The organism is Paenibacillus sp. 2003 (genome assembly GCF_031455635.1).
Lineage (GTDB): Bacteria > Bacillota > Bacilli > Paenibacillales > Paenibacillaceae > Paenibacillus > Paenibacillus amylolyticus_B.
Genome location: NZ_JAVDTB010000007.1, coordinates 115344 through 173014, shown reverse-complemented (window position 1 = coordinate 173014; position 57671 = coordinate 115344). Strand labels below are relative to the sequence as shown.

Here is a 57671-nt window from a genome sequence, read left to right as displayed (position 1 = left end):
TACCATATCACGATGAGATGGTAACGGTCTTCGTTTTCTGTTCCCATTTTACAGTCAGACCAAGTTGCTCGGAAACGAGTCTAAGCGGGACTAAAGTCCTACCACCCGTTACGTATGGTGCAACAGTTGCGCTCTGTCTTTTACCATTCAGAATGAATTCTTTCTGCCCTACAACCAGATCAATCAGCTTGCCACCACGTAATACCGTGATCCGCTGATTTTTGCTATCCCAGCTTGCCTGACCACCAAAAGCGTCCAAAACATGTTTGATTGGCACATACGTCGTACCATTTTTCAGAACCGGTGCTGCATCAATCGCTTTTTTCGTTCCGTTCACCGTCATCGATTTCTGTCCAAGCACAAGCGAAGCTGTTCCCGTAGGCAATCCGACTTCACTGGACTTGGAAGGCATCGTGAATGCGATGTTGTCAAAAGCAACCATACCTGATTTCGCACGCTCATCCTGACCTTCTTCCACGTTCACCACATAGACCCGCTTCAGCTTCGCTGGATAGGCGATGTTCAGTCCATTCAGGTCCACGCTCAGCTTCTTCCACCCGTTCCAGTCAATCGCCTTGGCGAGATCGGCATATACCGTTTTGCCATTGGCATCCGTGAATTCGGCACGCAACCAGTTTAGGCTCTTATCTCCCATAACATCCATCGACATCGATGTAGCTGCAGCAGATACTTCTCTGCCGGTAGAACCATTCAGTTGTGCATAAGCGTACATTTTGCCTGTTCCAGCTGTCATATCATAACCGAGTTGCAGTACATTGGAGCCAGCTTTCTCACCAGTTCCTGCTGTAACGGTCGCCGAACCAGTTACACCCGCTGCGTTCGTCGTGAAGTTGATCGGATAATTCACGTTTTCGAAGTTCTCCCAGATCGTTTCGCTCGCAGAAGCCGAGAGTACTACGACTGTGCTGTACCCATCATAACGACCAATCGCATATCCTACTTGTGCACCTGAATTGACGGAAGATACGGTTAATTGGTCAGCCGTAACTTTACCTTTGAACCCGATAAATTCCCATGTCAGCGAGTCCGCCGGAACCGTGACACTTTGTCCGCTCTTCGTCGTTGCTGTCACCGGGATGGACATCGTTGTGCCTGCTTTGAGCGAACCGAGACCTGATCCTGCTGTCAGGGAAGCCAGTTCACTTCCACCCAGTACCGATACTTTAATGGAGGATGAAGCTCCGTTGCTCGTTGCCGTCAGCGTTGCTGTACCTGGCTTCACGCCTTTGATCGTGCCGTTACTAACACTCACGATGCTGTTGTTGCTGGATTTCCAGGACATGCTGATATCACCTGTTGCAATCGGGTTGTAGTAGGTGTCATATCCTTTGGCTGTGTACTTGCCCTCTTGTCCCACCAGCAACGTTTGGCTACCACTCACGGCAAAGCCCTTCAGTTTACCTGCAGGAGCCGTAGAGAACACACCCAGCGTGTTTACAACCTGACGTTGCTCGGTGCCATACTCTGTGTTGAACGTCAGATCAGCGGTTTGCTCACCCAACGGACGGGTTACCATCGTTGTGGAGCCGCCTCCGTCCAGGTTCATGCCTTTCCAGACACCCACACTGGTCATAAAGGATTGCAGTTCCGTCAGCGACATCCCGCTGCTGTTACTGTTTTTCTCCGCGGCGATGATGTAGACATACCGACCATCCTGGGAGTATCCTACTGCCGTTCTTGCACGAATGCCACCGATGCCGGAAGAAGCAATATCACGGGAAAAGGAAGCTGCCTTTCCACCGTTCACCAAAATGGTGTGACCGCCAATCATCATTTCCAGATTACTTGGATCGACCGATTGCCCGGTTGTTTTACCTTTTAGTTTGTAATCCGCATCCAAGGTCTGTCCCACGGATAGATGGCTCATGATCCATGTCGCCGCTGTTCCATGCGCACGCAAAATGTACCCATCCTTTGGCACCGTCATGTTTAACGCTTTTTTATCCGAGATTTGGGTGATTACTCCATTCTGCACGAGAACCTCTGTCGGCGTTGTGGAAGGGTCATTCGGACGTTTGGTAGACGTCCAGGCAGGTGTATAAATATACATCGAGTTGGCATGACTATATTTCACCGCACCTGACTCTACCGTATAATCCTCTTTATTTATCCCACGCAAAGCAAAGGTTGAACCATCCTGCGCCTTCACAGTCCCATCAAAGGAATACTCGTCGATCATCGGTTTGCCATCCTTGGTCACCGTGAGGGCATACATGCCTGACAGCTCAGAGGGTGTGGAGACCAGCACGCCATCGGAGACCTGTCCACCAATGGGTGCGAGTTCCCCGGATACATTGAAGTAATCGCCATTCACAGCAGCTACTGCACCATTTTCCTTAGCCATGGCACCTGTGCTCTGTTTACTGTTCAGATTACCACCCTTGCCTGTCATCACATCCAGCTTCACATACGGGTTCTGCAGATCCACCTGTATTACATCCGCCAGTACGTTGACCTTGGAACCGGAACGTGTTGTTGTATATCTGTATTTCATGAGCTTCGCACCCGAAGTCAGAATTTCTTCACTCAACTTGCTTGTATTTGTAGATGCTGCTGCGGCCACCGATTGCCACGAAGTGACTGACCACATCTGCCCGCCTGCGCTCATCACCGGTGCAATCCAGATCACACCCGCCAGCGTCACAATCGCCCATTTCTTCACCTTACTGCCCTTAACGTCTTCCAGCTGTTTCCCATGTTTCCCCAGCATGTCTGAAACGTCTCTCCCATCTTGTATATCAATCTTAGACATCACGAACACTGCCAAGTAGGCAGCAGATAGCGAGATCTCTAGTATACTCTTCTATTAATAGACTGCTTTTTGTGGAAAAAGTTACGTTTGTCCCCTATATTAGCATGCATAGATTATGAAAATAGCACACTTTCATATCTCGGATGTAATTTTTTCAGTTATTCATATGAAGTTCATATAAAAAGAAGCACATCAGCTTGAGTAATTGGGCTGATGTGCTTCTAAGTTGGAATATATCTACATGTACTGGAGAATACGTTACCTCAAAAGTTGAACAAATTATTTTTACAGATAACCGATTTGATTCAACATACGTTTTAACATCACTGCTGCCTGTTCTCTGGTCGCTCTATCCAAAGGCTTGAATTCCTTATTATCCGTCCCTTGAATAAGGCCTGTCTGTACTGCTTTGGCAACAAGATCCGGGGATTTAATCTTTTTATGGTCCTTGAATTTGGCCAAGATATTCTCGGCTGACAATTGAAGAGTTGGTGATTGCCCCGCGTAGTTCATTGCTTTAACTAACATAATCGCCATTTGTTCACGGGTAATCAGATTGTTGGGCTGGAACTTCCCTTTACCAACGCCCTGAATAATCCCCGCCTCGACTGCAGCACCGATATACCCATTCGTTGTGCTGTTCTTGCCAAGATCACTGAATTGCGCAGCAGCCGCGTTTCTTTTTAGTCCTAGCCCTTTCGCAACAAGTTCAGCAAACTCCGCACGGGTGATTTTACTTTTCGTATTGTATTTCGCAAGATTATCCGCTGTAATAATCCATTTCGAAGCTAATTCCGTTACAGCATCACGTGCCCAATCGGGTGTGCTCGGGAAACTAACCAGATGTGTAATTGGCGCGACAATCTGATTACCATTGAGCATTCCTCGTGCAACAATCCCTGTTGACGTGGTTCTATACGCAGTAGGGATGTACGATAATGACTGTGAATTGGGATCAACCGCTGTCAAGCTTGTTAGTGTCGTAGACGTGTTGCCAGGAAGCTTGATTGAATACTGGCTTCTAATATTTTGTTCCACACTTTTCCCTGTATTCCCGTTGAAGAGTGTAATGTAAGCCTCTGTTGCATCCCCCAGACTCTGAGCATTGGTTCTGGATAACATGTAATCCATAGCACCTGAAGAAAGTCTTGGAACAGTTTCCATCTGTACATATAGTGTCGCTGTACCTGGAGCCGTTGTGATTCCTGCACTTTGTCCCATAGACACCAGTTTCAAATCAGCGAGAGGCACACTCCATATACTGTCTTTATATTTGACCCCAATCGTACCCGTGCGATACCTTGAAGCGATTTGGGATAGCTTATGGAATGGAATTCCAACGTATGCTGTCTCATTACTTGCTGGCACCTCGAACAATATAGGTTGATTTAATTTATAATTTGCAGAAGCGTATTCGAATGCTTGACCAAGCTTTGTCTCATCGATCGTATACTGCTGCGTTGTACGATTATTATGTGAGGGCGTACTCTTGGCAGAAGCTACATCCGTGCTCATGACCAGAAGTGCTTGACCAAATCCAGAATCAACCGCACTCCACTCGGTCAGCCACGCTGGGCGCCCTACTGCTGTAGTATCTGTGGGATTAGTGATTGTGCTCTCCTGAAGTGTCAACGGACCAAATGCCCCTACCTCAGTATTCAGCGCATCTCTAAGCGACACTAATCCAGGTGTGTAGGTAATCGTACCTGTCTGTCCAGCCGGCACAGATTCGGACAGTTTCAAGGTAACCACTGATCCTGTCACCGAGGCAGAATTCACCGGAATGGTCTTGCTACCAATCAATACTTTGAACTGAGCAGGTGTTAATAACGGCTCAGTTTTTAAAGCGTTTCGGAAGTTAACCTGTATTGTGTCCCCTTGTAAAATACCTGACAAGATCGTTCCGTTGCCATAAGTATGTGTCACAGGAACAAGATCCAGCAGAGCTGCTTGATTACCAGCTAAGTCTGTCAGACGATAAGCCCCTGGAACATAAGAAAGGGTTACGATCTGTGTACTTGTTACGGGTGAAGCAAGCGTTAGTGTCACAAGATCGTCCTCGATGTCTACATTGTTAACAAATACGGCTTTGCCATCTACCAATACGGAATACTGATTGTTCAAAGGTTTGTTCAATCGACTTAATGGCTCATTATAGTAGATCCATAACTTATTGCTGTTAATCTCAGCCTTCTGGAATTCAGGTGGCTTCGTATCATTGCTATTGCGCACATAAAACCCACTGAAACCAGCAAGTGCCTGACCACGACTATCTTTAATAGGCTGTTCACCCGGTTGATAGGATACACGGACAACTTCACCATTAGATATCGAACGACTGAGATTCAATGTAACAAGTGAACTGTTATTGGTCGACATACTGCTGACACCCACAGCCGATTCATCTGCAGTAACACTGAATTGTTTATATGCATCACTTGAGTTAATATACACCGTCTCAGGATAATAGAGATTAATTGTATTTGTATACGCTATACCTTCACGCGGCTTGGACATGATGGAATCCAGACCATTCTCCACGTCTCTCGCAGAGAATGCCGGAGCTGCATTAAGTGACAAGTCCTGAATTTTGCGTATCCCGGTTGCTGGTGTATAAGCGATTCTCACTACCTGTCCTACCGCTACTCCCGTATCGAGTACAACATACACACTATCCCCTGACACGTAGGATGAGCTGACATTCCGATTCTCGCCATTAACCGTAACTGCGAAACTTGACGTTAACGGATCAAGGGTTGAAAGTAATTCGTCATACGTCAGTCGGATGATCGTATTACTGTACATTTTTACTGTCTTAAGTACAGGGGCGGTTGTATCAGCAGACAACGTTCTGAACGTCCATGCCGTAGCTCCATTCAATCCAGTGAAGAGATTTCCGGATCTATCTCGAAATACATTAGCAGGAATATCAATAGTATACGTCGTGTTGCTCGTCAGACTTGTTTGTGGAATGATGCGCAACTGACGGTTGTTGGAACTGTTTATGATTGTTGTAGCATTAACCGTTCCACCATTGATATTTTTCAGCGTGGCTTGGGGCGTATAATTGGTATCCAGTTCTTTGTTAAACGTTAGGGTCAACTCACCTGACAGCGCCACACCTGTTGCCCCGTTCGTTGGAGACATGGAGGCCACAGTTAATGCTGTAGGGTCAGAGAGCACAGTGAATCCCCAGTCACTACGCTGTATAGCCCGGCTGTCATTTCCGTTGGCATCACGTAAAAAACCTTCTGGTACAACTATGTATATCGTGCTGTTATTCGCCCAATTTTTAGCGGGATCAATGGCAACTGTTGTTTGGGTTGAGTTAAAACTGATCTGTGAAGAACTCGCATCAACCTCTTCGAATAACGTATTCCCTTGATAGATCTGTAACTTGCCATTACCTCTCGACATCACTTGATCATAGGTAAGCAGGATATTGACAGACGGCGCAACACCTGTAGCCGCATTAACGGGAGATCTACCTACTAATTGAGCCGCACTGGGCCCAGCGGTATGAAATACCCATTCCCTATTTAAGCCTGCAAAGAATTGATTATTTTCATAGGCAAAAGATTGACTGCCAATAGAAACATAGAAGCTACCGCCTGGCAAAGCTGAAGCTGGTTTAATTTCTACCAATTTCCCTAGGTTTGCATTAATATCGATATCATCTGGTCTGACGCTTACCGCCGGACTATTCACTTCAATCTCTGTAACGATGGAGCTATCAGATATTCGACGAATGGTGATTTTATCTGTAGTGCCCTCAACCTTCTTTACCGGGTTATTGAATTCAATTTTGAGTGGTACAGAACCGTCCACCTGAGTAGCATTTAATAAAGGAATCGTGGCACTAATCCCTTTCCCAGCCAATTCGTCTGCTGCATATGCAGGTTCCATACCTACCCATCCGGTCAACCAGCCATGTGCAACTAACATCACAACCATAAGACTAACCAAACCCTTACGGGCTATTTTTTTCAAAAACACCCAACCTTCCCCCTCATCTAATTTTCCTGATTGTCTGATATACAGACCTCTATATTTATGTCGGTCAGAGGGAGATTTTCAATTAATAAAATGGAAATGTATGGTGTTTTATTTTGTAAAAACATGCAAAAAGCCCCTGATTCCATATCGGAATCAAGGGCTTCAGTTAATGCTCCACATACTTTTAGCTAATTACAGACCTGCTTGAGTTTTCAAAAGATCTACTTTGTCCACTTGCTCCCAAGGTACATCCAGGTCTGTACGACCGAAGTGACCATAAGCAGCCGTTTGTTTGTAGATCGGGCGACGCAGATCCAGCATACGGATGATGCCAGCCGGACGAAGATCGAAGTTGTTGCGAACAAGCTCAACCAATTTCTCTTCGCTGACTTTGCCAGTTCCGTATGTATCCACGTTGATCGATACCGGGTTGGCTACACCAATCGCGTAAGCGAGCTGGATTTCCACTTTGTCTGCAAGACCTGCAGCTACAAGGTTTTTCGCTACGTAACGAGCCGCATATGCTGCGGAGCGGTCTACTTTTGTCGGATCTTTACCAGAGAACGCGCCACCACCATGACGTGCATAACCGCCGTAGGTATCTACGATGATTTTACGTCCAGTGAGGCCTGCATCTCCCTGAGGTCCGCCAATAACGAAACGCCCTGTTGGGTTAATGAAATATTTAGTCTGCTCATCCAGCAATTCAGCTGGAACGACAGGCAAGATTACATGTTCCTTGATGTCTTTTTGGATCTGCTCCAGTGTAGTCTCTTCAGCGTGCTGAGTAGACACAACGATTGTATCCACACGTACCGGCTTGTCACCGTCGTATTCAATCGTTACTTGCGTTTTACCATCCGGACGAAGATATTCCAATGTACCGTTCTTACGCACTTCCGCCAGACGGCGTGCGATACGGTGGGACAATGCGATTGGCAAAGGCATGAGTTCCGGTGTTTCGTTCGTTGCAAAACCGAACATCAGACCTTGGTCACCTGCACCAATGTTTTCTGTCTCACGAGCCACTTGTTCCGGGTCACGGTTCTCAAGCGCTGCGTTAACGCCTTGGGCAATATCAGCAGACTGCTCATTCAGAGAAGTCAGAACTGCACAAGTGTTATAATCAAAACCGAACTTGGCACGTGTGTAGCCAATATCCTTAATTGTATTACGAACGATGGACGGAATGTCCACGTATTCAGAAGCTGAACTGATTTCACCGATGACAAGCACTAAGCCTGTGGCTACGGAAACTTCGCAAGCTACGCGAGCATTGGGGTCGTTTGCAAGAAACGCGTCCAATACGGCGTCTGAGATCTGATCGCAGATTTTATCCGGATGTCCTTCGGTTACAGACTCCGATGTAAATAGATGCCGGCCTTTAACAGACATGAAGTTTCAACCTCCCATAACTAGTAGTATGGCGATTGCCCGAACAAAACATGACAGCGATTCGTTCACTGTACCCTCGAAGCTTTCCAAAATGGAATAAGGACGCAGGGTCCGCAGTTGCGAAGATAAGGATTTTTCAGGTAATTGCCTCAAACGAAAATCAACCTTTCCCTAGTGGAAAAGGTTGCATACCTCAAATGCCATCTTAACGTATTTGTCAAGACGTGTCAAACGGATTGGGATAAGGAAAATGCCCTATAAGTGCTGCTCTGCCTGGCGAATCAGCCTTTTGGTGATCTCTCCACCAACGGATCCATTCTCGCGGGAAGTCAGATGCCCCCACCCTTTGTATTGCCCATAGGAGTGATCACTCACTTCACCCAGTTCAGATCCAAATTCTGTATCCGCACCAGCTAAACCTCTGCCACCATAACCCACATTGAGACCAAACTCTGCAGCAATCTCATACTTCATCTGATCCAGCATTTGACGACTTTCGGGTACCACTTTGCGATTGCTTCTAGCCATGGTTCCTGCACCTCCATTAATTGATTATCAACAGTTATAGAGTGAGCAGGAACAAGGTTGGCTAGCCGTATTAATGTTTGTTAGAACTGGGTAATCTGAGCAAATGAAATGTATGACGAATGAATAATTCCTTTAAAAGCTACAAAACCTATTTCAGAGTATATCCACCACGAACCATTACGGTTAAGCTGTATTTGTTCCCTTCCAATACCGTGATTCCCCGTCCATCCCTTGGAAAAGAGAGCAGGTGATTGGTCGGCGCTGCCTGTCCATTCGTCAGGTCAATCCCGTCCGTCAGATCAGCTACACCATTCGTACCTTCACTGACGATCACAGCTTTGCCGCTACGTACAATGAACTCCGCGCCAGACTTGCCGATCAGCTGTTGACCCGGCTTCACGGTTACGATCTCAACGGCCTCAGAAGCGCCTGAGACCAGTGGAGGAAGTGACGTGTCTCCACCTGAGTTCCCGGTTCCCGTAGAGCCGTTATTGTTACCAGATGAGTTGCCAGAACCTGTGCTAGTGCCTCCACCCAGTGCTTTTTGAATCTGCTGGTCTACATAACTCTTCGTTACTACCGGATCGTCTGCTGTTCCTGGTTGGCTTGTTCCTGCACCGATGGCTGTATTGCTGTATACCGACCCAACCCACACACCAACACCAATGGCGAGCGCTGCAAGGGATACTTTCATATAAGGTTTCATGTGAATCATTTTCCTCCTCTGGTAATCTATTAACTTTAACTATAGAGAAAAAGTAGGGATGCGACAAGCAAAACCTCGTTTCCGTTGGGTTGGAAACGAGGTTTTGTGGACAAATCTAACGATTACTCGTATATATGCATTTATCTCAAATCGACGGGTTCTTCCTTTGGAAGTTTGGTCACGTCATATCCATAACCCTGATCTGCAAGACGAATACGTTGCCCCTGGAATTGATCATCTACGCTTAAGCGATATGAACCGCCACGCATTTTTTCGAAGAAACTGTCCTCAATGCTCCAGCTTAGCGTCTGGTTGGTTCCCACTTTCAGATCGGTGCCCAAAGTCAGTTCTTTCTCATATGATTTACCGGCTTGATCCGTCAGTGTGAGGATTAACTTGTGCTCGTTCTCACCCATCTCAATCTCTTCATTGCGTGATAAACTGTAATTCATCTCGATCTGTACAGATGAGCTGCCTGCCAAATAAGCACGTACACTATTGGCTGTCCAAGAGTATGGATAGAGATCAATATTGGTTAGCGAGCCTTGAACACTAATGGAAGTTGGCGGCACTTCGAATGCCAGAGCATTCACATAAGCAGTCGCTTCCCCTTCACCGGTTACAAACTTGCTGTCTGCAATGCCTTCACCCACAATCAGGCGCAGGTCTGAGAAGGTAACGGACTTCGGAATCTTAGCCCAGAACGTAACAATCGACTTCTGACCCGGCCCAGGCAGACGCTCCGCTTGCTTCGCAGTTGCTCTGTAATACTGGCCATCCGATGTTTTGAAGTAACCTACAAGTTTGCCAAGCCCACTCTGACGCAGTGATTTGTTCGTCATTTCGAATTCGGTGTATACAATATCCGATGACGTTCCCGGATAACGAATCGTTCTCCGCACACCCATTTCGGTCTCTTTATCAGCAGTACCCAAAGTGTATGTCTTACCGCTTCCAACATAAGATACCGGTGGAATTAATCCGGAAGTATTTAACGTAATCCACTCATTCGTCTCTTCTTCACTAACCTTTTCGTTCAGACTAACTTCCAGACGCGATATACGTAATTCAGAAGGAATCTTGGTCAACAGGTAAGCCTCAGTTGTCATGCCGGCTCCAAGTAGCTTGCCACTTTGTGTGTAGATTAACTTCTTGTCTCCTTCAATTTCAGCAGAATCAATCATAAACATTGCTTCAAGTTCAGGAAGTTGAACTGTTTTGTTGCCTGCATTACGAATGCTCACTTTTGCGGCAATAATATCACTATCAAGCCACGGCAACCGCTGTAACGATCCAAAAGACACACCAAATGTACCTTTGTTATTCTTAATGACTGTTTCGGTCGTCAATCCATCTCCGCTGGATACCGATTCAGGAATGGCGTAGACACCTACAGGATGGGAGAAGAGAAATCCATTCGTTGGAGAAGATGTTGTGGATTCTGTGCTCTCATTTTTGTCTACCGGACTCATTACATACAGCTTGATTTTGCTTGTATCACCATCACCCTGAAGGGTTGTACTGAGCTTAATCGTCTTGATATCGCCTGGGTTTAACTTCAATGTATCCAGAGCTTTGGTTTCGATGGGATAGACTGTTCCGTCTGAATTCCGTACCTCGAAGCTATATGTCGGCACCTTAATTGCTTTCTTGCCTTCATTCTTGAGTTTCATTTGAAGGTTAAGACTATACTCACCATCGTCGATTCGAACTTTGGCAGATTCAAGCAATGTGGACAGTCGTTGTCCTTCAACTGAAATAATATTCGGTTGATTGGCAGCGACTTCTACATTCGTCTTGCTAGCCTCTGGCAATTGCAATGCAGCAATAGGCAGAACACTTTTCTCTTCACCCTGTTCCTCTACAAGCAACAGCTCAGACTTTTGCAGCTTCACTGACGTAGGGAGAGATGCCATCAGAATGAGAGCCTTATTAGCTTGAGCCTGAATACTGACACTCGTGCTGTCTTTATCCGGAGTTAAAGGATAGTTCGTACCACTTGGTGTACGCAAGATCCATTTGATATTCGGATTTTCAAGCAATTTATAACTGATATTGTTTAAATTCACGCCAATTTTCACATACTGATTCTTATCTTCACCTGGAAACACTTTAATGCCAGATACTTTCACCTTCACCGCAGAGTCGCTTAGACGAACCGTCTTTGGTTTGCCTACAGGTGTGGTAATGCTATGGGATGCGGGCACGTTAAACTTACCCAACGTACGTTCATAGTTAGCTTGACTGAAATCCCATTTCACGATGAGGAAGTTCAGATCACTGAGTTTTACCTCGCGACCCACTTTCATGACATAGGTCAGGTCAACTGTTGATCCAGGCGCGACCGTTTTCTTTTCCTGATCTTTTGCGATCAGTTTGGGAGAGAATGATGTTCCACCCTTCGTTTTCACTTTGCTCCAGTAATCGAGCATCATCATTGGGGTGTTGTCATTGTTCTTGTAAGACAATGTATACGTAACCACATTGCCATCGTCCTGCGCCAAGATATTTACATCTGTTAATCTTACGGAACTTCGTGCAGTCACTTTAACAGCCGATAGGTTACCGAGTGTATGTACAACCTTCTGCGTTGTTGTTGTCGTTTTCTTCGATGTACTACTATTTGAACTGGTGGCAGACGTTTTATTGGTTGTGCTCGCTGCCATGGCAATGCCAGCCGTTGAACTGATCAACATTGCACTTGCGAGCAAGCTCACAAACATTTTCTTTTGATTCACTTCCAAACCTCCCATAAGTTGCTTGTTGCTTTATAGTATAAACGTTTGGGCAGGGGAGAAAGTTACGATGTTGTTGTGATTTATCTTCTTAATTGAACCAACATCTTTTATAAATGATTTAAATTATAATTTTTGAAAATAAAAAAACTATCCCAACATCTAATGTTGGGATAGTTTTAAAGAAATTAAGATTAGTTCGCTCTTACACTTGCATAGAAGTTTTCAGCAGCGTTATTAGCTGCGTCAGTTACGAACGAACCAGTGCTATTGTTAACCAGTTCAACCTCTACCAATTGATTAGCAGTTACTGCTTTATCAAGTGTCAAAGTCAAAACATTAGCAGTAGCAGTAGCGTTTGTTACATTAACCTTAGTTCCATCTACATTTACAACGTAAGCAGCTGGTGTAAAGTTAGATTTCACGTTTTCAGTGAATCTCAACGTTACTTGTGTACCACTAGCAGTGATTGCACCTGTAACATCTTTATCAAATACTGGTTTGATACCATCCAGTACAGGAGTAGAGAATGCTTTTAGCTTGCGGCCAACAGAGTCAGTAGAAGTAATTTCAGGTTGAGCTTTAGTTGCGAGAGTTACACTAGGGCTATAAGGGATAGCTTTATCATTCACAAAAGTGAACTCAACAACAGTGTTCCCATCAACTACCGATTGATTAGTAATATTGAAGTCACCAGTTACACCAGTGAATGTGAAGTCAGATTTATTTACGAATGTCAATTCGCCTTTAAATTCAACTTCAACTTTGTTTTGAGCTTTTGCATATACAGAATCAGTTACCACTTCAACATTAGATGTTGTTTGGCTATTGAAAGACACAGTAGTACCATCCACGAAGTTACCGTTAGTATCAGCAACGTTTACTACACGCAGAGCGGTAGCTGTTTGCAGATCTTTCACATCATCTTTAGAAACAGTCAACAATACTGTATTAGCATTGTACAATTGTACTGTAGTAGAAGATGTTGGGAAAGGCTTATAAGTAGCACCAGTCACAACATAATCGTATTTGTTAACATCAAGTGCGTTACCATTACCTGAAGTTGCAACAGATCTGTTGAATTGTACATATACTTGATATTCATTATTTGCTGCATCATCATTGTACCAAGCAGCGTTTGCTTCCAATGCACCAGCTTGCGTAAGAACAAACGGTACGGATTGAGGAATAATTGTGTTACCTACAGCTGCTTGGTCACGAACACCGGAAACTTCCAGTGTGTAGTTACCAGCTGGCAATGTACCACCAACAGATGTCAGCACGACTTTGCTTTCTACATTTTTTCCATCTTTATCTTTACCATATTGAGGTGTAACAGAAGGATTACCTTTAGTAGTGAATCCTTTGCCAGTGTAGATCTTACCAGCAGAATCTTTCAATACATAATTTTCTGTTTTGTTGTAATCAGTAGTACTGATTTTTTCAGAGAATTCAACAGTCAATTCTGTTTTTCCATCAACTGTTTTAGATGTAACAGCTGATACTGTTGGACGAACTGTGTCCAGCTCAGGAGTTACTGTGGAGCTACGATCAGCAGTATTGTTGCTGTAGTCTGTAACACCTTGCAAGTATACTGTGGATTCACCCAGACCCAGACGGTTAGCTTCAGAGAAGTTCAGAGTTACTTCGTTATCCTTGATGGATACTGTTGCACTCTTGTTGCTGGAAGTTTGGTAAGCGCTGGATACCGATTTCACTGGCTCGTTGAATGTTACAACTACTTTTCTGAGGTCAGAAGTTGTTACTTTAGTGATCTCAGGAGCAGCTTTATCTTCAGCGATTGTGAATTTAGATTCAGCAGTTGATGCGCTAAATCCAGCGAAGTCTTTCACTCCGGATACTGTCAAAGTGTGCTCTCCAACTGGAAGATCAGTTGTGATGAAAGCAATGTTAGGGTAAGTGTATTTAACGAAACCGGAAATTACTTTACCGTTCACTTTGTAGTTAGCCAGGTTTCCAGCAGTTGCACTTGTTACTGGCTCAGAGAACTCAACGCGCAATGCTTTTGTTCCCAGACCTTGAACAGATTTCACTTCTGGCAATTGTGTGTCTACTGCAGTGAATTTAACTGTCTCATCGAAAGTTTTAGTCGCTGTAGCGTTTTTAACACCTTTAACTACCAAGTTTGTATCTCTTTGTTGTGGCAGGTTACCTGTATTTTCGCTTACAAGAAGTGTTACTGTTTTCTTGTCAGCAGACAGTTTTGCAGATTCAAACGTACGGCCGCTAACAGTGTAGTTTGCAGTGTTTTCAGCTGTAGTGGAATCTACTTCGCCATCGAATTTCACAACGAGTTCTTTGTAGTTTGTAGCTGTAGCACCTTCGATTTTAGTTGCTGCAGTTACTACATAAGTAACTTTCTCGGTGAATTCTTTATCTTTGTAAGTGAATTTCACTTCAGTTTCTTTGTTAGCTTCAAGAGCTTTATCCAAAGTTACTTTTACAGTTTCGCCGTCGCTGATTTTGAACTCAACTACTTTACCAGCTTCGGATACTGTGTAAGATTCAACTTTAATGCTTTGAGCTTGATCGATAGAGTAAGCTGCACCTACCAACAATTCACGGGAAGCATTACCAGAGAAGTTAGCTTTAGCGTCGATCAGACCTGCGTTGATCGCTGCTTGAACATAACCTTTAGCCCATGCTGCTGCATTGTTGTTAGTTTCAGTTGGGATTTCAAGATCAAGTGCACGAGTCAAGATTGTAGCCATTTCAGCTACTGTCACTTTACCATTGAAGTCGAAGATTTTTTTCTCTACGTTTTTACCTTCCATGATACCCGCAGCAGTTACTGCTTCGATGTAAGGTACAGCCCAGTTTTTAGCTGTGTAGTTTTTGTCGTTGTAAGAAAGAGTTCCAGTGATCTCTTTCAGACCTAGCAATTTAGTGATAACTTTTGCGAACTCAGCACGAGTCATCTCTTTGTCCAGACCAGCTGTGCCATCTGGGTAACCATTGAAGATACCTTTTGCTTTCAATGCATCAAACTGTTGTTGTGGTGTTACTGCTGTGTCACCGAATGCTACAGATGCAAACATTGAGAATGCCATTGCTGTAGACAGTGCTACGGATAAAATTTTCTTCATAACCTTTTTGTCTCCTCCTTGGGCGTTCATAACATTGGAATTTTCTTTAATAGGGTCGCTCGTATTCCTCATTCTATTGTCGCACCCCCTTTCCAGAGTTATGAGCAAGTTAATATAAATGATGTCTGTGAGCATATCACAGAAACTTGTAAACAAGAATAAAAGATAGAATCATACGTAAATAGAGTAGTTTCCTAATCCTACCTTACGTATTATACAATGGGTCTCTCGTGCCGTAAAGCAATTTTTTCTAATAAATAGACAAGATTCTTCACGAGGTCATTCTTGGTAAGTTCCCCAATGTTTTCGACTCTACATCTTAAACGCAGCAGATTTCAAAAAGTTGCGGATTCTTCAAAAAAAGTTTTGAATTTATTTATGTATTGATACAGTGCGGGTCTTTAATGGATTCGAAACCTTTAATGCAGATGTATTTATGACGTTTTCTCCGAAATCACCCTGTGTAAGTAAGAATGTGGACGTTTATTTATACCCGTTATTTTCCATAATGAAGCGACAAATTTTACAATATTTTTAAAAAAAGAGGGCCCCCAGGGCCCTCTTCTTAAAAGTGAATATAACTTAGCGGATCTTCATCGCCAGCTCAATAATCTGAGCACGCATATTCGGATCACTGTTCAATCTCAGATACATATCGTCAATTGGTTGTCTGTTCTCCCGGTATGTCTTCTCATGCTTCATCGTGGTGTGAGACCATTCAATCAATTCATTCTCGGCCAGAACCAGACTGTTATACGCATCATGGAAGCCGGTGGACTGTACAAGTCCTTCCATTACTTCCTGAGAGATCTCCTCTGTCTTACGTGTATCTTCCAACTTTTTCTCCAGAATGACTGCTTGCTTCTCGAACTGTGTCTTTGCCTTCATGTAACCCAATTGGGCTCTCGAATAAATCGGTTTCATTAGCTAACTTCACCCTCTAGATCATTGTGTATTTACCGCTATTGTATCTTAATCTCTAGCAAATTACAAAAATAGTTATTGGTAAAAAACAGATTCCTTCTATTATAAATGAATTCTATACAAGCTGGTTTACAGTCATAAAAAGAACCCGTCCCATTTAGTAAAAGGGACAGGTCCTTCCTAAAATTATCTCAACTATGCTAGATTAGCTCAATGTTTTAGGGAATAACTTCGTGCTCTTCTTAAGCAGTTCTACAGCAATTTTGGCCGCTTCAGCACGAGTCAAGTTTCCTTTTGGATTAAACTGGTACATCGTTTTGGTAGATCCTGTGACCTGCACAGGGCTACCTTCCATGATTTTCGCTTTGGTTACAGCCTGTACTGATGGACGAGCATAGTACTCAATGGAAGTGGAATCCTGGAACGATTTCGCTAAAGCTGCAGATAATTTGCTGTCGTTGGCCGCAAGCTTGCTACTCAATGCCCGTGCAATCATCACAGCTGCCTGTTCACGTGTAATTGAATCTTCTACTCCAAAATACCCGTCGCTCAAACCTGTTACAATACCTGCTCTCGCTGCTGTCTCAATGGAAGCATAGTCCCACGTATCACTCTTCGTTGTAGGAGACACGTCAGTAAAGGTTTGTATATTGGTATAGTTCAATGGGATATCCAGACCTTTAACCAGCAAGGTAGCGAATTCTCCGCGTGTCGTCTGATCATCTGAACCAAACGCGTTGAAACGCAGGTTATTCATGATCCCTTTGGAATACAATGCATTTAACAGATTTCTTGCCCACGGATGATTCGTGATATCCTGATAACTTTTACTTTGCTTCATAACCTTGTAGTAACCAAATTCGTCAAAGGAAACCGTAATTGTGTGTTTCTTGGTGTCTACTACTCCGCCAATCGGTACCCACTCACCAATGTTGGTTTTGTCTGTATAACGGAATACCGTAATCGTTGAACCCACTTCATCAACAATGGTCGGATCATACGCAAGTGTTAACGTTCCCCGGTTAGAAGGAACCAGGACACGTTCTGTTGGATATTGCGTAAAGCTTCCTTCAAGGGAGTATGGTGTCACTCCATCCGTTCCCGGTTTATATCCACTCGTCCCTTTATCTCCAAGTTCACCAATCCCACCATTAATCCAATACGTATCAGAGATCGGTACAAAGTTACTTGTAGTCAGATTGGAGTTAAACAACTCTGTTAAAATGGTTGGTACCGTGATCGGTGTCAATCCTCCCGTACTGCGAGGATCAGCCTGTCCGATATTAAAGCCATAGTCATTTTTCCGTTCAAGCACGCCATCCTTCGGATCGGCAATACCAAACAGAATTTTATTGTCTGGATAAAACTTGATTACCCCACTGCTCGATTTGGCAGCGGACTGTAATATGGTTCCTTTCGGGAAAGCCAATTCAAGTTTCTTGTTAAACACCGAATATTTATTGACAATCTTAGGTGCCATGTACTGTGCATCTGTCGCTACTGTACCTGTGTAGAATACGTTAACAGTGTCGTTGATGGCACCGCCATCCCTAACAATCTGAATTTTGATAGCATTGCTCTTATCCTGTTTCAGTCCTACATAATCCAGAACAAAGCGATCATTCATGTCCGGACGTTTAACGGCAGGTTCTTTATTGATCAGAACTTGCGTTGCTCCTTCAGCTTCAATATCAAAGTGCACATAGTTTTTGGTAACTACGATCTGTTCTCCTACGGTCGCTACAGGAGACAGGATTCGATAGGAAGAAGGCTCTCTTACAATCTCGAGTCTTTGTGTCGTTCTTGCACCTGTTCCGTTAATTAACTCCAACGTATAGACGTGGCTGCCAGGTGCATCAAAGACATAGTTACGAATACGAATCATAAATTCATCTTGATTTCCCGCAAAATCAAATGTGTGGCCGTCGGAAGTCTGCTTGTTAATATCCTGTAAGTCCGTACCTGGGATCGGATTATAACTAAATATCAGCTTTGACCCAGAATATAAGTTGGCAATTTGTGCACCGCCACCTTTGAATACAAGGTCATATCGTTCTTCACTTGTTACATATTTGCCATCCCGAATCACAAAATCTGGTGTAACTTTGAAAATTTTGTCCATTTCCTCTGTTGTGTATTTGCTCACATCTGCATCGTAAAATTCCTGACGAGTGTCAGTAGGAACAAGGGTTGGCATGAATTTATCAATATTGGATACGTTACTATCCGAGATGTAAATTCTCAATTTTTTCTCAATAATTTTGGCTTTACCAGCACCATCCTGATCAGTACCAATAATCGTGATCGTGTTCTCCCCGTATACTAGCGGTCCCTCTTTCTTAATGTCTAATGAGAATGAGAACTTGCCGTTTGTTCCTGGGAAACCAGTAACCTTGCTTTGATCGACCCCATTCACTAGCAACTGGGAAACAAATTGGTTTGAGCTCAATGTGCTGAATCCGATAAACTCGCCATCTACCTTTAAAGTATTCGTTATTCTTGAGTTAAAGTTATAGGTCTGTCCATCGTACAAGTTGGCTACATAGATATAGCTTTTAGAAGCGTAAGATACAGTAACGTCGTAATATGGATCTGGCGTTGTGTAATAAAAGCGAATTTTCTGAGTACCATTGGCCAGGTTTTTGACCAAATATACTGCTTGTTTGCCTGTAAGGCCAGTAGCAGCCTTATCCGTTGCCGAAATATTAACCTTATTGGTACCTGTAGGCATGTATTGACCAATTGGTAATTCAGTACCAATGTCTTGACTCGATTCAACTAGGATATAGAAGCTATCTTTATCAATCTGTGCATTATTTAATGCGACTTTGTTTGTTACCGCTCCTCCAGCATAATCTGGAAGGTAGTACATATTCGTAATTGCCTTCACGTCAGGCGCGTAAGTAAATTTACCTTTGTAACCGGCACTGAAATTGCCATAAACGACCGCAACATCTACTGTCTGATTCTTGGCAGGTTTTGTTGGATCGGTTGTACCGGGTTGCAATGCATATTCATTGTCTGTCTTGAATGTTACCAAACGATACTCGGGTGTAGTTCCGTCTGGACCCGGAATGATGACCTCCTTAACACCCGTCAGTATCATTGGTGTTCCATTAGCCGAAAATGTTCCCACATCCTCGAATGCACTGTTGCTGGCAGTGTAGGGCAATATTAATTGCACATCAAGCTTAGCTCCGCTAGCAACTGTAGAGAACGTAGGTGTAACATCCAGTACTGATTTGCTGTCAGTAGTATTCAAAATTACATTGAGCGCAGAGAACGGCTGATTTTTATCATAATAATAAACGGAACGCTCTGTAATCACAGAATCGGAACCATTCGCTATCGTGAACTTCAAATTATTCAATCCTGCATTCAACTTAAGCTGTGGTGTGAAAAACGTCCCGTTAGGTAGCAAAGGGGTATCCAGCTCTTCCCCGCCATTAAGGGAAACCGTAACTTTGGATGAATTCTGAACTTTACCTTGTACCGATACGAGCTGTGTATTTACAACAGTCTGCGATCCTTCATTCAGACCATAAGACGTGTTGGACCCAGTACTCGGATCGGTAAAAATCTTGAAGTCCTGAATAAAAGGAACCTGATCATAGAGAACATAGAACGTGTCTGAGCGTTCCACTGCACCCTGATTACCGTAAAAGGTAATTCGGTTGAAGCCCGGGAACAGTGTCAGATTGTTAGCGGAGAATTTATTGTTACCACTTGTGCTTGCAGTAACTGCAGTCGTATTCGCACGAGTAGCATCTGCTTCCCACTTCATCTTGGTGCTTCCCGCTGTCACAGGAACGGAGTTAAGCTGTTCGACCTTTACCCGCATCGTATCTTTGGATACGAAAGCGTAAGCACCTGTTATCGTAAGCGTCCCTGAAGTCGTTTGGTAAGCCAAAGCCCGGGATAGGAATCTTGCATTATCTGAGTCATCCAAATTAAGATCGGCTGTATTGCTAATAGTGGTATTATCTGGTGTGAAATAAGTAGTCTGTGCGTTGGCAGCCGAAGCAACGGACCCACCGAACAGACCTTGTGGGAACAATGAGAACACCATGGTGACCAACATGATCCAGACCAACGGCCGTTTCTTTTGTTGCATTACGTATCATCTCTCCTCTTTTTAAGTCAGTTACCTTTATATATCGGCAAAAGGTTCCAATTATTTAGTAAAAATCTCAAAATAAACAAAAAACCTTATCCACAAGGGATAAGGTTGGGTCTGGAATAATATTCAAGAATAGCTGTAACCATTACATTTATCTATTTATGATTTCGAACGAGTCTCTGGATTCAACTTGACGCGCATGCGCATCAGGAAGTTAATAACCGGTCTTCTCGTTTTGCTAACAAGTCCGATGACTTCTGCTCCCACCTGGAGGAAGAACATCATAATACAGATGACCACAAATGTTACCCAGTTGGCTTCGAACATAGCAGCGGACGATTGGATAATCGCCAGAACTCCGAAGAACGCGGCAATTCCATAGATGATCAGTACCGTCTGACGGTGACTGAATCCAAGTTCACGCAAGCAGTGATGCAGGTGACCTTTATCCGGTGCGAAAATCGGTTTCCGTTGTACCGCACGACGAATAATCGCGAAGAAGGTATCCGAGAGCGGCACACCGATAATGATCAGCGGTGTAATAAAGGACACGATAGCAATTTGTTTGAATCCCAGCATAGATAGCATTGCCAGAGAGAAACCAAGGAATAGTGATCCGGTATCCCCCATGAAGATCTTGGCCGGGTGGAAGTTAAAGAACAGGAATCCGATAATACTACCCAGCAATACAAGACACATCAAGGCAATCATCATGTTACCCATCAGGAAGGACATCACGGCAATGGTACCAATTGCAATACCAGATACACCGGCTGCCAGACCATCCAGACCATCAATCAGGTTAATCGCATTGGTTACACCAACGATCCATAAGATCGTCAGCGGAATGGATACCCAAGCTTCGAGTGAAGAATAGGAATCCTGAAAAGGAATGTTAACGAAATCTACCCGGATATTAAATCCAAATACAACGACAGAAGCAGCAACGATCTGACCAAGCAATTTCACTTTGGCTGATAGTTCAAATCGATCATCGAGTGCTCCGATCAGCACAATAATTGTTCCACCAATCAGAAACGCGCTGACAAAACTCATATCCCGAGTCGTGAACCATGCCGATACAAACGGAAGCAATGCAGCAACTGTAATAATAAAGGCCAGGAATATCCCCAGACCACCAAGCCGTGGCATGATCCGTGTGTGTACTTTACGTGCATTCGGCGTATCCATTGCACCAATGCGGACTGCGAACTTTTTGACAAGTGGTGTCAGGGCAAGAGCCAGTCCCATTGACACGATAAATCCAATTATAAAGATCGCTACCATTTGAACATTCGACCCCCAATTATAATACCTGTACGAAATTATAAATCCCCTGATCTCTTTTTATATATAAAAAAATTATTTGTTAGTCACTTTAGATGAAAAATTTTGTTACACGATAACGGAGAGTGCAAGGAAAACCTAGAGAAGTGTAGCGTTCGCATTTATCACCGGATTTCATCCTTTGAAAAAGGATAAAAAGAAATCTGGGGATAACGGCGATCGACAGGTAGCCTTGCAATCGTAGTGCCAAGTGTAACGCTTCTGTTTTCATGGAGTGGCACACATGTAATCCGGAATGAATTATACGCTCATCACACCCGAAAAGCCATCCTCAATTTCTAGCAAAAACACGCATTTATCTCGCAATTACCTGTTTTTAACGGACTTTCGTCACGTTTTCTTTGTCACGCATCACCTTAACAGCGAATTTCGGAAGCGCAAGCATCCGGCCTGCCCGGCTTGGTTCACGCAATAAGCGATAGAACCACTCCAGTCTTAACTTTTGGAACAGCATAGGCGCACGTTTGGTTTTGCCCGAAATCACATCAAAACTGCCTCCAACGCCCATGGTTACGGGAACCTGTAGTGCATCTTTGTGCTTGTGAATCCACGGTTCTTGTGTGTCGGCCCCACGCGCTACAAACAATAGATCAGGTGCCGCTTCCCGAATGGAAGCGATGACCTGTTCATCCTCAGCCGGACCAAAATAACCGTCGCGATAACCCACAATTCGAATCGCCGGATATTGCTGTTGTAACCGAACTGCCGTTTCTTGAATCACCTCAGGAGTGGAACCAAGCAAATATACGCCCCATCGATAGTTTTCTCCAACACGCAGCAATTCATGTAAAAGCTCATATCCCGGCACTCGCTCAGCTACAGGATCTCCACAATAGTTTGCAGCCCATACGACACCTGTTCCATCAGGAACAATCAATTCCGCAGCTTGCATGACTTCCATGATTGCGGGATTTTCCAATGCGGCCATAACCATAATGGGGTTGGCTGTAATGACCTGATGTGGTGTCTGCTTGGACAGCACAGCTTCCTGAAGAACCTTTACCGTTTCTTTCATCGTCAGTTTGGAAAAAGGAATGCCGTAGATTGAAACGGTAGGTATTGATCCGGTCTGACTCATCTTTATCTCATCCTTTGCGGCCTAAATAGTTAATAATCTGCTGTGCAGGCACTCTGGCTTCCTGCTTCAGTTGGGTGATGCCTTCTTCATGTTCCTTCAACCACTGTGAACGTTGATCCAGCAGTCCAACAACAGTCTTGGCGAGCTTATCTCCATCGAGTGTATCCGTATTGCCTGCCGGTTCACTGTCCAGACGAAGCAGAAATTGATCGATTTTCGGATCATACGAGATGCCAACCGGCGGAACATACTGCGATGCCGCATAGATCAGACTGTGCAGACGCATACCGATGACGAGATCACACTTGCTGACTTCCTCCAGCATAAGCTGAGGGTCTGTTAGATCCGGTGTGATACTAATCTCGCTGCCTTTGCTGGTCACATCACCGAGCATTTCCATAAGGAATCGTGATGCATGTTCATCAATTGGCAAATGAAATGGCAGAAAACGCAAGTGCACGGCTCTTTTGGAGCACAGCTTTTTCAATCCTGCAGCAATAGCAGTAAGCTCCTTGCGGTCTGATTCCCAGAAGCGTACAGATATGCCGATCACAGGTAGCTTGGTATGTCCTCCAGATGAAGGTTCCACTTGATTAGCTTGAGTAGCGGCATTTGCTGAGATAGCACCTGCCCCAATCTCAACTTTTGCTTCAGGTAATGGCAGGCCCATTACTGGGTCGGGTACGACATGGATCTGATTCCACTGTAACCCGAGCCCACGCAGATAATCAGCGGATTGTTCATCCCGAACGGATACATAGGTGCAGGCCTTGAAGACCGATTTGATCATTGGATCGAAAATTTTACGCTTCACAGGGCCAATCCCCTGTGCATAGATAAACGTTGGTTTTTTCAACCACTGGGCCAGCTTGATGACACCCAGATAATAAGGAATGGATTTCAGTCCGGTTGCATCCTGCAATAGACTTCCTCCGCCACTGATTAATCCGTCACTCTCCTTGAGAGCTTCACGGACTTCCTTCAGTTTCATACGATGCACGGAGCGCACACCGTACATGGAAGTTGTCCACTCGGGATCACCCGAGAGAACAATCGGTTCAATGGTAACGTTAGACCTTTGACTTTCCTCTTCCAACGCTGTCAAAATCGACTTCAGCACCGCTTCGTCTCCGCTGTTGCGGAATCCGTAATACCCCGAGATGACTAACTTTTGAGAAGTGGTGACCATTTTTTCCAACATCCTTCCGCTACTTGCCACACACCCACAGCAATGATACCGAAGATTAAGCCAAGTCCCAATCCCATCACTCCACGAATGAGTGACAATACAGCCGGCGTATGGATATGCGCGAACGTATCCACCATGGACAATTGTCCAATCGCTGCAATAATGAGTACAAAGATGACTTTACGATATTTTAAAGCGGCAAACACGCCAACGATAAACAGCGGGTGTCCCAGCATAAATTCTTTGAATCTCGGCCGTACACCGAACGTATCTTCCAGCGTCGTACGCAGGAACATCTCGAACGGGGTAACCGATCCTGCATTACCTGTACGGGTCAAATAATAATAACCAACCGCGGCAGCAAAAACACCTAATACCACCATTAGTACATTAATCGGTGTACGCAGCAGATCCTTGACTTGCTTGATGGAGAACGAACCTGAACCACGATAAAACACAATGTAGATCGCTACCAGTGCCATAGGTGCAAAGTGCAACAGACTTACGCCGCGGAACTGGTTAATCACCAGACTGTACGTAATACTGTTAAGCAATGCGATGACAAAAGGTACCGCCAAGAATGACAGAATCGATGTTCTTACATATAAAACTAAAGTCTGCTTCAAACGACGACCCGCAGATGCGTCGGGTTGACGCTGTTGCTGATAGTTCACTGTACGAACGGCCAGCACCATCGCTATGGTCGGCGCGGCTATTGCCACAAGCAAGGCAATTCCTTGCTCCAGCAGCGTTGGTTTCAAGAGGAACAATCCTGCACTGCCCACCAAAGCAACCACAAATGAGATCAAGGTCAGTAGTGGGATAAAATAAGAAACCATAAGTGCAATCATGGCAATTGCACCAACAAGAGCAACCAGCTTGGCATAACGCTGAATCGAAGAATCCTTAACTGTAAATGCTTCAGCTTGTCCTAGCTCGAACCCATGCTTCGCCATGCGTTCTACCGCATGACCCGGCTCACCCAGGCTGTTGATCAGATTCTCAATTGGATCTGTAATCATGGCCTTGGCTGTATTCCGGCTAGGGGAAGCATTCATATAGAGCATACGAATGTTACGATCCTTGGTTGCCAGAACAAAACGGTCAGCAATGACATCAACGTCCAAGTTGGCATCACCGTCACTAAGCGAGTACAGACGCGTAACGTTGTAATCCGTTTTATACGCAAGAGTCTGGAATCCAGACTGTGGTTTCTTCAAATTCTCGATGGCTGCAAGACCAATATTGTGCTTGTTCAGCAACTGTGCGAATTGGTCGAGACTTTTCATGTCTGCATTATCATTGTACCCTTTCACAGCATCACCATCAAACAAGATGCGCTTTACGCCATTCTCTTCGAAGAAGGTAAGCAAGCGCTCCATTGATTCCTGGCTGTATGGCACACTGTCCGAGATCCGCGGCAAAATGTAGAAACCTTTATCACGCAGCATCTTCACGGCAACCGGATCGGGCTGCAAAGGCTGCATGTTGGCATTCTCCGGAGGAGTCTGCAATATTAAGCCGCTACGACCTTCATATTCCCAAGGTACTACCGGAATCTGCCGATCAGCGAACGTTTGTTCAATAATAGGGGTATACGTCTGTGCGTTTTCCTCTGATGTAAATAACACATACGTGTAATTTGCATTAGAAGGAATCACATCTTTGGTCAGGTTCGCGAGATCCTGGCCGTTATATACCATTAGTCGGCGTGTCTTTCTCAGCTCGTCCAATGTACTTTCGAACACAGCCATCGTTGTTACGCCTGCGTCTTTTAGACGAGTCAATTGTTCATTCATGAAATCTTGCGGATGTGCCTGATAGGCGGAAATATCCAGCAGACCCCGATAATTGAAGACAAGCTCCACCTTTTTGGCAGAAGATTCTGTCTGCACCCGATCACTGATTACAGGGATGGACGCAACCAGACCGATAATAACGACGAGCCACAACCACTTCCGAGAAGCGTTATTCCAATAAAGCCATTTTTGACGCACTACATGTACCTCCTCAAGTGTTGGAACCAAATGCACGTTCAGCTCAAGTAATTCGTTCATTTAACATTCATACAATAGGTTACAAACAGCTTGTGTCAACAAGCCTTCTTATATGCTAGATCCATCTATACTATTATTTCAAAGAAAAACCCCTCCGCCAACCAACCTTACGGTGCGGAGAGGCCTTCTCATGTTCTTGCTCATTGTTGCATTCGTATTATTGTGCGTCTACACGCGACATTACGTTGGTCACCAGACGCTCGATCCGGCTTTCTGCATCTTCCAAACTCTCTCCACGAACGGCGAAGTATACTTTGATCTTCGGTTCTGTTCCTGAAGGACGCAAGCAGAACCATGAACCGTCTGCCAAAATAAACTTCAGTACGTTCTCCTTCGGAAGACCGTCCAGACCAAGGGAGTAGTCCAGTACATCTTGTACAGCAATTCCCGCTACTTCTTGTGGCGGATTGGAACGCCAGTCCGTCATTTTGGCTTGAATCTGAGCTACGCCGTCTTTGCCTTTCAGCGTACGGGACTCCAGCTTCTCCAAGAAGTATCCGAATTGGTTGTAAAGCTCTTGCAAGACATCATACAGCGTTTTGCCTTGACTCTTATAATACGCAGCTGCTTCAGCAATCAGCATCGAGGCAAGGACAGCATCCTTGTCACGGGCATAGTTGCCTGACAGGTAGCCATAACTCTCTTCATATCCGAACAAGAATGTATGACTGCCTGTTGTTTCGAACTGATTCATTTTTTCACCGATATATTTGAAGCCCGTCAGTGTGTTCATCACTTCTGCACCGTAATGTTCAGCAATGACAGCACCCATCTCACTTGTTACGATCGTTTTGACAACTGCACCGTTACTTGGCAATGTTCCTGTCTCTTGGAGGCGACTGAGCAGGTAATGTACCATAATGGCACCAGACTGGTTTCCAGACAAGACGAAATATTTGCCATCGTTGTCTTTCACGACAGCACCCATACGGTCTGCATCTGGATCTGTTCCAATCAGAATGTCGGCGCCCACGGATTCCCCCAACTTCATTGCAAGCGTAAACGCTTCGCGTTCTTCCGGGTTAGGGGATTTCACGGTAGAGAACTCAGCATCCGGCTGTTCTTGTTCAGCCACAATGTGCACTTGCTCGAATCCGATCTGCTCCAGTACGCGACGTACAGGGATGTTGCCTGTTCCGTGCAGCGGTGTGTAAACGATTTTGAAATCACGACCTATGCCAGATTGGATCAGTTCGCGGCTCAGACTGCGGCTTGCTACGGTATCCACAAACGCTTGATCTTGGTCTTCACCCAACCAGATCAGGAGCCCCTGCGCTTCTGCTTCTTCTTGCGTCAGCTTCTTCACGTCAGCAAGGGAAGGCACTTCCTGGATGTACTGAATGACTTTTTCCGCTTCAGCCGGTACCAATTGACCGCCCTCATGATTGTAGACTTTGTATCCGTTGTATTCCGGTGGGTTATGACTCGCTGTTATAACGATTCCGCCAGTTGCCTTCTGATGACGCACCGCGAATGACAACTCAGGAGTTGAACGCAGGGATGGGAACAGCTTGGCTACAATGCCGTTTCCAGCCAGTACAAGCGCAGCATCCAGTGTGAATTCAGGTGAGAAATGACGGGAATCATGAGCAATGACAACAGAAGGTTTGCCTTCTTGATCCCCATGCTGCTCAAGCAAATAACGCGCAAATCCTTGCGTTGCCCGACCTACGGTGTAACGGTTCATCCGGTTGCTTCCCGCACCAATGACCCCGCGCAATCCCCCTGTACCGAACTCCAGGTTTCTGTAAAAACGTTCCTCCAGCTCTTTCGGCTGATCCTGCAAGTCACGAAGCTCCTGTTTCGTTGCTTCATCAATCGAAGCATCCTCCAACCATTGCTGCAACGTCTCTGCTGCTGCTGTGCTTAACTGTTCCATTCCGATAAACCCCTTCCGTCTATATAAATTCAGGTGTGCTGAGTTACTTCAGCATCTTGCATCATTCGGTCCGTCTACTTCCCTGCATGATGTAGATGCTCACGTAAGTAATCAGCTTGGGTCAGACAGTGCAAACATAATCTCGCCTTCAGCGACCACTTTGTCGTCTACACGGGCGGTTGCTTTACCTTTACCAATTGAACCCTTCAGACGTGTAATCTCCACTTCCAGAATCAACGTATCTCCAGGCACAACTTGTCCACGGAATCGGAAGTTGTCCAGTCCCGCCAAAAAGCCAATTTTGCCTTTGTTGCCTTCCATATTCAGAATGGCTACTGCACCAACCTGAGCCAGCGCTTCTGTAATCAGTACACCCGGCATTACCGGATACTCTGGGAAATGACCAATGAAGAAAGGTTCGTTAATGGTTACGTTCTTCAGACCAACGGCACGTTTGCCATCCTCAATCTCTAGAATCTTGTCCACCAGCAGAAACGGGGGACGGTGCGGGATGATTTCTTGAATCTGTTTGATATCGAGCACAGTGTAATCTCCTCTCGGGATGTTTATATGAGCATTCTTCATCATGGATTGACTCTTAGCGCTACGGTGGTCGTTACGGTTACGGATCGTCCTTCTGATCGCTGTTGTCTCCGAATTTTTTCGATCAACCACATAGAGGTCAAAATTCGGTGACAAAGGCGAGCGCTTCGCTTCTTCTGAACGATTCCGTTCCCTCCACTTACTTCGGTGCTGCAAGGTCAACCCCACGACAAAAAGTCGAAGCTCATATAAAGGGTTTTTAATTTTAAAATTTTGTATGGAAAGCATATTTTCGGTTAACACTAGTTATATCCTTCATGACTGCAGTAGTGAAGGTTAAGATAAGGGGTCTCTCTTCGCGATGACGAATGTCTTTCGCAGGGGAGGCCTCTTTTGTGACGTCAAACGTCATCCATCATTATACTGTTTTCAACGTCAAAAAGAAAACTCCTGCCTGCGCAGGAGTTTTGCTTAACTCGTTACATTATGGAGCGAACACGAGATTATATACATGTTCCCATGTACTCCATTGCCATACGGAACCGATATCCTGTTTGCCCAGTACCACATATCCAGCTACCATTCCGCCAGCAAGGGCAAGAACAAGCAGGGCCGGGACCAGGAACCATCTAGCGATGCGCCATCCACTCTTCTTCTTCTTGACTTCCTTTTTCTCTGGCTTACTGTTCTGCTGCTGTGTTTCTGTCATCACATTCACCTTTTACGCTCTCATATTGTTGGCAAGACCCAACATGGAATCACTTGAAGTTAGCGCCTTTGCCGCCAGTTGATATGTCCGTTGTCCTTGCATAAGCAAAGACATCTCCTGTGTCATATCCACATTGGATTGCTCCAGATATCCTGGACGGATCAAGGCAGCTGCTTGACGTGTAGCTGCATTCGCGCCAAATACATCATCCTCGGTTAATCCCGCATCCAGGCCAAAGAGGTTATCCGCATATTGTACCAGACCTTCATGGCGTTCAATGTCTACCACTTGCAGTTGTGCCCCAATGGTTGCGTTCGCCTCATTACCGCGTCGAATTAACAGGTTGCCATTTTCATCAAAAGCAACTTTGCTATTGTTCGGTGCCGTAATACGGTTTCCTAGACGATCCAAGGCAAAGTGACCTTCGCCGTTAACCATGACCATCATATCTGGTGAATTCGGAGTAGGCTTCGGTCTTGTATCGGGCACAAAATGAAATGCACCCTGACGTGTCCACATTTTTTCCCCATTCGCTTCAACCGCAAACATGGCATTTCCCTCAATGGCCAAATCGGTCGGAAGGCCAGTCTCGTTCAAGGTGCCTTGAGACATATCCTTCGTCACATCCGCCAAACGAGCACCAAACCCAAGATTATACCCCATTGGTGTGGAACGTCCGTCGAGTTTGTACTTGTCGTGTTGTTGTTGCACCCGTGTGAGCACATCCTCGAAAGCCGCTTGCTTACTCTTATAGCCTGCCGTATTCACGTTGGCAATATTATCGGCAATGACATCCAGACGTTGCTGTATGGCAGTCATTGAAACCTTGGCACTAATCATGGAATTATTCATCGGTGTGGTTTACCCTCCCTTGGTTCCTGTCCACCCTCCCAAACCCTCCCTAGTAGGGAGGGCCCCAGATGGCGCTGCCCTCTGGACTCCCGAAACAGGCGGATTAGGTAAGTGGGGTACGATCTTGCTAAGTGACGGTGGTGTGTGTTCGCCGCGACTGCCAGACTATGATTCCCGCCATAACTTCACATGGCTGAATCATAGCACGGCACGCTCTTTATGCGGCGTGTAGCTCCGCGTGGTCTCTTCCTTGCTTTGCTTCGCAAAGGACTGTCGAGACCGTCGCTACGCTTAGGTACTGCTGCGCAATCCTCGCATAGGCTCGGATGCGTCTAGGCTCTTGCGCTCCGCGTGGTCTCTCCCTGCTTTGCTTCGCAAAGGGCTGTCGAGACCGTCGCTGCGCTCAGGTACTGCTACGCAATCCTCGCATAGGCTCCGATGCGTTTGGTTTGCGCTTGGCGTGAGCCTCTCTGCTTTGCTGCGCAAAGGGCTTTTGGCTCTCCGCTACGCGGTTATATTTCAAGGCCGGCGTTATACACGCCCGACTTCATTGACGGCTTTATCCAGACTGCGGTCGTAGAATTGTACGATCTTCTGGTTCGCTTCATACGCACGGAATGCGGCGTTCATATCAACCGTTGCCTGTGAAGCATCAACATTGGAACCTTCCAGGTATCCCTGACGGATCTGCACATTATCACCGGCAGCCATCATCCGTGACGTTGCCCCGTTTGTATCGCTGAGACTGAAATTGCCATTACCTTGACGAACCAGTTGATTCGGCTGGTCAATGACACTAATGCCAAGAGTAACCCCTGTTGGTGCACCTGTTGCTGCATCCACCAAACGGCCTTGCTCATCCACTTTAAATTGCTCTACGGAACCTGTCAACATTATAGGTTGTCCATTATTATCCAACACTTGTGAACCTGTTGAACTCAGCAATTGTCCGGTTCCTGTAATCTCGAAGTGACCATCGCGTGTATATCCGGTGTTACCTTCTGCATCCTGAACTGTAAAATACGCCTGAGGCTGGAAAGTCACCGTGCCGTCGGCCCGTACAAATTTGCCTGATGCGTCAAACGGGACAGGTTGTCCAGTCTGCGGATCATTGACAGTCATATTGGATGAAATGGAAAAATCATTTTTCTGCCCAGTCTCCATAATAGTCCCCTGCAAATTCATGGACAAACTCTCTTCCGCGAACACCCCCGTGTTCAGCTTGCCCAACCGCTTTGTCGGGAGATTTGCATCTCCGCCTACCAAGGTAATGAGCATTTCCGGGAAGGAACGGCTTACGCTGTTGACCTGTTTGTATCCCGTGGTGTTCATATTTACGATATTCTGTGTTGCTGTGTCATGGCGGCGTTGTTGCGTAATCATTCCCGCAGTAGCGGTGTACAGACCTCTTAACATGTATTAACCCCTCTCCTCAAGCGCTTGCACTGCATCGCAGGTTGGCTGCTTGTCCGTTCTGCTTTCCGAGCATGGCGAACCTTTGCTTTTTATATCGGCAGATTAGAACTTTTTCTTAACCACCTGATCCAAATTATTAAGCATAATGCCTGTCCCCTTCACGACACAGTGCATTGGATCTTCCGCAACCCATACCGGTACATGCAATTCATTGGACAAAAGCTCGTCCAGTCCGTTCAGCAATGCACCTCCGCCAGTCAATACAACACCACGGTCGATAATGTCCGCTGACAATTCAGGCGGTGTACGTTCCAATACCGACTTCGCTGCTACGATGATAGATTGCACAGAATCCCAGAGTGCTTCCTGTACTTCTTTTCCCGATACCGTTACGGTAACTGGCAGACCGGATACCATATCGCGTCCGCGAATATCCATCTCCGTTTGGCCTCCATCCGGATGCACGGAACCAATCGCAATTTTGAGATCTTCAGCGGTCCGTTCACCGATCATGAGCTTGTACTTGGCTTTGATAAACTTGATAATGGCTTCGTCGAACTTGTCCCCTGCGACTTTAATAGAAGAGGCGGTGACCACGTCGCCCATAGAAAGGACTGCAACGTCAGTCGTACCGCCGCCGATATCCACGACCATATTGCCGCTCGGCTGAAAAATATCCATTCCCGCACCGATCGCTGCCGCTTTCGGCTCTTCTTCCAGAAACACTTCTTTGGCACCGCTGCGTTCTGCCGCCTCACGGATGGCCTTCTGCTCCACGGAAGTAATGTTCGTTGGTGCACAGATCAAAATTCGAGGGTGGCTGTACCAGCTTCTTGCACCCACACGATTAATGAAATGTCTGAGCATCGCTTCTGTAATCTCGAAGTCCGCAATAACGCCGTCACGCAGCGGTCTAATGGCAACAATGTTACCTGGAGTACGCCCCACCATACGACGCGCTTCTTCCCCAACAGCAAGGACACGCTTCGTATCTCTTTCAATGGTCACGACGGAAGGTTCATCGAGGACAACCCCACTTCCTTTCACGTGAATAAGCACGTTGGCCGTGCCAAGATCAATACCGATATCCTTGCTAAACATAAAAGAGCCCCCAAAGTGATATTATTTGGTCAGCGTATCCTGTGAAAAAGAGTCCCTTATCACGTCACCGCTCGTTCGACAAAGTGCAACATATATATGTAAAAATCGGGCTGATAAGATGTCATAATTCGATCCTGTACCAGCTTTTAACATATCATACTTCAGGGGAGGGATTCAATGCATGTGTGAGCTTTTTGGCCTACGTCTTTGTGAAGATGCTTACGATTTGGCGGAAGCCAACACCTCACGTTTCTTGCCACTCGTTTTTTTGTATTTAATTTTGGTCGCTTCACCGCCCCGCAAATGGCGGATGGACTTGTGATACTCCAAAATGTGTTTCACCTGGTCAGCAAGATCAGGGTTGATTTCCGGCAGACGCTCCGTCAGATCCTTATGCACAGTACTCTTTGACACGCCGAATTCTTTGGCTATGGTACGGACCGTATTCCTCGTCTCAACAATGCAGCGACCAATTTTGATGGTCCGTTCCTTGATGTAATCGTGCACGCTCCCGCCTCCCTACTGTGTGGATAGTTTGGTACATTATATGAGGAGCATGCCTATATATTCGCGGTTTAGAGGTGTGACAAGCTTCGAAGGTCCCATTATTTTCTGAAAAGCACAAAAAGAGCAGAGGTTCAACCCTCTGCCCATCATGTTGCTGCGGTAAAATTCATTTATTTTTCCGGAAGATATCCTTGCGGGTTAACCGGCTGTCCGTCTTCGTACACTTCAAAGTGAAGGTGGTTGCCAAGCGTTTTGCCCAATTCATTGACGCCAGCGGATGCAATCGCATCTCCCTGTTTTACTTCGTCGTCCTGTTTCACTTTGACGTCTGCCAAGCTTTGGTATACCGTCTTCAGGTTATCGCTGTGTGTGATTTCCACAACCTGACCTGTGAGCGGATTTTGCTCAACCCGGGTAACTTTACCGGCAAGCGCTGCTTTGACTTCAAACGTTTTATTATCCCCACGTGCCAGATCCACACCCGTGTTCGGGATGAATGTATCATTGTACTGCACCATTGCCGCTTCATGTTCCTCGGTTGAAGCTTCGCTATCATAGAAAGGTTTTACTACCGAAATTTCGGACGGTACCGCTACCGGCCACACAAAATTCTCCGACTTTGCAACAACTTCCACACTTTCTTCTCCGCCTACTGCTGTTCCTTCTGTACCCGCCGATGCGCCTGTTTCTACTACCCCGCTAGCAGGGTCCGAGTTCAGCGTTTTGTCGCCTGTGCCCTGATAGACCCACACTAAGGTTAGTATAATGCCTGCTGCTGCGATGTAGGCTGCCGGGAAGACCCAGCGTTTGGACATTGCTCTTTTCCATGAAGAGGGCTGACTAGCCGGTACTCCTTGAGTTGTTTTAGGAGTTTCTTCTTGGATTGTTTTTTTGTTTTGTTCATTCATGTTAATCACCTCAGTAACAAGTGTTACCGGGTGCAACTCTTTTATACACGCGCGACTCTAATTATTTTCACGGAGGTTTCAGAGAGTGCTATATATATTGGAGATGAGTGTTAGTTCGTGCACCGCTTCGGGGCCAGAAAACCTTTCGACCAGCTGTTATCCCCGGATTTCCTGATTATATTCTCCCAAGGGAGGAATCCGGTGATAAAGGCGGACGCTTCGCTTCTACAGGTCTTTTCTGTCCCCTGCGCTCTGCATACGCTAGCACTCTCCGCATATATAGCCAAGTCTTAAAACCTCCGGAAAGGGCGGTTGGTAAAAAGCGCGAATTGGCTTAATGACCAATCCTTCTCAGAAGTGAGTTTACTAGCAGAAAGCGAAATGATATAGGATGTGACTGGATACCGGCCGACTAAGGCTTTCCTGACGTCCTCATGCGTCAAAGCATTTATCTATCCATCCGTGTTCATCTCTCCTACTTCGATGCAAGCATCTTGGATGCCTGTCCGAATGAAATGCCGGTATAGTAGTGTTTGAGAATCTGAGTGGCCGTGTGTCCCTCCTGCGCCATGCCATTTGCTCCCCATTGGCTCATGCCAACCCCATGCCCGTATCCGTACGTTGTAATCTGGATTTCGTCACCTGTGGTCTTCCAACTGAACTGGCTGGATCTTAATCCGAGCAGCTTACGGACCTCAGGGCCGCTGAATGTTTCACCTGCGATCTGCATTTCCTTAATCCGATGCCCTTTGGTTGTAGACAATACTTCCATCCACGATCCACTCTTCTGGGTGGTAACCGGAATGGCATCCAAGTTCAACTTCTGCAGAATCTCGTTACGCTTCATGGTGACGGTCTGCTTGAATCCTGGTGCCAGGTTTTTGTCCCACGGACTGTCTACACTTTGCAGATAAGGCACAGCGTTCCCCCATACATCCTCCGCATTCTCGGTATACCCATTACTTGTAGAAAAAAAGGATGCCGTGATCGCCTTGCCCTGGTAGGTCATCACCGTATCTCGACTTTCGCGTACAGCCTGTTGCAGCTTCTCCCATTCCTTTGCCTTCCCTAGACGAGTCCAATCCGCTTTCACCTGATCTGGCGGAATAAACACCTGATGGCTGACCGTATCCGTCACATCCGCCGCACCTGATGGAACACCGCTTGTATCACTAGCAGCAAGTCTTCGCACGATAAATGTGCGAGCTGCTATCGCCTGTGCCTTTAACGCCTCCAATCTGAATTCCGCTGGCATCTCAGCTGCCACTACCCCGGTAACATAGTCTTCCAATGGCAGATTCATCGTTGTGCCTGTTGCAGACAGGTATACGCGCACTTTGGGTTCAGGGTACGTAACAGGAACGGCTGGCGCAGGAGCTGGGGTTCTTGAACTGCTTGAATCTGTTGGAGCAGGCACCGGCTTTGGTGATTCGTTTGTCCGCGGCCATACCAGAATTACCGGAATCAGCAACGCCATTGCCAATAAGGCAGATACAGCGGCAGCAGGTTGCCATCGCGTCGTATTGCGCCCCCAACGGGGTTTTCGTCCAAATGTCCGCATTCGGCGACGCTTCACACGGCGGAACTGGTCCAGCTCAATAACAGGTATATGAATGTGCTCGGTTGTCTGTCCGTTCAGCTCATCTGTCGACACCCGCCCTGGATTGGATAATCTTGCAGGCTGTGATGGAATAGTCCTCAGGTTCGATGGGGCAGGCTTGTCTTTTTCCACTCCAGAAATGGTATTTCCCTCCGGCTCTTGCATACCTGGACGAGGGACAAGGGGTACCTTTACCTGTACACGAGCTTCTTTCATTCGAATATAACCCTCCGTTATCTATGGCCGGTCATGTGCCGGTCGTGTTGTTCAAATCCATAGTTTAGGTTATGAGCTGGCTTGATCTGATAGAACCTGATTTAAGAGAAACGAGGCCCTTTTCGTTCTGTTCAATTTTCTGTTTTCTTTTGCTATGTACATCTTAGAAACGTTGATCTGTCGCTGAATACCGGGGTTTAGCCGGAACCGACACCCTATATAAAGTACGCTCTTTCATTTGGTTCAGGATGGATACAGAATACGATGTTATGCTATACAAGTTAGGACCAGCTATTAATAGAATCAGGTATCAAATATCTCTTTGTCTTCTTAAAAGTAAACACAAAAAAAGCCAAGCCAGATGGCTTAGCTTTATCATTTTTTACAATATACGTTCCATCGCATTCATAATCCACACAACTGTGTGACTCATCATAGGGGGACCATATTTTTTCTATTCAATCCAGTGTTAAGCCAAAGTTGGTTGTACTTTAAACATCGGTACTTCTTTCTCCACTTTTTCACTAGGTGCTTTGGTTGCTTCCAGCTTAGGCTCATCAACCGAGATCCGATAGATGTCAGCGCCAAGTCCATTAAGCTTCTCAGCGAGATGTACATAGCCACGGTCGATGTGATGAACACCGCCCACTTCCGTTGTACCTTCAGCAACAAGACCTGCAATAATGAGTGCGGCACCCGCACGCAAATCGGTAGCTGTTACTTTGGCACCCTTCAGTTTGGCATTACCTGTGATGATGGACGAACGTCCTTCAACTTTGATCTCCGCATTCATCAATTGGAACTCATCCACATGCATGAATCGGTTTTCAAAAACAGTCTCTGTCACGACACTTGTTCCTTCAGATGCGAGCAAGAGTGCCATCATCTGAGATTGCATATCTGTCGGGAATCCTGGGTATGGTAATGTTTTCACATCCACAGCCTTAAGAGGACGATCTGCGATTACACGCACGCCATTCTCATCCGGTTGGATTGTAACACCCATCTCTTCAAGCTTCGCAATAACGGAGCCTAAATGATCAGAGATTGCACCTTCAATGTACACATCACCACCAGAAATTGCAGCAGCAGCCATATACGTACCAGCTTCTACCCGATCCGGAATAACGGTGTGTGTAACACCTGTCAGTTTCTCCACACCTTCAATGCGGATCACTCCAGTACCAGCACCACGTACGATGGCACCCATTCCATTCAGGAAGTTGGCAAGATCCACAATCTCAGGTTCTTTCGCCGCGTTCTCCAGAACAGTTACACCTTCGGCTAATGTTGCAGCCATCATAATATTTTGAGTGGCACCTACGGAAGCCACATCCAGATAAATTTTCGCGCCACGCAACCGTCCTTGGCTACGAGCTTCGATATAACCTTGGCCCAAGCTGATCTCTGCGCCCATGGCTTCAAAACCTTTCAAATGCTGATCAATAGGCCGTGTACCGATGGCACATCCACCAGGAAGTGAGATTCTTGTATGACCCATTCGAGTCAACAAAGGCCCCATGACCAGGAAAGACGCCCGCATTTTACTTACCCATTCATACGGGGCTTCACAGGAAGTAAGTTTCTCCGCATTTACGGTAATCACTTCGTCCCGGTATGTAACTCCCGCTCCCAGCGATTCCAACACCTTGTTAATCGTCATCACATCGTCTAGAGGAGGCGCGTCAATAATAACGCTTTGTCCTTCTTCCCCTAAGAGAGAGGCAGCGATGATCGGAAGAACAGAATTTTTAGCGCCGCTAACTTTGACACTTCCGGTCAACCTTTTGCCACCGCGGACGATAAATTTGCTCATCATGGTTCCCTCCGCGCTTTTATTCCCTTTTCTTCATTCCGGAATACGTAAGCCCCACTATGCTAGAAAGGACTGTTGCTGTGTGTGGAATTTCGACATATTCTGGCATGTTGCCACAGATGTCTGTTCAGAAAAGAATTGGTTTTTATAATCCATATCAATGATACCATGTGCCGTGCATCTTGCTATTCAGCATGTAAAATGAGTGTCTTACAAGCCAGCAGAGCATCAGAACAGACAGAGTGGGATGGTTATTAGCCGGCATGAACCGGATATCCCGTTTATAACTACAAAATAAGTGAACAATTGTGAATTCCCTAACTTCCATCATAACATTGTTGAATTGTACGATACAAGCATTTTTACATAAAACATCTCAAATTCATCCAATTTTACGTCACATTTTTTTCTTAATTTCTTTACCGACAACTCATACTCTAATTGTTAACACAATTAATCGATGTTATTCGACAATGAGCAGCTTGAAGAACCTAACAGATGATTAACCAACCATCTCAACATTAAAACAAATTACGCAACATTTGAGTCCAGGACAAGTAGTCAATGACAAAGCCAGCAACGGCATGCCCCAAAATGATGGCGAGCAACAAATGCAACAGTCTTCCCTGAGCACCTCGTGGTTGTCTGATGATTAAATCCAGTTTGAGATTTGTCAAAGCCCACCAAGACAACGCTATACATAACAGGGAGACGATGATTGAGACCAAGCCGTTGGTGCTTAACGCCTGGTTCACCTGATTCGTCAGATCAGTATCCATATATTCTTTACCTCCACATTTGTTGCAGCGATCAGCATATCATATGCCCGGCACCCATAACTTGTTAGTATACTGGAATGTCCTAAGCACAACATACTGAGCGTACTGTCAGATTTACTCCTGCTAGGCAGGAATCTCCTGATGCCCAATCACCGAGCAGCAACAATGCGGCTGTGAATATGGAATCTACTACGCAGCTTCCTGCTTCTGCTGACTCTATGGAATATAGGCTCTTTCATCATACATTGTCAATTACATTGATTTCCACTTCTCAAATATTTTAATTTTAAAATGCCGGGATTTTGTGACTAAAACGACATAAAAGAGCGCTATTTCGATATCGATTCTGTCATTTCCTCGGAAATAATTTAAATTCATTCATGAAAAAAAATGGTTCTCTTAGTGGTAAATGCGCCCACTACTTTAGTCCTACATTCTATTCAAACCCTCATAATCGGTGAATATTTTGCTTAAAATACTTCTGTTTACTGGAGGGATTTGATGGAATGTGGTCAGCCATTTTGATATGTTCGATAAAACAATTCTATCAAACAAACTCAAAAAAGCCCGGCAGACTAAGCCGCCGGGCTTCCAAGAATCGTTTATTTGCCGAACACATTAATCCGGTTAACCGCTTTTTGCAGCGCAATCTCTGCACGACGGTGATCAAAGTGGTCCTGATTGCTTTGGCTTGCAAGCCGACGTTCTGCCCGCTCTTTCGCCGCACGCGCACGATCCACATCAATGTTTTCCGGGAATTCAGCACTCTCTGCGAGTACAACAACCTTATCTTTACGTACTTCAATAAACCCGCCACCGATAGCAACTCGTTTATTTTCTTTTCCGTTATGGATATAGATCGGTGCAATCTGCAAAGGTGTAACCATAGGAATATGACCTGGCAGAATGCCCAGTTCCCCTTCAATACCACGAGCCGTAATGCTATTCACCTGTTCTGAATAGACCAAACGCTCGGGTGTTACGATTTCCAACAAAAAGGTGCTCAATTCCATCCCTCCTGAAATATCCGAAGGATAGCCCGCTTCATAAGGACAATCCTGGATTCAGACTAAACCAGTGTTTTGGCTTTCTCCACTGCCTCTTCAATTGTACCAACAAAGAGGAAAGCTGCTTCCGGAAGATCATCATACTTACCTTCGAGAATCTCTTTAAAGCTGCGCACCGTTTCTTTAACTGGAACGTATTTACCCGGAATACCGTTAAATGCTTCAGCAACGTGGAAAGGCTGGGACAAGAAACGTTGGATTTTACGAGCACGGTATACAAGCGCTCTGTCTTCTTCACTCAACTCGTCCATACCCAGGATTGCAATGATATCTTGCAATTCATTGTAACGTGCCAAGATACGTTTAACGCCTTGAGCTACGCTGTAGTGTTCTTCACCTACAACTTCAGGAGACAAGATCCGGGAGCTCGAAGCCAGTGGATCTACCGCAGGGTAGATACCCATCTCGGAAATTTTACGCTCCAAGTTCGTCGTTGCATCCAAGTGAGCAAACGTCGTTGCAGGAGCCGGGTCAGTGTAGTCATCCGCAGGCACGTAGATGGCCTGGATGGATGTTACAGAACCTTTTTTCGTTGATGTGATACGTTCTTGCAGTTGACCCATTTCTGTTGCCAGTGTAGGTTGGTAACCTACCGCGGAAGGCATACGTCCAAGCAAGGCAGATACTTCTGAACCCGCTTGGGTGAAACGGAAGATATTATCGATAAAGAGCAACACGTCACGGCCTTCTTCATCACGGAAGTATTCCGCCATCGTCAGACCTGTGAGGGCTACACGAAGACGTGCGCCTGGAGGCTCGTTCATTTGTCCGAAGACCATTGCTGTTTTGTTGATAACGCCGGAATCACTCATCTCGTGATACAAGTCATTACCTTCACGTGTACGCTCACCAACACCCGCAAATACGGAGATACCACCGTGCTCTTGTGCGATGTTGTTGATCAATTCCTGAATGGTTACCGTCTTACCTACACCGGCACCACCGAAGAGACCGATTTTACCACCTTTAGCGTAAGGAGCGAGCAAGTCGATAACTTTGATTCCTGTCTCCAGCATCTCTGCTTGGGTAGTCAGTTCATCAAATGCAGGTGCTGAACGGTGAATCGGGTTCTTGTGCTCAGCAGCCACGGCACCGCCAGTATCAATTGCTTCGCCGAGTACGTTAAATACACGACCCAGTGTTGCTTCTCCGACGGGTACAGAGATTGGTGCTCCTGTATCTAAAGCTTCCATACCACGAACAAGTCCATCCGTGGAGGACATCGCAATACAACGTACTCGGTTGTCACCCAGATGTTTCGAAGCTTCGAGTGTAAGGTTTACACTTACGCCGCTCTCACTTACTGTAGTGATCGTAATGGCATTGAGGATTTCCGGCAGACCGCCGCGATCAAACTCGACGTCAACAACCGGACCCATGATGCTCACAACGCGTCCTTTGTTCATCTTAACGTTCCCCTCCTACAAGCCTGCTACTTTTGCAAAAATAATGAACCGTTCGTTTATCTTTGCTCTGCAAGCCTTCATTAATAAAAAAACGGTTAGCCTTGTGCTGCGTTGGCACCTGCCACAATTTCCGTAATCTCCTGCGTAATCGCCGCTTGACGGGCACGGTTGTATGTCAATGACAAGTCGTTAATGAGTTTGGATGCATTTTTGGTTGCATTACCCATTGCTGTCATTTTCGCGCCGAGCTCACTTGCCTTACCGTTCAGAAGTGCACCATAGATCAGCGTTTCCGCGTAACGCGGAAGCAGAACCTCCAGTACAGCCTCAGCAGACGGCTCGTATTCGTAGCTTGCCGTTGGTCCTTCCGCAGCAGTTACCTCAGGTGTTTCCATTGGAAGAAGTTTTTCTACCGTAGGAATCTGGGTCAACGCATTCACAAAGCGGTTATAACAAATGTACAATTCATCAAATTCAGCCAGTTCAAACCCATGAACAGCTTCGTGTGCGATGGATTTGATATCTGCAAATGAAGGCGAATCCGACAGATCCGTTGTTGTGGATGCCATCGCCATTTCACGACGTCTGAAGTAATCGCGTCCTTTACGTCCAATGACGAACAATTCGTAGTCATCCTGGGAGTTGTGGCGCTCTTTGAGCGTCTGGTTAACCTGACGCAAAACGTTCGCATTGTATCCACCTGCAAGACCACGGTCCGATGTAATGATCAGGTAAGCCGTCTTTTTGACCGGACGGCTCTCCAGCATCGGATGCTGTATACCTTGCGTGCTTGATGCAATACTAGCTACAACTTCTTTCAGCTTCTCCGAATAAGGACGGGCTGCTTCCGCTTTTTCCTGCGCTTTACGCAGTTTTGCAGCAGCTACCATCTCCATTGCTTTGGTGATCTGCTTGGTGCTTTGTACGCTTTTAATTTGCCGCTTAATTTCGCGCATGCCTTTTGCCATGATTTCACCACCTCAAAACTTTGACGGAGTCAAAGTTACTTCGTAAGCATCACCACTAGTTTTGACAAAGTCAAAACTACATCGTAAGCATCATCTTTTTTGACAGAGTCAAAGTATTACATGCAGACATGCGGAATCGGTTAGACAACTCCGCACCTGCAATCATTTATTTAGACAGAGACAGCAAAGCTCTTTCTGAACTTCTCAATTGCACCTTTCAGTGCATTTTCGTTGTCTGCAGTCAATTCTTTAGTATCACGGATGGATGCAAGAATCTCCGGATGGCTACTCTCCATGAACGCGAGGAACTCACGCTCGAAACGAGTAACATCACCTGTTGGAATCTCATCCAGGAATCCTTTAACCGCAGTGTACAAGCTGACAACCTGTTGTTCTACAGGCAGAGGCTGGTTAACACCTTGCTTCAGGATTTCCATCATACGCGCACCACGATTCAGGCGGGCCTGAGTCGCTTTATCCAGATCGGAACCGAACTGGGAGAACGCTTGAAGCTCACGATATTGAGCGAGGTCGAGACGCAGGGAACCTGCAACCTTTTTCATCGCTTTGATCTGAGCAGAACCACCAACACGGGATACGGAAATACCTACGTTGATCGCCGGGCGTTGTCCAGCATTGAACAAGTCAGCTTCCAGGAAGATTTGTCCGTCCGTGATGGAGATTACGTTCGTTGGGATGTATGCAGATACGTCGGAAGCTTGTGTTTCAATAAACGGCAGTGCGGTTAAAGAACCACCACCAAGTTCATCATTCAGCTTCGCAGCACGCTCCAGCAAACGGGAGTGCAGGTAGAAGACGTCACCCGGATAAGCCTCACGGCCCGGTGGACGACGAAGCAACAAGGAAAGCTCACGATATGCAGAGGCTTGTTTGGTCAAGTCATCATAGATAACCAGAACGTGCTCGCCTTTGTACATGAAGTACTCACCCATCGAACAACCGGAATACGGTGCGATGTACAAGAGTGGTGATGGATCGGAAGCTGCTGCAGTTACAACGATTGTGTACTCCATTGCGCCTTTACGACGAAGAGTTTCCACAACTTGAGCAACCGTAGACTGTTTCTGACCAATAGCCACATAGATACACTTCATGCCGCTACCTTTTTGGTTCAGGATCGCATCAATCGCGATGGATGTTTTACCTGTTTGACGGTCACCGATGATCAACTCACGTTGTCCGCGACCGATTGGAACCATTGCATCAATGGCTTTGATCCCTGTTTGCATCGGCTCATGAACCGATTTACGATCCATTACGCCTGGTGCTTTACCTTCAACCGGACGGAATTCCGTTGTAGCGATTGGCCCTTTGCCATCTACAGGAATACCGAGCGGGTTCACAACGCGTCCAATCAATGCTTCGCCTACAGGCACTTGCATGATTTGACCAGTACGTTTCACTTGGTCACCTTCACGAATATCGTAGTAAGGTCCCAGGATAACGACACCGACATTGCTTTCTTCAACGTTCATGGCGAGTCCCATAACACCGCTTGGGAATTCAACCAACTCGTTGGACATGACGTTCTCAAGTCCGTAAACACGAGCGATACCATCACCAACCTCGATTACCGTTCCGACTTCGACTACATCGATATCGGTCTTGTATTGTTCGATTTGGCTCTTAATTAATGTACTGATTTCTTCTGGTTTGATACTCAAGTGTCCTCACCCCAATCTACTGTACTCGTCTGTTAAAAGACTGCTCAAGACGTTCGAGCTTGCCAGCCAAGCTGCCGTCATAGATCGTATCGCCAATGGCGACTTTCAATCCGCCCAGCAGAGTCGGATCAACAATGTTCTCGATACGAATCTTTTTATTCACACGGCCACCGAATTCACGGGCTACCGCTTCTTTTTCTTCATCATTCAACGCATAAGTCGAGTAAACACGTGCATCAGCGATGCCCAGCGACTCACCTTGGATCTTCCGATAATCATTCAGCAAGTCTCCCAGCAATTCAACGCGTCCGCGCTCAATCAACAACAAGACTGTACGAAGGACTGAATCGGATACCTTGCCATCAAGGCTTGAGTGAATCACGTTCTGCTTGGCTTCATCAGAAATGTTAGGGGATACGATAAATTTCTCGATATCTGCATCTCCGGTCAATGCACTGACTACTGCCACCAGTTCCTGTTCAACCTCAAGCACCTGCTGTTGCTGAAGTGCAACTTCGAACAATGCTTTCGCATAACGCTTGGCAACAATCGTATCGCGGCTCATTGTCGGCCTCCTACCTCATTGAGGTATTGGTTCACAAGCTCTTCTTGTGCAGGACCGTTCTCAACTTCTTTTTTGATCAACTTGGATGCAATCTGAACGGAAGCTGTACCCAGTTCGCTGCGAAGTGCTGCGACTGCTTTGTTCTTCTCGCTCTCGATTTCGCGTACTGCATCGTCTTTCAGACGATTAGCTTCAGCTTTTGCATCAGCCAAAATCGATTCAGCTTGTTTGCCACCTGTTTGTTTGGACTGTTCAATGATGTCGTAAGCATCTTGACGTGCTTGCTCAAGAGCTTGTTTTTGTTCCTCCACATAGGCAATGGCCTGTTCCCGAGTCTGTGCAGCCTCATTCATCTGCGTCATCACGAGTTCACGACGTTTTTCCATAATGGAGAACAAAGGCCCGAAGGCATAACGGCTAAGCAGCCAATATAAAATTGCAAATGCAACAATCGCAAGAAGCGTATTTTCCCATATGAAACTCAATCTGTTCACTCCTTCCTGGAGGTATCCTTGAAACGTCATCCGTTAGAACGGACATTACTTAAAAAGAAGGCGCGGATGGCTATGGCCTTCCCCGCCAAACCTTTAAAATTTAATTAAGCCATACCGTAGAACATGAACGCGAGTACCACACCGATGATCGGCAATACCTCGATCAAACCTACACCGATAAACATTGTTGTTTGAAGAGTGGATTTTGCTTCCGGTTGACGGGCAATACCTTCCACCGTTTTGCTGATTACCATACCGTTACCAATACCTGCGCCAAACGCGCCCAGTCCTGCAACAATTGCTGCTGCGATTAATGCCATTGCTCCCATTTGTATATCCTCCTTAAAATGATAAATCGAATTTTTTATTGTTCAGCCTGGTGAAGAAATCTTCGTAGGGCTTGAAACTTAATGCTCGTCGTGCGTCTCGATGCTCTGTGAAATGTACACCATCATCAAGATAACAAACACAAATGCCTGGATCGCGCCGATAAAGATACTGAAGCCTTGCCACACCATTAGTAGCGGAATCGCTGCAATAGCACCAAACACTTTAAATGTGGTCAGTTTCAGGATCGTTGCGATCAGTACCTCACCCGCGAAGATATTCGCGAATAGACGCATACCGTGTGTCAACAGCTTGGATGCCGTCTCAATCAAGTTGATTGGCAAGAACAAAGCGAATGGTTTCAGGTAATGCTGGAGATATCCTTTCGTGTTGCGGAACAATCCCAGTCCATGAGATACAAGGAACGCTACGAGAGCAAGTCCCATCGTTACAGACAAGTCGGCTGTTGGTGATTTCCACCAAGCCAATTCAACGTGTGGGTGTGCTTCAGGGTCCTTGGCATGTGCTTCTTCAAACGCCTCCACCGCTGTAACAATCGGCTTACCGAATACCCGCGCCTGATTAACATCTGTTACCTCAGATACAGCCACGAGCGGAAGGCCGAGCATGTTCCCTACAAAAATGAACATAATCATGGAAAGAGCGAGAGAGATAAAATGTTTACCTTTCTTCATATCCATTGTACTGGAAATCAGATTGCGGACGAATTCTACTGCCCACTCCATAAAATTTTGCAGCTTGCCGGGATTTTCAACGGATAATCTCCGTGTTGCCAGTACAGCAAAAATAAAAACAATTGCACCTGTAACTACCAGCATCAACAGAACCGATAGATCCAATCGAAATCCGCCAAGCATAATAATTGGAGCTTCATGCATATTTTTCTCACCCCTTTCTCGACTTGAAAGCTGCAGCCCTTAACATCATTCTGCTCTGCGGGAATGGACAATCCCTATAATCAGTAAGGAAAATTGTGCAATGACGAGACCGCCTGCAACCGCATATGTATTGAAGTACTGCGGAAAGCGCATCGATATGAATATACCGAGCACAGCGAGTGCCGCCCTTGTCAAAAATCCCAGGTTCACACGCTTCAAGTTACCTTCTGCCGCATCATCAGACATTTTCCTTACTTTGTAGCCCAAGTAAAATGCATTGATCCAGCTAATTCCTGTACCCAGGGCTAGTCCCAAAGCAATTGTCTCCACACGTGGCATAAAGGCCGCTGCGAGAAAACAAATCATAAGAAAGTACATGATGAAAACAGTCATCGATCTGCGGTATCTGGTTAGTTCACTCATCACTTTCCCCCATGAATTTTTTCGCGATAAAGTAGATGCTTACACCGCCTGCCGCAAGAAAAAAGAGAACGCTTACGGCGATCCATATTCCGTTACCTCCGATGGTCTTGTCCAACCAGGAGCCAGCGTAATATCCGGCAACAGCGAGAATGGCAATCTCGATCCCAAAAGCTGTCACGAGCCCCATCGCTTTCCATACATTATCGTCATGGTTACGGGATGAATTTGGTTTGTTCGAATCGGCCATTTTCCACGCCACCCTTGCAATCCCAGTTAATTTTACTGAATGATGAGAGCCTTTGTCAATTGAATGATTTTAGCGTTTTAAAGGGGAAAACGACGGGAATACAGACCCTCAAAGCCCATAAACCCGCGTAAACCGTACAGTTTAACTGTATGCTATGCCCTTTATAAATCCGTCAGAAAAAATGTATTATTTTTTGAATTTTCTGTGAAATGATTCCGGACGCTCACTATTTACACCAAAATGGTGCAAAATCGCATTGACAATTCTTTCCGAAGCATGTCCATCACCGTATGGATTGGCAGCCTGACTCATGCTTGCATACAGGGTTTTGTCTGTAAGCAGAGCTTTGGTCCGTTCATACACACGTTCCTCTTCAGTACCTACCAATTCCAGCGTTCCGGCTTCAATACCTTCCGGGCGTTCTGTTGTATCGCGCAATACGAGCACAGGCACACCAAACGAAGGCGCTTCTTCCTGCAAACCGCCGGAATCGGTCAAAATCAAGTGAGTGTGCGGGTAAAAGTTATGCAAATCCACCACGTCTAGTGGATCAATTAATTGAATACGGGGATGATTCCCCAAAATCGCGTGAGCCGGCTCCTTCACAGCAGGACTTGGATGCACCGGGTACACGATGGCAATATCTTCGAATTCGTCGGCAATCCGTTTGACGGCCTGGAAAATGTTGCGGTGAGGCTCGCCCTGAGATTCACGGCGATGAGCTGTCATCAGCACAAGGCGTTTGCCTTGGGCCCAATCAAGTACCGGGTGTGTGTAGTCCTCCCGTACTGTATATTGAAACACATCTGTTACCGTGTTGCCTGTGACGTACGTACTAGACTCCGATTTATTTTCTTTGGCAAGATTGGAAGAAGACCAATCCGTAGGCGCAAAGTGTAGATCCGCCAGTACTCCCGTCAGCTGACGATTCATCTCTTCCGGATATGGAGACAACTTGTTCCACGTCCGCAGCCCCGCTTCCACATGCCCTACCTGAATCTGTTGCAGGAATGCTGCATAGCTCGCTACAAAGGTAGTTAATGTATCCCCGTGAACCAGTACAATATCCGGCTTAGCTTCAGCTAACACCGGCTCCAGACCGCCGAGCACACGAATTGTAATTTCATTCAATGTCTGACGGTCCTTCATCACATCCAGATCATAATCGGGATGAATGTCGAAAACTTCAAGTACCTGATCCAACATCTGGCGATGCTGCGCAGTTACGCAAACAATAGATTCAATAGACTCAGGGTGTTTCTGCAATTCCAAAATAAGCGGAGCCATCTTGATGGCTTCCGGACGCACCCCGAAGATCGTCATGACTTTAATTTTGTTGGACATTCGAGCAAAGCCCCTTTTCTATAAGTTCCGATTACAAGCATGCGATATGCTTATTTAGTGCCGTATAGACGGTCTCCTGCATCTCCAAGCCCTGGAACGATATAACCATGATCATCCAGACGGTCGTCCAATGCTGCTACATAGATGTCCACATCGGGATGTGCATCTTGCACAGCTTTTACGCCTTCCGGTGCTGCAACCAGGTTCATCATTTTGATTTGGGTACAACCACGTTTTTTGAGCACGTCAATAGCTGCAATTGCCGAACCACCAGTTGCCAGCATCGGATCAATTACAATCAATTGACGCTCTGTTACGTCTGTAGGCAGTTTGGTGTAGTATTCTACCGGTTGCAGTGTTTCCGGGTCACGGAACAGACCAACATGTCCAACTTTTGCCGCTGGCAACAATTTCACAACGCCATCCAGCATTCCGAGTCCTGCGCGCAGAATTGGCACCAGTCCGAGCATACGTCCAGAGATGACTTTACCTTGTGTTGCAGCTACAGGTGTCTGTACATCAATCGTTTCCAGTTCAACATCTCTTGTAATCTCATAAGCCATCAACGTTGCTACTTCATCCACCAATTCACGAAAATCTTTCGTATTCGTACGCATGTCGCGTATAAACGTCAGTTTGTGTTGAATCAAAGGGTGATCACATATTACTAATTTTCCCATCTAATTTGTCCCTCCGGTAAGTTCTTCATGTTAAGCATTTCCAAATATACCTAGCCACCATTCATGGGCTCGATAAATCCTGTATATTATATCATCACCAACAACGAATTACACCATCAAAGGGCACCCAATCATTACAGAATACCGAATCCTATAAAAAACAGGACCGGAAAATGATCCATCCGGTCCTGTTTTGCTCATGCTGTTATGTCGTTGAGATAAGGAAAATGATAAATACAATTGCACTCCGCCACCAGAATGCTCCTTCGATCGCTGTTATTCCCGAATTTTATGAATCACTTTATAAAGGTGTAAATTCGGGAATAAATGCGAACGCTTCGCTTCTACGGCCTCATTCTGTCTGCTTCGTTATTTTGTATTCCATTTTAGAGAAACTCAAATACAAACAGCACGAGCAATATTTTTAGTAATCTTAGTATTTAAGGTCGGTATAGAGCGGGAATTGGTCTGTCAGTGCAGTCACTTCTGCACGAGCTTCATCCAGCTTCGCCGTATCTTTTGGATTTTTCAGTGTTTTGGCAATGATCTTACCGATCGCTACCATAGCTTCTTCGTTCATGCCACGGGAAGTTGCAGCAGGTGTACCAATTCGAATACCACTCGTTACAAACGGGCTTGTAGGGTCGAATGGAATTGCATTTTTGTTCACGGTAATACCGATGGAATCGAGCACATGCTCAGCTTCCTTACCTGTGATGTTCACGCTGCGTGTGTCGATCAGCATCAAGTGGTTATCTGTACCACCGGATACGATGTTCAATCCTTCAGCGATCAGTGTTTCAGACAGAACCTGTGCGTTTTTCACAACGTTCTGTGCATATGTTTTGAACGAAGGTTGCAATGCTTCTCCGAATGCTACCGCTTTGGAAGCGATCACGTGCATCAGAGGTCCACCTTGGGAACCTGGGAATACGGCTTTATCAATCGCTGCTGCCCACGCTTTGCGGCACAGAATCATACCACCACGAGGTCCACGCAGCGTTTTGTGTGTTGTTGTCGTTACGAAGTGCGCATGTGGAACCGGGTTTGGATGCAGACCAGCAGCAACCAATCCTGCGATATGAGCCATATCCACCATGAACAAAGCACCTACATCATTGGCGATGGAAGCCAGCTTTTCAAAATCAATGGTACGCGGATATGCACTTGCACCTGCAACGATCAGACGAGGGCGGTGTTTGAAAGCCGCTTTCCGTACTTCATCATAATCAATCAGGAATGTATCTTCCTGTACGCCGTATGCTACAAAGTTGTACAGCAAACCGGATGCGTTAACCGGGCTACCGTGTGTGAGGTGTCCACCATGGGCAAGGTTCATACCGAGTACAGTATCACCAGGTTTCAACGCTGCAAGATATACTGCCATGTTCGCTTGTGCACCGGAGTGAGGTTGAACATTCACGTGTTCTGCTCCGAACAATTCTTTTGCACGATCACGTGCGATGTCTTCAACGATGTCCACATGCTCACAACCGCCATAGTAACGTTTACCTGGATATCCTTCAGCGTACTTGTTGGTCAGAACAGATCCCATTGCTTCGATTACTGCTTCACTTACGATGTTCTCGGATGCAATCAGTTCGATGTTGTTCTGTTGACGTTTCAGTTCAAGATTCATCGCTTCCAGTACTGCCGGGTCATTCTTGCGCAATTGTTCCATGATTAAATTCCTCCCAGTTTATAAGTGAAGTTATAAAGCGAAACTACAGTGGTTACACTCCTGACTTCGATTGCATCACCATCTTCCGATCGCTGTTATCCCCGGATTTTTCTGAACTCCCTTATAATAAGGGGAAAATCCGGGGATAAAGGCGAACGCTTCGCTTCTTCAGATTGGTGTTGCACTCTCCGTTTTCGTGTAAAGTCTAATTTAGCTTTATATTGGTTGAAGATATCAGTCACAAAATGTCGAATCTGGTTGTTCTTCCATACGATACACCGCGCGTTCGCCGCCAATCAACTTCGGACGGGTCAACGCTGTGGTTACACGAGCATCTCCAACATAGCGAAGCGCTGTACGATAGGGTACGGCTACATGCCGGAGATGCATCCCAATCATCGTCTCCCCAATGTCCAGGCCCGCATGGGCCTGCACATGTTCAGCCAGGCATGGATCGGTCAGCGAACGATATGCTGCGGATGCCATTGAACCTCCAGCCTTGGGCACGGGTACTGCACCAACCTCGGTCAATCCAAGTCGAGTAAGCACAGAACGTTCCATTACCAGCGCACGGTTCAGATGCTCACAACATTGGAATACCGTTTCAAAACCGAATTCCTCCTGCACCTCGCGTATACCCGCAAGAAGCTGCTGCGCCACTTCAATGGCACCACTCGTACCAATCCGAGCGCCTGCGACTTCACTTGTGCTTGTACCGATCACAACGATCTGTCCAGGTCCAAGCTGTCCGGCAAGCGCCAGTTCATGCAGAATAGACGCGGTCTGTTCCTGCAATCCGGGTTGTTCCGAATCTAACTCTATAGTCATCCTATCATCGCCTCCCGATAAAATCATGCCCGCTGTCTCTTGGCTGTCCTTCGTATTCTTGCACGGCATCTCAGGTACTATTATAGCGAATAATCAGATGAAAGACGAAAAAAAGAGCAGTCTGCGGGTAACGCAGAATTGCTCTTTTGCCCAGGCGACCGGCCGTTTGTTCCGGTGCTCCATCGTGGTTATGCCCACTTCGTCGCCAGTTACACCGGATCCCTGTTTTCCCCTTCATCATAAAACAACCCGCGTCTAAAATCAACGGTTAATTTACATCATGTGTCCTATTTCTATAACCTGCCCGGCAGGATCAGAATTATCCCAGCTTATCCAAAAGCCGGTCCAATGCCGTCCGAATCTCAGCTGCAGCTATATTGTAATCATCACGACTTCCCCCAAACGGATCGGAGATGTCGAAACTTGGAATTCGTTGTCTAATCTCAATGGCTCGCTCACGCTCCGATGCCAGGATCTCTTGCCCAAGGGCACGTTTCATCTCAAGCGTTGCAAACAGGCTGTCCAACTCCTGAACATCACTTAATACCTGTTCATCATCCTCCACATATTCTTTCAATGTATAGGTTTTGTGGACTGAGTCGGGAAAAACCTGCATGACATGCTGCTTATGACTCCGCGTTAATGTAAGAACCAGATCGGCCCAACCTACCAGGTTAGAGCTAAGCTGTGTGGAATGAGGTGGACCTTCAACGTTATGATCTCTCAAAACCGCTTCAGCATGTCGGGAGATCGGCATCCCCGACGTTGCTGCCACACCTGCGGAGCGAACCTCTACCTGAATGCCGCGCTCCGATGCCAGTTTTCGCAAAAGCCCCTCTGCCATGGGGCTGCGGCACGTATTTCCTGTACATACGAATAAAATATGTTTCATTGTGTTAGCCTCCCCATTTTACATATGATGCGAATGATATGATATCTCAAGTTTTATTCTAAAATATAAACAAAAGTCCAAACGCAAGCAAGATTGCGCCACCAATAGCTTCGCCGTAATCCCCGAGATTCTGGCTCACCCGACGGCCTAATAGCAGACCCATAACCGACATCACCCCGCCACAAACGCCGAAAGCAAGTACGGTTAAGATCAGATCACTGCTAAACATCCCTAAGGAAACGCCAACGGAGAACGAATCCACACTTACGCTGAGGGAGAACAAAACAACGCCGAGCAGGGAACGGTGGTCCACCAGCTTTGTATCGCCTTCACGGAATGCATTCAGAATCATATGAGCACCCAGCAAAACAAGCAATCCACCTGCCGCATACGTCGTAATGTCACCGAGCAGGGAGCTGACGTATTTGCCCATATACATGCCGATGAGCGGCATGATGATATGAAATAGCGCCGTTACAATACTGATTCGCAATACATCCCGCAGCCGAATGCCCTTCATGCCAATTCCGATTCCGAGTGAGAACGCATCGAGGCCAAGCGCAACAGCCATGATCAAAATGGTTACCAACTGCCCTACATGGGCAGACACATCCCACATCCCCATACCCCCAAGTCACGTAAAGGTTCTTGTACACGATATGCGGACAAGGACCTAAACATGACCGATGAAAGGCAAACGGCGACGGATCTCTGGTCAGATGCTGGCTTTATAGAATCTTGATTTTGTTTTGGAAAAAGTTAAGCAACTCTCCTGACTGTGTGATCAGGAGAGGTTAAGAGGGTTGCTGGTTGCCAACTTGGATGAGTTGGTTACCCGCGGCCTTGAGCAGCCGATTCATAACGGCTGCTCCCAGCCCTTCGCGTGAGCAGGCTTCAGCCACAATATATGTGGCGCCTTGCTCATCGCAGCTGCGCAGCGCGGCGTATAGCCGGCGCGCTGCTTCTTCCAGCTCGCTGGCGTCTCCCAGCGAGAACACGGCATCGGCGCGGTACTGCTCCGCGTGCTCGGCGAACGCCAGCACCGCGGTGCGCTCTCCGCGCTGCGACGCCTCTGCGAGGGCGGCGCTGATCCAGGCCGCCACCGCTGCGGGCGGCCCTTCTACCACGCACAGCGCCCCTGCGGGTGCGTAGTGCGTGTACTTCATGCCCGGCGAGCGCGGCGCCGGGCTGCCCACGCCATCGGCCCCCTCCGCGAGTAGCGCAGGGTCCGTGGCGACACGGGCGGCAACGGCGGACAGTTGTTCCGCCGTAATGCCGCCAGGGCGCAGGATGGTGACGGTACCGTCGTCACCGACCTGCACAACCGTGGACTCGACGCCCACCCCGGTGGGGCCGCCGTCCACAATGCCGCCGATGCGGCCATCCAGATCCTCGCGCACATGAGACGCGAGTGTCGGGCTTGGTCGCCCGGAGCGGTTGGCGCTTGGCGCAGCCACAGGGCATGCCGCCGCCGCGATCAACTGCAAGGCCACCGGATGGTCCGGCATGCGCACGGCCACCGTGTCCAGACCGGCGGTGACACGCGGGGACACCGCCCCCGGCCTAACCGGCAGCACCAGCGTCAGTGGTCCCGGCCAGAAGGCCGCCATCAGCGCTTCCGCCGTTTCGTTCACTTCCGTGACCAGAGCATCCAACTGGTCACGGTGCGCGATATGCACAATCAGTGGATTGTCGGAAGGTCGGCCTTTGGCGACAAATACAGCCTCCACGGCTGCTGCGCTACGCGCATCGGCACCCAAGCCATAGACCGTCTCGGTCGGAAAAGCCACCGTCTGACCTTGACGAATGCATGCTGCGGCAGCCTGCAAGTCGGCGAGCGCCTGTTGATCGGCGCTCCCCTTTTTCACATCCAACAATTCAATATTACCCATTCCAAGAGCATTTTCAGCGCTCACCAAGACGCGTACATCCCACATCTCGGTGACCAGTCCTCCCGGAGCTTTCGTATCACGGTCTTCTCTACCATCCCTCATCTCAGAGGTGTGTTGCAATGGTTCGTTTTCTCTGCTCATATATCATCATTCCTAAACTTCAAGTAGGTTAGTTCATATCCATATTCAATATAAGTAATTATAACATACCTGTCCCGCCTCGGATGCCCCTCACCTTCACTCCACGCATGAGTCTCACTATAACCTCGCCACCAATTCATATCAAAAGGGCATCTCCCATAATCGAAGTCGCCCTTTACCATAGTATAAATTCGTTGTTATGCGAACAACCCAGTTACCCAACTCCACAGTTTCACAGCCATATCCCACAGAAAGAATCTCGCCTCCGGTGTATCCCCCTGTACAGATGCCTCGGCATCTCCTGGTTCAGCAGCTGCGGCCAATACCGTTGAAGGTTTCGCCAGTGCATCCCCAGTCCCTGCATCAATGAAGCACAGCGGCGGGAACAACACACACCACCAGTTCTGACCTTTTCCTTCCCCCAGCGTGATCCGAACCGCTTCATAATCTCCGGCAGGATACACAGTGCCACCATATAGTTTGGTCGGGAACGGAACAGAACCCAGCTCCACCTGATACTCATAATTTAAACCGCGACTGGCCAACTCTTCTCCTACTCTATTCTCAATCTCGGACAAATGCTCACGAATAACCTTGCGCGCTTCATCCAGACTTTGCGGATTCTCCAGTTCGGCTACCCACTCGCCCATCTGAGCAACGACAGTATCCCGAATCTCACGTTTTACCAATTGATCTCCCGGTGCATCCGAGTTTGCTAGAATACGCAAGCGAATCGATTGTTCAGGAATCGCTGTGGCCGCCACAGCTGCATCCGTTTTCTGACCTTCCCATATCATGATAATCATCATAAGACATACAATAATAAGTCCAATTTGCTTTACAGTTCTTCTGCTCATTCCGTTCTCCCCCTCGGCTCTCTGATCACGTTGCCTGCAACTCTCTCATGTCTATCAGTATGCCCGGTAGAGACGGAGGTAAACCTAGCATTTGCAATAAATCTACTAAATCGATTCTATGATATACATTCGCTCACCAGTCATGTTAAAAAGGCTGATCCGCACCTGGTTACAGGGCAAATCAACCTCTTCATTTCTACCAACGATCACGTTATACGTCCCACCGCTTTACTTTTCACTATACCTACTCAACAGTTACACAGCACTTTTCTCTTTCTTGAGCATATTCCATAAACGTTCCGACAATCGAGGTTGCTGCTCCCCTATGAGAAGTTCATCCTCCTCTTCTTGTCCATACAACTTAATGCTCATGACCACCCCAATACAAGCCATATTAATGAGCAGAGAGGTGCCACCGTAACTGATGAAAGGTAACGTAATGCCTGTGAGTGGCATCAGTCCGAGGAACGCCCCTACGTTCTCAAACACCTGATACAACAACATTCCGATAATACCTACAATGATGACGGGACCAGCGCGATCTCTGCATGCCAAAGCAATCAGCACCATACGTTGAATCAGAATAAAGTACAACAGAATCAGTACGGATGCACCAACAAAGCCAAACTCCTCTGCGATCACGACAAAAATGGAATCAGAATACGTGTAGGGGACTCGTCCACTCTGAACGGATGTTCCTTGCAAGTACCCTTTGCCGATGATGCCCCCTGAACCGATGGCTAAACCTGCATTTTTCGTATGCCAGGAAGCTTTGGAGGTAGCCTTTTCCGGTACAAGCCAGGGATCAATACGCTCTGCCCAATGCTCACGTTTTATCTTTTCAAGAAAGGTGAACACTTCATCATGGTAGAAAGTATAGGCTTTAACAAAGCCAAAGAACGCGACTCCCACAATCGCCAGCGCAATCAATGCGTGCTTCAGCCTCATATTCCCGATCCAGAATACCGCAGCCAGAATCACCACATACCCCAGCGCATTTCCCAAATCATTCTGAGCCATAACAAGGGCAAACGGAATAAATGCCCAGCAGCCAATCGGCACAATATCTCTCCAAAATTTCAGCGTGCCTCGTTGTCTCTTCACGATCAAATGGGCGAGAAACAGAATCAGAATCATCTTGAACAGCTCTGCCGGTTGAAAAGAAAAGTTCTCGCCCAGCTTCAGCCAGCCGTTAGCATTATTGATCGAACTACCCAGGACATTCGCAAGGATCAATAGTATGATCCCCAAGCCATACAAATAAAACGCATATTTCACGTATAACTTGTAATTCACAAGCCCGATCATAAGCACCGCAATGAACCCGGCCACATAGAAATAAATCGTTTTGACATGATGATTCGCCAATTTAGCATCTGTCTGCGTTCCGCTATAGATCGCAAATACACTAATAATCATGAGCAACAGCATTACAAAAAGAATAACACCGTCCATCATTTTCAACATTCTCAACATGACGCCGTCCATCCCCCTGAAATCTAGCATTCTATGATTTCCAATTGTACTCAATATTACCATTGTATATAATTGGATAATAAAATGGAAATCTGGATGCTTCAGGGTGACAATCAAACCATTCAATGGCCTGATTCACACTCTAAAAACAATAAAAACCCCAAAACATCCACCCCAATGTGACTTGGGCTGATCTGTTCCAGGGTTCTATAGTTATCTAGCTTATATACATAAATCTGACGTGCTAGTTCAGGGTTTGATTCGAGAACTTATTGCTCCTGCTGGGATGGCTTGCGTCTTAACAATTTTATCACCAAATCGGTAATACTTGGTTGTTCCGCAGAGCCAAGAATATCCTCGTTCTCTTCCGTGTGGACCTTAATACTCATCACAAGACCCATGCTGATCATGTTGATCATAATGGAGGTACCACCCGAACTGATAAACGGCAGCGTAATCCCTGTCAATGGCATCAGACCAATGAATGGACCAATATTAACAAAGATCTGGTAGAGCAGCATCGCTATAATCCCAACAATGAGATAAGGCCCCGCTCTATCCTTACACTCCAGTGCAATCAGCACCAGCCTGTGAATCAGGATAAAGTACAGGAGAAGCAGTACCGAGGCACCGATGAAACCAAATTCTTCTCCAATCTGCACAAAGATCGAGTCAGCATAGGCCAGCGGCACCCGATTCGACTGAATCGTTGTGCCTTCCATATAACCTTTGCCCGTAATCCCGCCAGAACCAATCGCAAGCTTTGCATTATACGTCTGCCAGAGTACATCTCTTGAGGTCAGCTCTGGTACAAGCCAGGGGTCAAAACGATCCGCCCAGTGCGAACGTCCAATGTCATTCAGGAATTTAACAATCTCATCATGATAATGAATATATGCCTGTGTACCACCGATAAAGGTAGCCACAGCAATAATAAAACCAATGAGGGCATGCGTAAATTTAATGTTGCCGATCCATAATAGACCCACAAGAATGACAACATAACTCAACGCATTTCCCAAGTCATTTTGAAGCAATACGAGTAGTAACGGCGGCAGAACACAGAGTGAAATCGGAATAACATCACGTCCAAAATAGAGCGGACGATTCTTCTTTCGGGCCAAAAAGGCTGATAAAAACACTATCAGGCATAGCTTGAACAACTCAGCAGGCTGCAAGCTGACCCCGAAGATGGACAGCCAGCCTTTTGCCCCGTAGTACTCTTTACCAAAGAACATTACGAAAATGAGCAGCAGCATACCCACGCCATAGATATATAAATAATTTTTGATTATGAATTTATAGTTGATCATCGACATCCCAAAAAAGACTACGAATCCCAAAATATAAAAGATCACTGCACTTTTCGGGAGTCCCTCCAGCTTTGGACGACCAAACGTTGTACTGTAAATCGACAAAATACTGATACCCATCAGAATAACGAGTATAAAGACAATAGAATAGTCTATCTTTTTAAATTTGTGCAGCATGTAATTATGTTCCCCCAAGCATTCAGAA

The 57671-nt window shown here is 46.4% G+C and carries 44 protein-coding genes and 1 riboswitch; all 44 genes read right to left on the bottom strand.

The genetic code is table 11. The features are described 5' to 3' along the window. Positions 1 to 7 precede the first annotated feature (7 nt). The 44 genes from J2X75_RS23755 to J2X75_RS23540 all read right to left on the bottom strand — a co-directional run bounded on the left by J2X75_RS23755 (position 8) and on the right by J2X75_RS23540 (position 57643). Positions 8 to 2731, bottom strand: coding sequence for a stalk domain-containing protein (locus J2X75_RS23755; protein ID WP_310340752.1), 2724 nt, complete (start codon positions 2729 to 2731; stop codon positions 8 to 10). A gap of 327 nt (positions 2732 to 3058) precedes the next feature. After that, positions 3059 to 6769 (bottom strand): SwmB domain-containing protein, encoded by a 3711-nt coding sequence (locus tag J2X75_RS23750; RefSeq protein ID WP_310340747.1) that lies wholly within the window; start codon positions 6767 to 6769, stop codon positions 3059 to 3061. 192 nt (positions 6770 to 6961) lie between these two features. Then, complete coding sequence (gene metK, locus J2X75_RS23745; protein ID WP_105600112.1) at positions 6962 to 8164, bottom strand: methionine adenosyltransferase; 1203 nt, start codon at positions 8162 to 8164, stop codon at positions 6962 to 6964. 255 nt (positions 8165 to 8419) lie between these two features. Next, on the bottom strand, positions 8420 to 8692 hold the full coding sequence (locus J2X75_RS23740; protein ID WP_017691962.1) for an alpha/beta-type small acid-soluble spore protein: 273 nt from the start codon (positions 8690 to 8692) through the stop codon (positions 8420 to 8422). A gap of 148 nt (positions 8693 to 8840) precedes the next feature. Next, positions 8841 to 9398, bottom strand: coding sequence for a hypothetical protein (locus tag J2X75_RS23735; RefSeq protein ID WP_310340742.1), 558 nt, complete (start codon positions 9396 to 9398; stop codon positions 8841 to 8843). Positions 9399 to 9538: 140 nt separating this feature from the next. Then, positions 9539 to 12136: a hypothetical protein gene (locus tag J2X75_RS23730; protein ID WP_310340739.1), complete on the bottom strand. Its 2598-nt coding sequence runs from the start codon at positions 12134 to 12136 to the stop codon at positions 9539 to 9541. 191 nt (positions 12137 to 12327) lie between these two features. Then, entirely contained in the window at positions 12328 to 15240 is a 2913-nt protein-coding gene (locus J2X75_RS23725) for an S-layer homology domain-containing protein (RefSeq protein ID WP_310340737.1), read from the bottom strand. A gap of 582 nt (positions 15241 to 15822) precedes the next feature. Next, the gene (locus J2X75_RS23720; RefSeq protein WP_076332560.1) at positions 15823 to 16164 is read right to left on the bottom strand and encodes a hypothetical protein; all 342 of its coding nucleotides are present in this window, start codon (positions 16162 to 16164) and stop codon (positions 15823 to 15825) included. A gap of 205 nt (positions 16165 to 16369) precedes the next feature. Then, the gene (locus tag J2X75_RS23715; protein WP_310340730.1) at positions 16370 to 20278 is read right to left on the bottom strand and encodes an S-layer homology domain-containing protein; all 3909 of its coding nucleotides are present in this window, start codon (positions 20276 to 20278) and stop codon (positions 16370 to 16372) included. Positions 20279 to 20443: 165 nt separating this feature from the next. Continuing rightward, complete coding sequence (locus J2X75_RS23710; RefSeq protein ID WP_036612523.1) at positions 20444 to 21571, bottom strand: glycosyltransferase family 4 protein; 1128 nt, start codon at positions 21569 to 21571, stop codon at positions 20444 to 20446. A gap of 376 nt (positions 21572 to 21947) precedes the next feature. Next, on the bottom strand, positions 21948 to 22709 hold the full coding sequence (locus J2X75_RS23705) for a WecB/TagA/CpsF family glycosyltransferase (protein ID WP_310340724.1): 762 nt from the start codon (positions 22707 to 22709) through the stop codon (positions 21948 to 21950). 7 nt (positions 22710 to 22716) lie between these two features. After that, positions 22717 to 23898: a polysaccharide pyruvyl transferase CsaB gene (gene csaB, locus J2X75_RS23700; RefSeq protein ID WP_310340721.1), complete on the bottom strand. Its 1182-nt coding sequence runs from the start codon at positions 23896 to 23898 to the stop codon at positions 22717 to 22719. Continuing rightward, positions 23874 to 25895: a DUF5693 family protein gene (locus J2X75_RS23695; RefSeq protein ID WP_310340718.1), complete on the bottom strand. Its 2022-nt coding sequence runs from the start codon at positions 25893 to 25895 to the stop codon at positions 23874 to 23876. Before J2X75_RS23695 ends, csaB begins: the two co-directional genes overlap by 25 nt. 217 nt (positions 25896 to 26112) lie before the next feature. After that, complete coding sequence (locus J2X75_RS23690; RefSeq protein WP_310340715.1) at positions 26113 to 27834, bottom strand: phospho-sugar mutase; 1722 nt, start codon at positions 27832 to 27834, stop codon at positions 26113 to 26115. 111 nt (positions 27835 to 27945) lie between these two features. Further along, positions 27946 to 28377: a 3-hydroxyacyl-ACP dehydratase FabZ gene (gene fabZ, locus J2X75_RS23685; protein WP_145324406.1), complete on the bottom strand. Its 432-nt coding sequence runs from the start codon at positions 28375 to 28377 to the stop codon at positions 27946 to 27948. Positions 28378 to 28861: 484 nt separating this feature from the next. Then, positions 28862 to 29086 carry a DNA-directed RNA polymerase subunit beta gene (locus J2X75_RS23680; protein WP_210109216.1) on the bottom strand — a complete coding sequence of 75 codons (225 nt, stop codon included), beginning with the start codon at positions 29084 to 29086 and terminating at the stop codon, positions 28862 to 28864. Positions 29087 to 29098: 12 nt separating this feature from the next. After that, entirely contained in the window at positions 29099 to 29938 is an 840-nt protein-coding gene (locus tag J2X75_RS23675; RefSeq protein WP_310340711.1) for a flagellar hook-basal body protein, read from the bottom strand. A 531-nt stretch (positions 29939 to 30469) separates the two neighbouring features. Beyond that, on the bottom strand, positions 30470 to 31354 hold the full coding sequence (locus J2X75_RS23670; protein WP_310340708.1) for a flagellar hook-basal body protein: 885 nt from the start codon (positions 31352 to 31354) through the stop codon (positions 30470 to 30472). A gap of 102 nt (positions 31355 to 31456) precedes the next feature. Continuing rightward, complete coding sequence (gene mreB, locus J2X75_RS23665; protein ID WP_076209800.1) at positions 31457 to 32455, bottom strand: rod shape-determining protein; 999 nt, start codon at positions 32453 to 32455, stop codon at positions 31457 to 31459. A 219-nt stretch (positions 32456 to 32674) separates the two neighbouring features. Then, entirely contained in the window at positions 32675 to 32962 is a 288-nt protein-coding gene (spoIIID, locus tag J2X75_RS23660) for a sporulation transcriptional regulator SpoIIID (protein ID WP_024632710.1), read from the bottom strand. Positions 32963 to 33132: 170 nt separating this feature from the next. Then, complete coding sequence (locus J2X75_RS23655) at positions 33133 to 33870, bottom strand: M23 family metallopeptidase (RefSeq protein WP_091012958.1); 738 nt, start codon at positions 33868 to 33870, stop codon at positions 33133 to 33135. Positions 33871 to 34345: 475 nt separating this feature from the next. Further along, complete coding sequence (spoIID, locus tag J2X75_RS23650; RefSeq protein WP_310340702.1) at positions 34346 to 35686, bottom strand: stage II sporulation protein D; 1341 nt, start codon at positions 35684 to 35686, stop codon at positions 34346 to 34348. 469 nt (positions 35687 to 36155) lie between these two features. Further along, positions 36156 to 37502 (bottom strand): UDP-N-acetylglucosamine 1-carboxyvinyltransferase, encoded by a 1347-nt coding sequence (murA, locus tag J2X75_RS23645; RefSeq protein ID WP_082762960.1) that lies wholly within the window; start codon positions 37500 to 37502, stop codon positions 36156 to 36158. A gap of 521 nt (positions 37503 to 38023) precedes the next feature. Beyond that, positions 38024 to 38281: a DUF1146 family protein gene (locus J2X75_RS23640; RefSeq protein WP_017691941.1), complete on the bottom strand. Its 258-nt coding sequence runs from the start codon at positions 38279 to 38281 to the stop codon at positions 38024 to 38026. Between the two features lie 602 nt (positions 38282 to 38883). Beyond that, positions 38884 to 39288, bottom strand: coding sequence for a F0F1 ATP synthase subunit epsilon (locus J2X75_RS23635; protein ID WP_091036299.1), 405 nt, complete (start codon positions 39286 to 39288; stop codon positions 38884 to 38886). A 62-nt stretch (positions 39289 to 39350) separates the two neighbouring features. Next, positions 39351 to 40754 (bottom strand): F0F1 ATP synthase subunit beta, encoded by a 1404-nt coding sequence (atpD, locus tag J2X75_RS23630; protein ID WP_047840699.1) that lies wholly within the window; start codon positions 40752 to 40754, stop codon positions 39351 to 39353. A gap of 95 nt (positions 40755 to 40849) precedes the next feature. Further along, a complete protein-coding gene (gene atpG, locus J2X75_RS23625) occupies positions 40850 to 41722 on the bottom strand; it encodes an ATP synthase F1 subunit gamma (RefSeq protein WP_076209796.1) in 873 nt (290 codons plus the stop codon). A 170-nt stretch (positions 41723 to 41892) separates the two neighbouring features. Further along, the gene (gene atpA, locus J2X75_RS23620; protein WP_047840700.1) at positions 41893 to 43407 is read right to left on the bottom strand and encodes a F0F1 ATP synthase subunit alpha; all 1515 of its coding nucleotides are present in this window, start codon (positions 43405 to 43407) and stop codon (positions 41893 to 41895) included. Between the two features lie 16 nt (positions 43408 to 43423). After that, a complete protein-coding gene (locus J2X75_RS23615) occupies positions 43424 to 43972 on the bottom strand; it encodes a F0F1 ATP synthase subunit delta (RefSeq protein WP_036612565.1) in 549 nt (182 codons plus the stop codon). Next, positions 43969 to 44457: a F0F1 ATP synthase subunit B gene (atpF, locus tag J2X75_RS23610; RefSeq protein WP_036612568.1), complete on the bottom strand. Its 489-nt coding sequence runs from the start codon at positions 44455 to 44457 to the stop codon at positions 43969 to 43971. The genes J2X75_RS23615 and atpF overlap by 4 nt, the downstream gene beginning before the upstream one ends. Positions 44458 to 44570: 113 nt before the next feature. Then, positions 44571 to 44795, bottom strand: coding sequence for a F0F1 ATP synthase subunit C (gene atpE / locus J2X75_RS23605; RefSeq protein ID WP_017691934.1), 225 nt, complete (start codon positions 44793 to 44795; stop codon positions 44571 to 44573). Between the two features lie 78 nt (positions 44796 to 44873). Next, complete coding sequence (gene atpB / locus J2X75_RS23600) at positions 44874 to 45692, bottom strand: F0F1 ATP synthase subunit A (RefSeq protein ID WP_310340689.1); 819 nt, start codon at positions 45690 to 45692, stop codon at positions 44874 to 44876. A gap of 45 nt (positions 45693 to 45737) precedes the next feature. Continuing rightward, complete coding sequence (locus tag J2X75_RS23595) at positions 45738 to 46115, bottom strand: ATP synthase subunit I (RefSeq protein WP_062836961.1); 378 nt, start codon at positions 46113 to 46115, stop codon at positions 45738 to 45740. Next, positions 46108 to 46362 carry an AtpZ/AtpI family protein gene (locus J2X75_RS23590; RefSeq protein ID WP_024632723.1) on the bottom strand — a complete coding sequence of 85 codons (255 nt, stop codon included), beginning with the start codon at positions 46360 to 46362 and terminating at the stop codon, positions 46108 to 46110. Before J2X75_RS23590 ends, J2X75_RS23595 begins: the two co-directional genes overlap by 8 nt. A 186-nt stretch (positions 46363 to 46548) precedes the next feature. Further along, on the bottom strand, positions 46549 to 47706 hold the full coding sequence (gene wecB, locus J2X75_RS23585) for a non-hydrolyzing UDP-N-acetylglucosamine 2-epimerase (RefSeq protein WP_036667768.1): 1158 nt from the start codon (positions 47704 to 47706) through the stop codon (positions 46549 to 46551). Positions 47707 to 47756: 50 nt separating this feature from the next. Continuing rightward, positions 47757 to 48386: a uracil phosphoribosyltransferase gene (upp, locus tag J2X75_RS23580; protein WP_017691929.1), complete on the bottom strand. Its 630-nt coding sequence runs from the start codon at positions 48384 to 48386 to the stop codon at positions 47757 to 47759. Between the two features lie 433 nt (positions 48387 to 48819). Further along, entirely contained in the window at positions 48820 to 50067 is a 1248-nt protein-coding gene (locus tag J2X75_RS23575; RefSeq protein WP_310340680.1) for a serine hydroxymethyltransferase, read from the bottom strand. A 234-nt stretch (positions 50068 to 50301) separates the two neighbouring features. Further along, positions 50302 to 50895, bottom strand: coding sequence for a TIGR01440 family protein (locus J2X75_RS23570; protein ID WP_310340678.1), 594 nt, complete (start codon positions 50893 to 50895; stop codon positions 50302 to 50304). Between the two features lie 141 nt (positions 50896 to 51036). Then, positions 51037 to 51118, bottom strand: a riboswitch (ZMP/ZTP riboswitch). Between the two features lie 96 nt (positions 51119 to 51214). Further along, complete coding sequence (locus J2X75_RS23565) at positions 51215 to 51787, bottom strand: low molecular weight protein arginine phosphatase (RefSeq protein ID WP_036612575.1); 573 nt, start codon at positions 51785 to 51787, stop codon at positions 51215 to 51217. Positions 51788 to 51845: 58 nt separating this feature from the next. After that, complete coding sequence (locus J2X75_RS23560) at positions 51846 to 52406, bottom strand: manganese efflux pump MntP (RefSeq protein ID WP_017691925.1); 561 nt, start codon at positions 52404 to 52406, stop codon at positions 51846 to 51848. A 175-nt stretch (positions 52407 to 52581) separates the two neighbouring features. Next, on the bottom strand, positions 52582 to 53724 hold the full coding sequence (locus J2X75_RS23555; RefSeq protein ID WP_310340674.1) for an L-threonylcarbamoyladenylate synthase: 1143 nt from the start codon (positions 53722 to 53724) through the stop codon (positions 52582 to 52584). Between the two features lie 293 nt (positions 53725 to 54017). After that, positions 54018 to 54677 carry a stage II sporulation protein R gene (gene spoIIR / locus J2X75_RS23550; RefSeq protein WP_310340672.1) on the bottom strand — a complete coding sequence of 220 codons (660 nt, stop codon included), beginning with the start codon at positions 54675 to 54677 and terminating at the stop codon, positions 54018 to 54020. 255 nt (positions 54678 to 54932) lie between these two features. Continuing rightward, on the bottom strand, positions 54933 to 56153 hold the full coding sequence (locus tag J2X75_RS23545) for an FtsW/RodA/SpoVE family cell cycle protein (protein ID WP_310340669.1): 1221 nt from the start codon (positions 56151 to 56153) through the stop codon (positions 54933 to 54935). Between the two features lie 269 nt (positions 56154 to 56422). Then, entirely contained in the window at positions 56423 to 57643 is a 1221-nt protein-coding gene (locus J2X75_RS23540) for an FtsW/RodA/SpoVE family cell cycle protein (protein ID WP_310340667.1), read from the bottom strand. Positions 57644 to 57671: the final 28 nt, after the last annotated feature.

What these genes read in the sequence shown, in the direction of transcription:
- J2X75_RS23755 (WP_310340752.1), bottom strand. Translation starts at nt 2,731, where the DNA reads ATGCTGGGGAAACATGGGAAACAGCTGGAAGACGTTAAGGGCAGTAAG.
- metK (WP_105600112.1), bottom strand. Translation starts at nt 8,164, where the DNA reads ATGTCTGTTAAAGGCCGGCATCTATTTACATCGGAGTCTGTAACCGAA.
- J2X75_RS23740 (WP_017691962.1), bottom strand. Translation starts at nt 8,692, where the DNA reads ATGGCTAGAAGCAATCGCAAAGTGGTACCCGAAAGTCGTCAAATGCTG.
- J2X75_RS23735 (WP_310340742.1), bottom strand. Translation starts at nt 9,398, where the DNA reads ATGAAACCTTATATGAAAGTATCCCTTGCAGCGCTCGCCATTGGTGTT.
- J2X75_RS23725 (WP_310340737.1), bottom strand. Translation starts at nt 15,240, where the DNA reads ATGAAGAAAATTTTATCCGTAGCACTGTCTACAGCAATGGCATTCTCA.
- J2X75_RS23720 (WP_076332560.1), bottom strand. Translation starts at nt 16,164, where the DNA reads ATGAAACCGATTTATTCGAGAGCCCAATTGGGTTACATGAAGGCAAAG.
- J2X75_RS23715 (WP_310340730.1), bottom strand. Translation starts at nt 20,278, where the DNA reads ATGCAACAAAAGAAACGGCCGTTGGTCTGGATCATGTTGGTCACCATG.
- J2X75_RS23710 (WP_036612523.1), bottom strand. Translation starts at nt 21,571, where the DNA reads ATGGTAGCGATCTTTATAATTGGATTTATCGTGTCAATGGGACTGGCT.
- J2X75_RS23705 (WP_310340724.1), bottom strand. Translation starts at nt 22,709, where the DNA reads ATGAGTCAGACCGGATCAATACCTACCGTTTCAATCTACGGCATTCCT.
- csaB (WP_310340721.1), bottom strand. Translation starts at nt 23,898, where the DNA reads ATGGTCACCACTTCTCAAAAGTTAGTCATCTCGGGGTATTACGGATTC.
- J2X75_RS23690 (WP_310340715.1), bottom strand. Translation starts at nt 27,834, where the DNA reads ATGGAACAGTTAAGCACAGCAGCAGCAGAGACGTTGCAGCAATGGTTG.
- J2X75_RS23680 (WP_210109216.1), bottom strand. Translation starts at nt 29,086, where the DNA reads ATGACAGAAACACAGCAGCAGAACAGTAAGCCAGAGAAAAAGGAAGTC.
- J2X75_RS23675 (WP_310340711.1), bottom strand. Translation starts at nt 29,938, where the DNA reads ATGAATAATTCCATGATTAGTGCCAAGGTTTCAATGACTGCCATACAG.
- J2X75_RS23670 (WP_310340708.1), bottom strand. Translation starts at nt 31,354, where the DNA reads ATGTTAAGAGGTCTGTACACCGCTACTGCGGGAATGATTACGCAACAA.
- mreB (WP_076209800.1), bottom strand. Translation starts at nt 32,455, where the DNA reads ATGTTTAGCAAGGATATCGGTATTGATCTTGGCACGGCCAACGTGCTT.
- J2X75_RS23655 (WP_091012958.1), bottom strand. Translation starts at nt 33,870, where the DNA reads ATGAATGAACAAAACAAAAAAACAATCCAAGAAGAAACTCCTAAAACA.
- spoIID (WP_310340702.1), bottom strand. Translation starts at nt 35,686, where the DNA reads ATGAAAGAAGCTCGTGTACAGGTAAAGGTACCCCTTGTCCCTCGTCCA.
- murA (WP_082762960.1), bottom strand. Translation starts at nt 37,502, where the DNA reads ATGAGCAAATTTATCGTCCGCGGTGGCAAAAGGTTGACCGGAAGTGTC.
- J2X75_RS23640 (WP_017691941.1), bottom strand. Translation starts at nt 38,281, where the DNA reads ATGGATACTGATCTGACGAATCAGGTGAACCAGGCGTTAAGCACCAAC.
- atpD (WP_047840699.1), bottom strand. Translation starts at nt 40,754, where the DNA reads ATGAACAAAGGACGCGTTGTGAGCATCATGGGTCCGGTTGTTGACGTC.
- atpG (WP_076209796.1), bottom strand. Translation starts at nt 41,722, where the DNA reads ATGGCAAAAGGCATGCGCGAAATTAAGCGGCAAATTAAAAGCGTACAA.
- J2X75_RS23615 (WP_036612565.1), bottom strand. Translation starts at nt 43,972, where the DNA reads ATGAGCCGCGATACGATTGTTGCCAAGCGTTATGCGAAAGCATTGTTC.
- atpE (WP_017691934.1), bottom strand. Translation starts at nt 44,795, where the DNA reads ATGGGAGCAATGGCATTAATCGCAGCAGCAATTGTTGCAGGACTGGGC.
- atpB (WP_310340689.1), bottom strand. Translation starts at nt 45,692, where the DNA reads ATGCATGAAGCTCCAATTATTATGCTTGGCGGATTTCGATTGGATCTA.
- J2X75_RS23595 (WP_062836961.1), bottom strand. Translation starts at nt 46,115, where the DNA reads ATGAGTGAACTAACCAGATACCGCAGATCGATGACTGTTTTCATCATG.
- J2X75_RS23590 (WP_024632723.1), bottom strand. Translation starts at nt 46,362, where the DNA reads ATGGCCGATTCGAACAAACCAAATTCATCCCGTAACCATGACGATAAT.
- wecB (WP_036667768.1), bottom strand. Translation starts at nt 47,706, where the DNA reads ATGTCCAACAAAATTAAAGTCATGACGATCTTCGGGGTGCGTCCGGAA.
- upp (WP_017691929.1), bottom strand. Translation starts at nt 48,386, where the DNA reads ATGGGAAAATTAGTAATATGTGATCACCCTTTGATTCAACACAAACTG.
- J2X75_RS23575 (WP_310340680.1), bottom strand. Translation starts at nt 50,067, where the DNA reads ATGGAACAATTGCGCAAGAATGACCCGGCAGTACTGGAAGCGATGAAT.
- J2X75_RS23570 (WP_310340678.1), bottom strand. Translation starts at nt 50,895, where the DNA reads ATGACTATAGAGTTAGATTCGGAACAACCCGGATTGCAGGAACAGACC.
- J2X75_RS23565 (WP_036612575.1), bottom strand. Translation starts at nt 51,787, where the DNA reads ATGAAACATATTTTATTCGTATGTACAGGAAATACGTGCCGCAGCCCC.
- J2X75_RS23560 (WP_017691925.1), bottom strand. Translation starts at nt 52,406, where the DNA reads ATGTGGGATGTGTCTGCCCATGTAGGGCAGTTGGTAACCATTTTGATC.
- J2X75_RS23555 (WP_310340674.1), bottom strand. Translation starts at nt 53,724, where the DNA reads ATGTGGGATGTACGCGTCTTGGTGAGCGCTGAAAATGCTCTTGGAATG.
- spoIIR (WP_310340672.1), bottom strand. Translation starts at nt 54,677, where the DNA reads ATGAGCAGAAGAACTGTAAAGCAAATTGGACTTATTATTGTATGTCTT.
- J2X75_RS23545 (WP_310340669.1), bottom strand. Translation starts at nt 56,153, where the DNA reads ATGTTGAGAATGTTGAAAATGATGGACGGTGTTATTCTTTTTGTAATG.
- J2X75_RS23540 (WP_310340667.1), bottom strand. Translation starts at nt 57,643, where the DNA reads ATGCTGCACAAATTTAAAAAGATAGACTATTCTATTGTCTTTATACTC.